The 57,671-nt window shown below is 36.0% G+C and carries 38 protein-coding genes (1 of these 38 only partly in view); 18 read left to right on the top strand and 20 right to left on the bottom strand.

What is annotated here, in order from left to right; all coding sequences use genetic code 11:
• Positions 1 to 7: 7 nt before the first annotated feature.
• The 5 genes from ACPUVN_RS01470 to fabB all read right to left on the bottom strand — a co-directional run bounded on the left by ACPUVN_RS01470 (position 8) and on the right by fabB (position 8,674).
• Positions 8 to 658 (bottom strand): LysE family translocator, encoded by a 651-nt coding sequence (locus ACPUVN_RS01470; protein ID WP_426358346.1) that lies wholly within the window; start codon positions 656 to 658, stop codon positions 8 to 10.
• Positions 659 to 765: 107 nt separating this feature from the next.
• Positions 766 to 4,626, bottom strand: a complete 3,861-nt coding sequence (locus ACPUVN_RS01465) for a FimV/HubP family polar landmark protein (protein ID WP_426369819.1) — start codon at positions 4,624 to 4,626, stop codon at positions 766 to 768.
• A gap of 504 nt (positions 4,627 to 5,130) precedes the next feature.
• A complete protein-coding gene (locus ACPUVN_RS01460) occupies positions 5,131 to 6,150 on the bottom strand; it encodes an aspartate-semialdehyde dehydrogenase (protein ID WP_426358349.1) in 1,020 nt (339 codons plus the stop codon).
• A gap of 29 nt (positions 6,151 to 6,179) precedes the next feature.
• A complete protein-coding gene (locus ACPUVN_RS01455; protein ID WP_426358350.1) occupies positions 6,180 to 7,298 on the bottom strand; it encodes a 4-phosphoerythronate dehydrogenase in 1,119 nt (372 codons plus the stop codon).
• A gap of 164 nt (positions 7,299 to 7,462) precedes the next feature.
• The gene (gene fabB / locus ACPUVN_RS01450; RefSeq protein ID WP_426369818.1) at positions 7,463 to 8,674 is read right to left on the bottom strand and encodes a beta-ketoacyl-ACP synthase I; all 1,212 of its coding nucleotides are present in this window, start codon (positions 8,672 to 8,674) and stop codon (positions 7,463 to 7,465) included.
• 186 nt (positions 8,675 to 8,860) lie between these two features.
• Here fabB and mnmC point away from each other — a divergent pair, with 186 nt between their 5' ends.
• Positions 8,861 to 10,924: a bifunctional tRNA (5-methylaminomethyl-2-thiouridine)(34)-methyltransferase MnmD/FAD-dependent 5-carboxymethylaminomethyl-2-thiouridine(34) oxidoreductase MnmC gene (gene mnmC, locus ACPUVN_RS01445; protein ID WP_426369817.1), complete on the top strand. Its 2,064-nt coding sequence runs from the start codon at positions 8,861 to 8,863 to the stop codon at positions 10,922 to 10,924.
• A gap of 324 nt (positions 10,925 to 11,248) precedes the next feature.
• On the opposite strand, the gene tnpA is transcribed toward mnmC, so the two are convergent.
• A complete protein-coding gene (gene tnpA / locus ACPUVN_RS01440) occupies positions 11,249 to 11,692 on the bottom strand; it encodes an IS200/IS605 family transposase (protein WP_426357702.1) in 444 nt (147 codons plus the stop codon).
• A gap of 102 nt (positions 11,693 to 11,794) precedes the next feature.
• On the opposite strand from tnpA, the gene ACPUVN_RS01435 reads away from it, so the two are divergent.
• From ACPUVN_RS01435 to ACPUVN_RS01415, 5 genes are all read left to right on the top strand, one after another.
• Positions 11,795 to 12,016: a hypothetical protein gene (locus ACPUVN_RS01435; RefSeq protein ID WP_426358353.1), complete on the top strand. Its 222-nt coding sequence runs from the start codon at positions 11,795 to 11,797 to the stop codon at positions 12,014 to 12,016.
• A 71-nt stretch (positions 12,017 to 12,087) separates the two neighbouring features.
• Entirely contained in the window at positions 12,088 to 12,222 is a 135-nt protein-coding gene (locus ACPUVN_RS01430; RefSeq protein WP_426369816.1) for a hypothetical protein, read from the top strand.
• Between the two features lie 326 nt (positions 12,223 to 12,548).
• A complete protein-coding gene (gene prfC / locus ACPUVN_RS01425) occupies positions 12,549 to 14,129 on the top strand; it encodes a peptide chain release factor 3 (RefSeq protein WP_426358355.1) in 1,581 nt (526 codons plus the stop codon).
• Between the two features lie 241 nt (positions 14,130 to 14,370).
• Positions 14,371 to 16,140 carry an arginine--tRNA ligase gene (gene argS, locus ACPUVN_RS01420; protein WP_426369815.1) on the top strand — a complete coding sequence of 590 codons (1,770 nt, stop codon included), beginning with the start codon at positions 14,371 to 14,373 and terminating at the stop codon, positions 16,138 to 16,140.
• Positions 16,141 to 16,200: 60 nt separating this feature from the next.
• Positions 16,201 to 17,109 carry a TatD family hydrolase gene (locus ACPUVN_RS01415; protein WP_426358357.1) on the top strand — a complete coding sequence of 303 codons (909 nt, stop codon included), beginning with the start codon at positions 16,201 to 16,203 and terminating at the stop codon, positions 17,107 to 17,109.
• On the opposite strand, the gene ACPUVN_RS01410 is transcribed toward ACPUVN_RS01415, so the two are convergent.
• Entirely contained in the window at positions 17,092 to 17,700 is a 609-nt protein-coding gene (locus tag ACPUVN_RS01410; protein ID WP_426358358.1) for an AhpA/YtjB family protein, read from the bottom strand. The two genes, ACPUVN_RS01415 and ACPUVN_RS01410, sit on opposite strands and share 18 nt — an antisense overlap.
• Positions 17,701 to 17,995: 295 nt before the next feature.
• Between ACPUVN_RS01410 and serB the strand changes: the two genes are divergently transcribed.
• On the top strand, positions 17,996 to 19,051 hold the full coding sequence (gene serB / locus ACPUVN_RS01405; RefSeq protein WP_426358359.1) for a phosphoserine phosphatase SerB: 1,056 nt from the start codon (positions 17,996 to 17,998) through the stop codon (positions 19,049 to 19,051).
• Positions 19,052 to 19,135: 84 nt separating this feature from the next.
• Here serB and ACPUVN_RS01400 read toward each other — a convergent pair whose 3' ends face one another.
• Positions 19,136 to 21,589, bottom strand: coding sequence for a PilZ domain-containing protein (locus tag ACPUVN_RS01400; RefSeq protein WP_426369814.1), 2,454 nt, complete (start codon positions 21,587 to 21,589; stop codon positions 19,136 to 19,138).
• A 599-nt stretch (positions 21,590 to 22,188) separates the two neighbouring features.
• On the opposite strand from ACPUVN_RS01400, the gene radA reads away from it, so the two are divergent.
• Positions 22,189 to 23,568, top strand: coding sequence for a DNA repair protein RadA (gene radA / locus ACPUVN_RS01395; protein ID WP_426358361.1), 1,380 nt, complete (start codon positions 22,189 to 22,191; stop codon positions 23,566 to 23,568).
• A 156-nt stretch (positions 23,569 to 23,724) separates the two neighbouring features.
• On the opposite strand, the gene ACPUVN_RS01390 is transcribed toward radA, so the two are convergent.
• The 4 genes from ACPUVN_RS01390 to ACPUVN_RS01375 all read right to left on the bottom strand — a co-directional run bounded on the left by ACPUVN_RS01390 (position 23,725) and on the right by ACPUVN_RS01375 (position 32,367).
• Complete coding sequence (locus tag ACPUVN_RS01390; RefSeq protein ID WP_426358362.1) at positions 23,725 to 24,951, bottom strand: dipeptidase; 1,227 nt, start codon at positions 24,949 to 24,951, stop codon at positions 23,725 to 23,727.
• 14 nt (positions 24,952 to 24,965) lie between these two features.
• Positions 24,966 to 27,311 (bottom strand): TonB-dependent receptor, encoded by a 2,346-nt coding sequence (locus ACPUVN_RS01385; RefSeq protein ID WP_426358363.1) that lies wholly within the window; start codon positions 27,309 to 27,311, stop codon positions 24,966 to 24,968.
• A gap of 310 nt (positions 27,312 to 27,621) precedes the next feature.
• Positions 27,622 to 31,314 (bottom strand): methionine synthase, encoded by a 3,693-nt coding sequence (gene metH, locus ACPUVN_RS01380; RefSeq protein WP_426369813.1) that lies wholly within the window; start codon positions 31,312 to 31,314, stop codon positions 27,622 to 27,624.
• 111 nt (positions 31,315 to 31,425) lie between these two features.
• Positions 31,426 to 32,367, bottom strand: a complete 942-nt coding sequence (locus ACPUVN_RS01375; protein ID WP_426358364.1) for a homoserine O-succinyltransferase — start codon at positions 32,365 to 32,367, stop codon at positions 31,426 to 31,428.
• A gap of 307 nt (positions 32,368 to 32,674) precedes the next feature.
• Here ACPUVN_RS01375 and ACPUVN_RS01370 point away from each other — a divergent pair, with 307 nt between their 5' ends.
• From ACPUVN_RS01370 to ACPUVN_RS01355, 4 genes are all read left to right on the top strand, one after another.
• Complete coding sequence (locus tag ACPUVN_RS01370) at positions 32,675 to 34,003, top strand: glycoside-pentoside-hexuronide (GPH):cation symporter (RefSeq protein ID WP_426369812.1); 1,329 nt, start codon at positions 32,675 to 32,677, stop codon at positions 34,001 to 34,003.
• Positions 34,004 to 34,718: 715 nt separating this feature from the next.
• On the top strand, positions 34,719 to 36,779 hold the full coding sequence (locus ACPUVN_RS01365) for a hydantoinase/oxoprolinase family protein (RefSeq protein WP_426369811.1): 2,061 nt from the start codon (positions 34,719 to 34,721) through the stop codon (positions 36,777 to 36,779).
• A 12-nt stretch (positions 36,780 to 36,791) separates the two neighbouring features.
• Complete coding sequence (locus tag ACPUVN_RS01360; RefSeq protein ID WP_426358367.1) at positions 36,792 to 38,657, top strand: hydantoinase B/oxoprolinase family protein; 1,866 nt, start codon at positions 36,792 to 36,794, stop codon at positions 38,655 to 38,657.
• A 16-nt stretch (positions 38,658 to 38,673) separates the two neighbouring features.
• The gene (locus tag ACPUVN_RS01355; protein WP_426358368.1) at positions 38,674 to 39,294 is read left to right on the top strand and encodes an isochorismatase family protein; all 621 of its coding nucleotides are present in this window, start codon (positions 38,674 to 38,676) and stop codon (positions 39,292 to 39,294) included.
• A gap of 716 nt (positions 39,295 to 40,010) precedes the next feature.
• Here ACPUVN_RS01355 and recA read toward each other — a convergent pair.
• Positions 40,011 to 41,066, bottom strand: a complete 1,056-nt coding sequence (recA, locus tag ACPUVN_RS01350) for a recombinase RecA (RefSeq protein ID WP_426358369.1) — start codon at positions 41,064 to 41,066, stop codon at positions 40,011 to 40,013.
• 564 nt (positions 41,067 to 41,630) lie between these two features.
• Between recA and ACPUVN_RS01345 the strand changes: the two genes are divergently transcribed.
• A complete protein-coding gene (locus ACPUVN_RS01345; protein WP_426358370.1) occupies positions 41,631 to 44,147 on the top strand; it encodes an EAL domain-containing protein in 2,517 nt (838 codons plus the stop codon).
• A 39-nt stretch (positions 44,148 to 44,186) separates the two neighbouring features.
• Here the strand turns inward: ACPUVN_RS01345 and ACPUVN_RS01340 are convergent, their stop codons facing one another.
• The 4 genes from ACPUVN_RS01340 to ACPUVN_RS01325 all read right to left on the bottom strand — a co-directional run bounded on the left by ACPUVN_RS01340 (position 44,187) and on the right by ACPUVN_RS01325 (position 47,948).
• Positions 44,187 to 45,749, bottom strand: a complete 1,563-nt coding sequence (locus tag ACPUVN_RS01340; RefSeq protein ID WP_426358371.1) for a sensor histidine kinase — start codon at positions 45,747 to 45,749, stop codon at positions 44,187 to 44,189.
• A gap of 11 nt (positions 45,750 to 45,760) precedes the next feature.
• On the bottom strand, positions 45,761 to 46,690 hold the full coding sequence (locus ACPUVN_RS01335) for an ABC transporter substrate-binding protein (RefSeq protein ID WP_426369810.1): 930 nt from the start codon (positions 46,688 to 46,690) through the stop codon (positions 45,761 to 45,763).
• A gap of 112 nt (positions 46,691 to 46,802) precedes the next feature.
• Entirely contained in the window at positions 46,803 to 47,222 is a 420-nt protein-coding gene (locus tag ACPUVN_RS01330; RefSeq protein WP_426358373.1) for a hypothetical protein, read from the bottom strand.
• A 6-nt stretch (positions 47,223 to 47,228) separates the two neighbouring features.
• The gene (locus ACPUVN_RS01325; RefSeq protein ID WP_426369809.1) at positions 47,229 to 47,948 is read right to left on the bottom strand and encodes a peroxiredoxin-like family protein; all 720 of its coding nucleotides are present in this window, start codon (positions 47,946 to 47,948) and stop codon (positions 47,229 to 47,231) included.
• A 174-nt stretch (positions 47,949 to 48,122) separates the two neighbouring features.
• On the opposite strand from ACPUVN_RS01325, the gene yegD reads away from it, so the two are divergent.
• Entirely contained in the window at positions 48,123 to 49,481 is a 1,359-nt protein-coding gene (gene yegD / locus ACPUVN_RS01320) for a molecular chaperone (protein ID WP_426358375.1), read from the top strand.
• Positions 49,482 to 49,554: 73 nt separating this feature from the next.
• On the opposite strand, the gene ACPUVN_RS01315 is transcribed toward yegD, so the two are convergent.
• Positions 49,555 to 50,466, bottom strand: a complete 912-nt coding sequence (locus tag ACPUVN_RS01315) for a helix-turn-helix domain-containing protein (protein WP_426358377.1) — start codon at positions 50,464 to 50,466, stop codon at positions 49,555 to 49,557.
• Between the two features lie 136 nt (positions 50,467 to 50,602).
• On the opposite strand from ACPUVN_RS01315, the gene exaC reads away from it, so the two are divergent.
• From exaC to ACPUVN_RS01295, 4 genes are all read left to right on the top strand, one after another.
• A complete protein-coding gene (gene exaC, locus ACPUVN_RS01310; RefSeq protein ID WP_426358378.1) occupies positions 50,603 to 52,123 on the top strand; it encodes an acetaldehyde dehydrogenase ExaC in 1,521 nt (506 codons plus the stop codon).
• 222 nt (positions 52,124 to 52,345) lie between these two features.
• Positions 52,346 to 53,644 (top strand): MFS transporter, encoded by a 1,299-nt coding sequence (locus tag ACPUVN_RS01305; protein WP_426358379.1) that lies wholly within the window; start codon positions 52,346 to 52,348, stop codon positions 53,642 to 53,644.
• 69 nt (positions 53,645 to 53,713) lie between these two features.
• On the top strand, positions 53,714 to 54,253 hold the full coding sequence (gene def / locus ACPUVN_RS01300) for a peptide deformylase (protein WP_426358380.1): 540 nt from the start codon (positions 53,714 to 53,716) through the stop codon (positions 54,251 to 54,253).
• A 244-nt stretch (positions 54,254 to 54,497) separates the two neighbouring features.
• Positions 54,498 to 55,724: a DEAD/DEAH box helicase gene (locus ACPUVN_RS01295; protein ID WP_426358381.1), complete on the top strand. Its 1,227-nt coding sequence runs from the start codon at positions 54,498 to 54,500 to the stop codon at positions 55,722 to 55,724.
• A gap of 170 nt (positions 55,725 to 55,894) precedes the next feature.
• On the opposite strand, the gene ACPUVN_RS01290 is transcribed toward ACPUVN_RS01295, so the two are convergent.
• Entirely contained in the window at positions 55,895 to 56,797 is a 903-nt protein-coding gene (locus tag ACPUVN_RS01290; protein WP_426358382.1) for a hydroxymethylglutaryl-CoA lyase, read from the bottom strand.
• Positions 56,797 to 57,671, bottom strand: partial view of a CaiB/BaiF CoA transferase family protein gene (locus ACPUVN_RS01285; RefSeq protein WP_426358383.1) — the 3' portion only. It continues 328 nt past the right edge of the window; 875 of the gene's 1,203 nt are visible here — the last part of the coding sequence; its start codon lies beyond the right edge, outside the window; it ends in the stop codon at positions 56,797 to 56,799. The genes ACPUVN_RS01290 and ACPUVN_RS01285 overlap by 1 nt, the downstream gene beginning before the upstream one ends.

The raw sequence follows: 57,671 nt of genomic DNA, 5'->3' as shown, positions 1-57,671 counted from the left end.
ACTAAACTTATTGCTTTGATAATGCTGACTTCACTATAGCAATACCAATAACGCCTAATATAACACCTGTGACTTTATCAATATAGAACGCAGCTTTTGTAAATTTACTTCTCACTTTAGGTCGAGAAAGAAGAAATATGATTGATAAGTCCCATAAAAACACCACTGATGTCATCCAAATACCTAGCCCTAATTTGAAAGCAAAGCCAACGTCAGGAGTAAGTACTACAGTAAATAAGCTTAGGTAAAAAAGTAAATTTTTAGGGTTTAAAGCACCTGATAGGAAACCTATAAAGAATTCTTTTATAAAAGTTGTTTCAGTGGGATTTGTGTCTTCTTGAATATCAAGATTACTATATGAGCTTTTACTCGCACGTAAAGCCTGTAAGGCGAGATAGATTAAAAATACTCCGCCAATCACCTTCAATATGATCATTGTGGTTACTGACGTTGCTAAAATAGAACCAACACCAACTAAACATAAAGCAATATATAGCGCATTAGCTGAAGCTATTCCTAGTGCAATGCCAATAACATTTTTACTATCATTCTTTATTGCACTTTTTACAACAAGTACGAAGTCAGGACCAGGGCTAAGTAAGGCAAGAAAATGCGCTACAGCAACCGTTAAAAACACACCCAACAAACTAATATCCATATTAATGATCCTTTATAATATTCTTATTGAGATCAGCTAACCTGAACTAAGGTTAACTAGAAAATCAAGATGACTTACCAACCAAAATATCTCTTTATTATTTCAGTTTACATTAAGTTATCAAGTAACTGCTGAGCGTCTAATTGTTGTTGGATATCTCCATTTGATACGATATCCATTAATATAATTTCAGCATTTTCTTTATCATCAATTTCGATATAAACTTTGGCTAAATCTAATTTAGCTTCCATTCCATTATCATCATCTTCATGATCTAAGTCACTACCAAATTCAGGAAACTCGTCCAAACCGACATTTATCGTGGTTTTATCATAAGGTTCGTCTTCACTGATACCTTCTGAAGAGTCTGATAATAATGAATCAACCGAGATAAAGTCTTTTGGTGGATTATCTTCTATATCATTAATCGACGCGTCAATAAGTTCATCGCCTATATCAAGTTCAGATTCATCGTTGAGATCATCTCCCATATCAAGATCATCACTTAACTCAAAGTCGTCTGCTGAGCTTTTAGAAGACTCTTCTTCAATGTTCATTAATAACTCATCGAAATCTAAATTATCAAGTTCTTGTATATCTTCTAATTCATTAGCTTCGGCAGTTGTGCTTTTTTCTGTATCGTCATCAGCCAATAAATCGGCAAGTACGTTGCTGTCACTAAAGTCAGGAGTTAGCTCTATAGGTTCTGCAGATTCATCTTCATCATTACTTTCATTTAATAAATGGTTTAACGCATCTTCATCAAAATCACTTTCCATGGCTTTTAATGTTTCTGCATCAATATCATTAAAGGTATCGATGATTTTTGTTTCTTCTTTTTCAGGTTCTGCATTTATTTCATTAACTAAACTCTCTATGTCTAGCTCGTCACCTAAGTCTAGATCATCGCCTAATTCATCATCTAACTCAGTGTCGTCCATTGCTTCATCAGTAGCTTCATTGGTCGAATCATTTGTTTTCTTTGTATCTTCAATTAATTGGTCGATATCTAGCTCATCGCCTAGGTCAAGTTCATCGGTGACGTCTTTATCTTGCTGCTTTGTATCTTCAATCCATTGGTCAATATCTAGTTCATCGCCTAACTCAAGTTCGTCAGTTAATTCATCAACAGCTTCACCTTGCGATGCTGTATCTGCAATTAACTGATCAATATCGAGTTCTTCAATTGAATCATCAGAATCATTAACGTCTTCTAAATCTTCACTATTATCTGTTGAATCGTCGCCTTCTTTGATATCACTAAAATCAAAATTTAAGTAAGGTGCAACATCTTCTTCAGTAAATTTATCGATTAAAGCCTTATTGTCTAATTCAATAGTGTCTGATTCAGTTTCAGATGCATTAGCTTCATCTTCTTGATCAATATTAGGAGTAAGCTCTTCTTCTGAAGAAGCAGGGTTTATCAAGTCATTAAGTTCTTGAGAAGATATGTCTTCATCTTCATCGACAGATAAACTTTCTAGAAATGCATCGATATCGTCTGGGTCAGTTAAATCTTCTGATAAGTCGTCAGCAATTTCTTCGGCTATCTCTTCAGCAGCTTCTTCAATTGGTTCAGGCTCTTTTAACTCAGGCTCTTCCACTGGTTCATTAATTGACGCCATCAGTGCATCAATATCATCAGGGTCTGTTAAGTCACCTGACATGTCTTCGGGTTCGTTAATTGATGCCATTAATGCATCGATATCGTCTGGGTCTGTTAAATCTTCTGATAAATCGTCAGCAATGTCTTCGGCTATCTCTTCAGCAGCTTCTTCAATTGGTTCAGGCTCTTTTAACTCAGGCTCTTCCACTGGTTCATTAATTGACGCCATCAGTGCATCAATATCATCAGGGTCTGTTAAGTCACCTGACATGTCTTCGGGTTCGTTAATTGATGCCATTAATGCATCGATGTCGTCTGGGTCTGTTAAATCTTCTGATAAGTCGTCAGCAATATCTTCGGCTATCTCTTCTGCAGCTTCTTCAATTGGTTTAGGCTCTTTTAACTCAGGCTCTTCCACTGGTTCATTAATTGACGCCATCAGTGCATCAATATCATCAGGGTCTGTTAAGTCTCCTGATAAATCACCCAGATCTGACTCGCTTTCAACTACAGACTTTTCTGTAGCTGTAGTTGCTGACGCCATAAGTGCATCGATATCATCAGGGTCTGTTAAGTCGCCTGATAAATCACCTAGATCTGACTCGTTTTCTACTACTGGCTCTTCTGCAGACTTTTCTGCTTTCTTTTCTGTAGCTGTAGTTGCTGACGCCATAAGTGCATCAATATCATTAGGGTCAGTTAAATCACCTGATAAATCACCTAGATCTGACTCGTTTTCTACTACAGACTCTTCTGCTTTCTTTTCTATAGCAGTAGTTGCTGATGCCATCAATGCATCGATATCATCAGGGTCTGTTAAGTCTCCAGATAAATCTTCTAGATCATCCGTTAGTTCTTCAACGGCTTCGCTACTCTCTTCAGTTTTTTCTTGTTCTTCTGGCTCAGTAATTGAAGCCATAAGTGCTTCAATATCACCAGGATCCATTAGGTCACCTGAAACATCATCATCTTCAGGTAGTTCATCTACTGATTCTAATTCATCTGAAACAGGTTCAGATCTCTCGTCTAACGTATCAAGTTCATCAGAGCTACCCAGTAAATCATCTAACATATCGTTATCAACTGATTCATCTTCTGACTCAGACGATGAATCATTAATACCTGATAATAAAGCGTCTAAATCATCTTGAGCGAGTTCGCCACCTTCCAATGAGATATCTTCTAAGTCATCAATTTCGTCATCTAAATGAATAACATCATCGTCGTTTACGTTGTCATCAAGTAAATCAAGATCATCACTTATTTCTGTTTCGTCATTCAATAAATCTAAATCATCAGAAAACAGGTCGTCATCTTCTGCAAGATCTATTGCTAATTCATCGTCTAAAGATAATTCATCATCTAGAGAAAGCTCTTCACTTAATGATAAATCTTCATCAAGTTTAGTTTCTAGCGGAGCTTCTTCTTTTGGTTGTTCTGGAGCTATAGTTTCTTTAGCTGTTTTGATTTCTTCTGTCGGTTCATCTTTCGCCTTTCTTTTTAAGAAAAACCAAAGTCCACCGCCCACTAACAGTAGTGTAGGAATAGTAAAGATAAGCATTTGAAACCAAGCACTTGATATAAAACTGTTACTTTCTTCTGCTAGCTTCTCTTTTTCAAGACGTAGCGCAGCTTCACGTTCTTCGGCTTTATCTAATAAGGCTTGTTGTAAGGCAAGCATGTCGTTCATTTGAAGTTTGATTTCTTTACTTTTCGCGACTTCATCTTGCATGACATTAAGTTGGTCATTAAATGAAGAAAGCTTGCTTCTTAGTCCTTCATTCTCTTTGAGTAAGGCTTGCAGGCCGTCAATTGAATCAAGTACATCTCGTTGAATAGTGCTTAAACGTTCAGTTTGATCGTTACCAAAAGTTTGTAGTTGTTCGTTTATTTCTACTTTTGCAGCGTCTAAATCTTTCTTTTTAACGGAAAGCTCTTCTGGTTTAGTTTCTTTTTTTGTTGCGATTTGAACAACTTTCTTTTCCCAGTTTTTGTCGTCTGCGTTAGATTTACTTTGGGCTAAGTTTTTATTTATTGCGCGCATCTCGTCAAGAGAAGGAACTTGTAAGTAGGCTCCTGTTACCAGATGGTTCTGATTATTATCAGCAAAGGCTTGTGGGTTACGGGCAAATAAAGACTGCATAACCTGATAGATAGATAAGGTATTGTCGGGCCTAACTTTTAGGGCGATATTCCATAATGTATCTCTCGCCGTAATAGGTCCATATTGCTCATATTGAACAATATCTGATGATTTTGGTCCTTTAATACTAATTCCAACCTCTTCAGCCATTACGCTAGAAGCACTAAAACCAGTAAAGATAATTACCTGCCAGAGGCACAGGCGTAAAAATTGTTGCATTACAACATTCCTATTTATTATTAATGAGCCAAAATTCTGTCACATTACAGACCAGAGAATACAAAGCAAAGTTTATTCCAACTCATTACATAATGCCAGACGTCGTTACAGAACGACACATTATGTATATCAAATGGTTGTAATTTTTATCGCTTGTATTGCTGGTTTGATAAGCGTCCTGCCTGTAAGTTGAAAGGGTTATATCTATTCTTTGTAAGCGTTATAACACCTGAAGTAACGCTTTGCGTTGTTTTCTCGATAGTGTTTATTATCACTATAAAGAATATCTTTTAGTTTATATTATTAAGGTATTTTATTTTATGTCTAATAATTAAAACAATCTGAAAGATAATAATTACTATATCGGTAATCTACTGTTTTTCTGTAGTTTTTCTGTAGTTTTTATTGTTCTTAATTATTGAGAGTTTATCTTCTCCCATAAAAAAAACTCATCATTACTAAGTAATGATGAGTTTTAAGTATAACTGCTAAAATGTTATTAAATTAAGATAAATGCTCTTTTATTAATAATTCAGCAATTTGAACACTGTTTGTTGCAGCGCCTTTACGTGTATTGTCGGCAACAATCCACATGTTTATGCCGCAGTTGTGGCTAATATCTTCACGTACACGACCAACAAATGTCTCATCTTTGCCGCTAGCTTCGCCAATTTGTGTTGGGAAGTCTTCGTCGTTACGACATAAAACTACACCTTCAGCTTTTTCTAGCAAGTCTTTAACTTCATCAGCTGAAATAGGTGAATTAGTTTCGATATGAAGTGCTTCGCCATGTCCGTAAAATACAGGTACACGAACAGCAGTAGGGTTAACTAAGATGTTATCGTCGCCGAAAATCTTTTTAGTTTCCCAAACCATTTTCATTTCTTCTTTGGTGTAGCCGTTTTCTAAAAACACGTCAATTTGTGGAATAACGTTAAACGCTATTTGACGAGAGAAGTTTTTAGATTCAACAGGCTTACCACTTAACAAATCAGCTGTTTGTTTAGCTAATTCGTCCATTGATTCTTTACCACCACCAGAAACTGATTGGTAAGTACACACGTTAATACGTGAAATACCAACAGCGTCTTGAATTGGTTTTAATGCAACTAACATTTGGATAGTCGAACAGTTAGGGTTAGCAATAATGTTACGGTTGCGGTATTCACCTAATGCTTGAGGGTTTACTTCAGGCACGATTAATGGAATATCGTCTTCGTAACGGAACTCAGATGTATTATCAATAACAATACAACCTGCGTCACCAGCAATTGGTGCAAATTTAGCTGAGGTAGCGCCACCTGCTGAGAAGAAACCAATTTGTGCTTGGCTAAAGTCAAAGTTGTCTGCATTCAGAACTTCAATACTTTCACCTTTAAAGTCAATAAATTCACCAGCAGATCGAGCACTTGCTAATGGATAAAGTTTATTGATTGGGAAGTCTCTTTGTTCAAGAATCTCAATAATTGTTTTGCCTACTAGGCCTGTTGCGCCAAGTACGCATACATCAAATTTCTGTGCCATGATCCTCTCTCTTTTAGATTAACTATTAACTATTTACTGAAGCCAAGGCGATGCGGTACACCTTCATTGGCTTGATTATTCATAGATACGGTTACTGCCGAAAACTCCCTACGAGCTGGGTATGTTTTGCGAATGTGATCGAATCCTTTGGTATTTATTTGTTGTCTAAATATACCATCATCACGTCTAACATCGTAAACCATTTTTACTAGCTGGTTTAGTAATATTTCATCAAACTCTTGCTTTAGTTCAACTGAGTTTATTGTCGCGCTGGGTAATAAGTCTTTTAGTACTTTATTTACAGGAATATTTAGCTGTTTACATAATGCCTGATAGAGCATTTCTGTGCCACGAGCTTTTCCTTCTAAGCTATAACCAGCAATATGTGCGCTAGCTATTTCGGCATATTCAATAAGCGGATGTAGTAGATTAGGTTCACCTTCCCAAACATCTAATATTAACTTAGTTTGCATGCCGTTTTGTTTAAGTAACAACAAAGCTTTATTGTCTATTACTTCACCACGACAAGCGTTTATTAATATTTGCTCGCTGGTTAATTTTTTAAGTCTAGCTTCGTTTAATAAATGATAGGTTGGATGTTCGCCATCTTGAGTTAATGGCACATGAAGAGAAATAACATCACAAGCTAATGCTTCATCTAACGAGACAAAGTCTCTTAAGTCATTTGGGTTTTCAGCTAAAACAGGATCACACATCACGTATTCAATACCTAATGCACTAAGCTTTTCGCTTAATCGTGTACCTGTATTACCTGCACCAACAATACCTACTTTTAACGAGAATAAATCAATTAAGTAACGTTCACTCATGACAACTAAAGCACTTAACACATATTCAGCAACTGAAATTGCATTACAGCCTGGGGCTGATGTGAAAGGAACATCTCGGCTCTTTAAATAAGCTTGATCAATATGATCAACTCCTATTGTTGCCGTACCTACAAATTGCAGTGATTTATTGTTTGCTAAAAGGCTTTCATTCACTTTGGTAATAGAACGCACTAATAATACATCGGCATTTTCTACCATTTCAGCACTTAGCTCTCGGCCAGCAAAAGGGTAAAGTGTACCTAAATCGCCAAAAAACTCTTTTGCGAATGGCATGTTTTCATCGTGATATATGTTCATAGCGTTAGTTCTGAGATTATTAGTGTAATTACTTTATTTTACCCTAGAAAACAAAAAACCACTAAAGCTATCTTTAGTGGTTTTGAATTTTTTTATCTAAGCACTCATTTAAAATTAAATGATACTCGATAGGTAAGCTTATTTATTAACGTATAAATAAAAGCTTATTTGTATTTTTGCATAACTAATGTTGCATTAGTTCCGCCAAAACCAAAACTATTAGACATAGCTAAGTTAATTTCAGTATCGCGTTTTTCAGTTACGATATCTAAGCCTTCAGCTTTTTCGTCTAATGTGCCTATATTAATTGAAGGAGCAACAAAGCTGTGTTCCATCATTAATAAAGTGTAAATAGCTTCATGAACACCAGCAGCACCTAATGCATGCCCTGTCATTGCTTTTGTTGCTGAAATAGCAGGTGAATCTGCACCAAATACTTCTTGAATAGCACCCAATTCTTTAACATCGCCAACTGGCGTTGATGTACCGTGTGTATTTAAGTAGTCAACTTTACCTTCAACACCTTGCATAGCTTGTTGCATACAACGGATAGCACCTTCACCACTTGGAGCAACCATATCGTAACCGTCTGAAGTTGCGCCGTAGCCAACAACTTCTGCGTAGATATGTGCGCCACGTGCTAAAGCGTGTTCTAGTTCTTCAACAACTAACATACCACCACCGCCCGAGATAACAAAACCATCGCGGTTAGCATCATAAGTACGTGAAGCAGTTTCAGGAGCATCGTTATATTTAGACGATAATGCACCCATGCCATCAAACATCATAGCTAATGACCAATGAACTTCTTCACCACCACCAGCAAAAACAATATCTTGTTTGCCTAATTGAATAAGCTCTGCAGCATGACCAATACAATGAGCACTTGTTGCACAAGCTGAACTCATTGAGTAGTTAACACCTAAAATTTTGAATGGTGTTGCTAAACAAGCAGAAACCGTACTCGACATTGTTTTAGGTACAGCGTAAGGACCTACACGCTTGATACCTTTTTCACGTAGAATATCAGTTGTTTTAACAGTAACTTCTGATGATGCGCCACCTGAGCCAGCAACGATACCTGTACGGAAATTTGAAACTTGTTCAGGCGTTAATTTAGCGTCATCAATAGCTTCTTGCATAGCTATATAAGAGTAACCTGCTGCATCAGCCATAAAACGCACTGCTTTACGATCAATATGATCGGCAATGTTAATGTCTGGTTTGCCCCAAACTTGACTGCGTAAACCTACTTCAGCAAAACTCTCTGAATGAGAGATACCTGAGCGGCCTTCTTTTAAAGATGCTAATACTTCTTCGCTATTGTTGCCAATGCTTGACACAATGCCTAATCCAGTGATTACTACACGTTTCATTTATATAACCATTTCAAAATTTAAAAATTCGAGCTTATCATACAGATAATTACTCGCCATCTGGTCTGCTCAGTGTACACCTGTACACTGATTTCTTCAATTGAATAACAGTTCGATACCAATTACATTCAAAAAAAGCTAAAATAATACAGTTTTCTACTCATTTAAATAAGACGCTACAATTCAGTGAACTCAAAAACTTCTCTTATATTTCAAGATAATGGTGCGCCCTACTCCAAAAAATTTGACGATATTTATTTCGACAGAAAAACGGGTTGTGAGCAGAGTACAACAATTTTTATTGAAGCGAATGAAATTGTAGACCGATTAAAAAATAATAACAGTTTATTTACCATTGCTGAAACAGGTTTTGGTACTGGATTGAACTTTTTATTAACCTTAGACGCATACAAGCAAGCAAACAGCGGTGTTCAGTCAGAAATTGACCTATCCAAAAACAAAGAAAAGACTACAGAACATCAAGCCAAAAACTCACCGGTAACAAAACTTCACTTTATTAGTGTTGAAAAATATCCTTTAAGTAAAAAAGATCTCGCTAAATCTTTACAACTTTTTCCGCATTTAGCTGAGTTTTATCAACCTTTACTTGAGCAATACCCAGAAAATATTGACGCCATTGAAAGTAACTTTTTATATTTTAGTTTTTTTGATAACAAAGTAAGTTTAACGCTTTATATTGGTGATGCGACAGAAGTTTATACTGCTTTAAAATCACCTAAAGAAGGTTTGATAGATACTTGGTATTTAGATGGTTTTTCTCCCAATAAGAACCCTGAGATGTGGAGCCTTGAGTTATTCACACAAATAGCGAGATTAGCAAAAGAGCAATCAACGCTATCTACCTTTACCATTGCTGGACATGTTAGACGCCAGCTTATTGAAGTAGGTTTTAGATTACAAAAGATTGAAACATCAGGCTTAAAAAAAGAAGTTTTAAAAGCTGTTTATCAACAAATAAAGTCAATAGGCAAAGGCTACCAAACTCGTCCAAGAATAAATAAACCTCAACATGTAGCTATTATAGGTGGCGGTATTGCATCAGCTTGTGCCGCTTATTATTTAACAACACAAGGCGTAAAGGTTACCTTGTATTGTAAAGATAATAGCGTAGCTCAAGGTGCATCAAGTAATGCTATAGGTGCTCTGTTTCCTTTATTACATCAACAAAGAGATGATATTAGTGAATTTTACGAAGCCGCTTATTGGCGCGCTTTACATTTATATCATTCATTACTAGAGCAAGGTTTTAACTTCTCACATCAATGGTGTGGTTTATTAGAGATATCTTACAAAGCGGCATTAGAGAAGCGTCAAACACTTTTTGATGAAATAAAAGCTTGGCCTGAAAACCTTATTCACTCTGTTAATGCGAAACAAGCTCAAGAAATTAGTAACTTACCTTTACAGTATGGCGGCTTATTTATGCCTGAAGCTGGCTGGATTGCCCCACAAGAATTAGTGCATGCTTTATTAGAAGCAGCAAAAGCTACGAATCGCTTAAGAATAGAAAGCTCAGTTAAGGTTGAGTCGTTAACACAAAACCTCGACCAATCTTGGCAATTAAACACAACTAAAAATGCAATAAAGAAACAACTAAAAGAACATATTATTATTGTATGTGGCGGTGCCGATTCTATACATATTAATACAATTAATGACTTACCTTTAACATCAGTTAGAGGGCAAATTACAAGCATGAAAAGTGATGCCGCTATTGGCAAACTTTCAACGGTTATTTGTCATAAAGGTTACTTAACGCCCGCTCATAAAAACATTCATTGTATTGGAGCAACCTTTGATAAAAATAGTTTTGATATAACGGCAAACTCAACTGGTGATGAATACAACTTGGGTATGTTGAATAAATGTTTGCCTGAATTAACCGATTGGACAATAACTGATGTTGCTTCTGCTAAAGCCCGATTAAGATGCATGACACCCGATCACTTACCCTTAGTGGGTGCAATGCCTAATATTAAAGAACATGTAAAAACTTATGCTCATCTAAGAAAAGATAAAAATTGGAAATTTTACCAAACAACTCCAACAATAAATAATTTATACGTATTAACAGGCCTAGGTGCTAGAGGTTTATGTAGCGCACCACTTGCAGCAGAAATATTAACTGCGGATATCTGCGGAACACCCTACCCTGTAAATAATAAAATGTTATTTAACCTATCACCGAACCGCTTTGTGATCAGAGATCTGATTAAACGAAAAATATAATCTAAAAAATAGGTATGCGAGATAGAGCCAACTCCCTAAGATTTTATTAACTTACTGAATAACTTTATCCCTCGCCTCTGTTACTCATTTTAATAAAATAATACGTTAAGTTTATTCCAATAAAAGCAGTTAAAGCTTCCCTTAACATTGGAACAAATATCTAAAAACTGTTATAAATATTTTGTTCCTTAATAAGGGTAAGCCTACCTGTAATAAAATAAAACTAAGGAACTAAATTATTAGATATACCTATAATTAACGGTATTTTTTTTATAATTTACTTGCTGTTATTTTATAAAATTCTCGGCCGCAAGCGACCGAGTTTCAAAACAAGTTCAGTGGATCGCTATTAATTTCTTTACCATCTAATTCGATTAACTGTTCTTGAACATATTTCCTGATAACTTCTTCTGTTGCGTTACCAATCGTTTCAACAAAAAAGCTTTGTGTCCATAATTTACCGCCCCAGAAATACTGCTTTTTAATTTCAGGATAAATTCTAAAAAACTCACGAGCAGTTATACTTTTAATTATTTGCATAACATCGCTTGGCGACTGTTTAGGGATCCCTCTAATAACCATATGAATATGGTCACTCGGAATTTCTAACTCTACGATATCAATATCGTAGTCATATCCTACTTTTTGAATAATTGCTTTCATTGTTGAACGATAAGGTTCAATGAAGACTTTGTGTCGATACTTTGGTATCCACACAAAGTGGTACATTAATCTAAAGACATGATGTGTATTTCTTTGAAGTTCCATATGAAGAATAGCATTTACTGGGGTCCCCCCAGTATACACTATCCAGCACGGGGGCAAGCCCCCGAGATTTACGCTTCGCTAGTTAAATAAGGTGTTTTATTTATGAAAGATAAGTTATTTGTTATCGGTTTAATAATGACTACAGGATGCTCAGAAGCTGAGAAAGACTACAGCACTGAAATACTACCGTCTGAGTCCGTTATTAAAAAAAATGAAGAAAGGTTTAATGGTTTTCCATTTAATGAGGTTCCTAAATGGAGAACTGATCCTGCCGAATATCAAGGTCCTTATTCAGAGTCTGGTGAATATTTTCAGATAAAATAAATTTTAAAAGAAACTGTGTTTATCATTATAATCAAACAGCTAAAGAGATGGACCCCGGTTGTATCGATATAATGCAAGATAAATTCTTCAATACTATTTGGTCAGATAATAGCGCCTACCCTGAATATTTTATGTTTGGTGAACCACATATTAATTATTATGAAGGTAGTGTTTTAGTAGACGATATTACCTTTGAGGTTTTGTAACTTCAGCATCAAATACAGCTCAAAACATCTTATTCACCCTTCCATAACGATTGTTGTGGAAGCCCTACTTTCTAAGTAAATAACGTTATTTAACCTATCACCGATTCGCTTTATCATTCGAGATCTGATTAAACGAAAAATATAAGATTTCAGCTATTTTACCCATTCAATACCTTATAAATTCTAATTAATAACTCAGAACTTAGGTTCTTTAAAAATAAAAAATGCTTTCCTAGATATTAATACTGCTCTTCATGCTACTTTTTCGGTATAATATCGCGCGCTTAATTTCATCCTTTAAACTAAATATTTCAGTAGGTAATTGCATGTCTGTACAACAGCAAGAAGTCGATTTACGTCGTACCTTCGCTATCATTTCTCACCCTGATGCGGGTAAAACAACTATTACTGAAAAAGTATTACTTTTCGGACAAGCTTTACAAAAAGCAGGTACGGTAAAAGGTAAGAAATCTGGACAACATGCAAAATCAGATTGGATGGAAATGGAGAAAGATCGTGGTATTTCAATTACCACCTCTGTAATGCAATTCCCTTACAACAAGTGTTTAGTAAACCTACTTGATACTCCTGGTCATGAAGATTTCTCAGAAGATACTTACCGCACGTTAACCGCTGTTGACTCATGTTTAATGGTTATTGATGTTGCTAAGGGTGTAGAAGCACGAACAATTAAGCTGATGGAAGTTACTCGCTTACGTGATACTCCGATTATTACTTTCATGAATAAAATGGACCGTGATGTACGTGATCCTATGGAAGTAATGGATGAAGTTGAAGATGTATTAAAAATTAAGTGTGCACCTATTACTTGGCCAATAGGCATGGGTAAAGAATTTAAAGGTGTATATAACTTATTAACCAATGAAACCTTCCTTTATCAAACAGGTCAAGGTCATACAATTCAAGAGAAACGTGTGATCCAAGGATTAAACAATCCAGAGCTAGATAAAGTATTAGGTAGCTATGCTCAAGATTTGCGTGAAGAGCTTGAACTTGTTCAAGGTGCATCGCACGAATTTGATTTAGAAGAGTTTTTAAAAGGCGAGCTTACTCCTGTATTTTTTGGTACAGCATTAGGTAACTTTGGCGTTGACCATATGTTAGATGGATTAACTAAATGGGCACCTAAACCACTACCACGTCAAGCATCAACACGTGAAGTGAGAGCTGAAGAAGAAAAATTCTCAGGCTTTGTATTTAAAATCCAAGCCAATATGGATCCAAAACATCGTGACCGTATTGCATTCATGCGTATTTGTTCAGGCAAATATGAAAAAGGCATGAAGATGAAACAAGTACGTATTGGTAAAGATGTAAAAATTGCCGATGCGGTTACCTTTATGGCTGGCGACAGATCAAATGTTGAACAAGCATATGCGGGTGACATTATTGGTTTACATAACCATGGCAGCATTCAAATAGGTGATACCTTTACTGCAGGTGAAGATATGAAGTTTAGTGGTATTCCTAACTTCGCACCTGAAATGTTCCGTCGTATTCGTTTACGTGATCCACTTAAAATGAAGCAACTTCAAAAAGGCTTAATTCAGCTTTCTGAAGAAGGTGCGGTGCAAGTATTCAGACCATTAAATTCAAACGATTTAATCGTTGGTGCTGTTGGTGTACTTCAGTTTGAAGTAGTAGTTCAACGTTTAAAAACAGAATACAAAGTTGAAGCGATTTATGAACCAATCAGTGTAGCAACAGCTCGCTGGTGTACGTGTGATAACGAAAGAACGTTAGAGCAGTTTAGAAAGAAAGCTTATGACAACTTAGCGTTAGATGGCGGTGATAACTTAACGTATATTGCGCCGACTATGGTTAATTTGAGTTTGGCGCAAGAGCGAGCGCCAGATATAGTATTCCATAAAACACGTGAACACTAAATTTGGTGTCGTTGTTAACTTTTTCTCGGCATTATTTTATTATTTTTATTTGTCACTTAGTAAACTAAGCTCCTCATAAAAATAATAAAATGCTTTGATAAAAAACTAACAACTTAACCAAATAAAATAGATTGAATCAAATAATTTTAACTAATTGCATATAAAATTCACTTGATTTTTATTGCACCTAGTTGGTTTTACTAAAAGATAAAACCAAACAACAATAACAGAGCTTATTAAAATGAATATTAAGAACTTACTTGCTGCAATCGTTTCTGACGCTATGACAGCTGCAGGATTACCAGAAGGTACTAACCCTGCACTTAGCCTTTCAACTAAACCACAGTTTGGTGACTACCAAGCTAACGGTGTGATGGGCGCGGCGAAGAAGCTGAAAACTAATCCTCGTGAATTAGCGACTAAGGTTGTTGAAGTGCTTGAACCTGCATTGGTTGGTAAAGGTATTGCTGAGAAGCTTGAACTCGCTGGTCCTGGTTTTATTAATATTCATTTAAACAAAAATTGGTTAAGCGAGCAGTTATCAAATAGCTCTACCGATAAAAACCTTGGTGTAACTCAACGCGGTACTTTACCTGGCGAGAAGCAACAAACTGTTGTTGTTGATTACTCAGCGCCGAATTTAGCTAAAGAAATGCACGTAGGTCACTTACGTTCAACTATTATTGGTGACGCTGTAGTTCGTGCATTAGAGTTTCGTGGTGACAAAGTTATACGCCAAAATCACATGGGTGATTGGGGTACGCAATTTGGTATGTTGTTAGCGCATCTAAGCGATAAACTAGCAAGCGAAGAGGTAGCAGAAACAGCATTAGCTGATTTAGAAAACTTCTACCGTGAAGCAAAAGTAAGATTCGATGATGAAGATGGCTTTGCTGACAGAGCACGTGATTACGTTGTTAAACTTCAAGGCGGTGATGCTGATTGTGCTGTACTTTGGCAACAGTTTATTGATATTTCTATTGCTCACAGTGAAGATATTTATAAAAAATTAAACGTAACATTAACACGTGACGATATTATGGGTGAAAGTGCTTACAACCCTGATCTTCCAAAAGTTATTGATGAACTTATGGCTCAAGGAGTCGCGGAAGAAAGCCAAGGCGCTAAAGTTGTTTTTATCAATGAAATGGCGAATAAAGATGGCGAGCCTTCTGTATTTATCGTTCAAAAATCTGGTGGTGGTTACTTATACGCAACTACAGATTTATCAGCTTGTAGATACCGTAGCAACGAGTTAAAAGCTGACCGTATTATTATCTTCACCGATGCTCGTCAATCACTGCATTTTAAACAGGTTGAAACCGTAGCACGTAAAGCTGGATTTTTACCAGAAAACGTAGGCTACGATCATTGCCCGTTTGGTATGATGATGGGTGACGACGGTAAGCCGTTTAAAACACGTACGGGTGGAACAATCAAACTAGCGGAATTGCTTGATGAAGCAGTCGTTCGTGCAAGTGCTTTAATTAAAGAAAAGAATCCTGATTTTTCTGATGAGTTTTTAGCAGAAATTTCAAGCAAGGTGGGTATTGGCGCAGTTAAATTTGCGGATTTATCTAAAAACAGAACCAGCGATTACATCTTCAACTGGAAAACTATGTTGAGCTTTGAAGGTGCTACAGCGCCTTATTTACAATATGCTTACTCGCGTATTCAAAGTATATTTACTAAAGCGGGTGTATCTGCTGATCAACTAGATTACTCGCAATTAAACCTTGTTGAAGTACAAGAAAAAGCTTTAGCCATGAAAATTTTACAACTTGAAGAAGTGATTGATTCTGTTATTTCAGAATGTACGCCTAACTTACTTTGTAATTACTTATACGAGCTAGCAAGCTTATACATGACTTTTTATGAAGCTTGTCCGATTTTAAAAGACGACATTAGCGAAGATGTTAAAAAATCTCGTTTAGCTTTATGTGCCCTAGTATCTAAAACCTTGAACAAAGGCCTAGACATATTAGGTATTGAAGTAATGGAAAGAATGTAAGCTGTTTGATTGTTTGAATAACGACATGAATAACACCCTGATGACGACAAGGTTAGCCTTATGTTATTAACTGATAGCCACTGCCATTTAGATTTTGATACTTTTTCTCATGAACTAGAGTCACTATTAAAGCAGTGCTATCAATCAGGTATACACAGAATTATTATCCCAGCTATTTCACCTGATAACTGGGATAAAGTTTTAAACTTATCAAATCTAAGTAAGTTAAACACAGCTCAATTCTCGGCTTTCCCCCTTCTCTCTTCTAATACTCAGCTAGATAGTTCATCAGAAAAGACCTCCAAGAAGACAACAAATAAAAATACCGAAGAAAGTGTTATCCCAAAAAGTGCACAAATATTTGCTTGTTTAGGTATTCATCCTTGGTTTATGAAAAACTTAGATGAAAGTGCTTTAGACAGTTTATCGCTAAAGGTTGCACAACATGCTGAAGATATTGTCGCTATTGGTGAAACAGGGCTCGATAAAGTTATTGCTGATGAGCAAAGTAATTTAAACCAGCAAATCGCTTTTTTTGAGCATCACCTATATTTAAGTGATCAGCACAACTTGCCTGTTATTGTTCATCATCGTCGATCTCACGAGTTAATAATTCCGTTATTGAAAAAGTATAAGGTAAAGAGTGGTGGCGTTATTCACGCTTTTTCAGGTAGTTATCAGCAAGCTAAAAGCTATGTAGATTTAGGATTCAAATTAGGAGTGGGCGGAACAATTACTTATGATAGAGCTCAGAAAACCATTAAGGCGATTAAAAAGCTACCGTTAGAAAGTCTATTATTAGAAACCGATGCGCCAAGTATGCCTTTACAGGGCTTTCAGGGAGAAGATAACTCGCCACTTCAGTTAGTTAATATTGCAAACTGTTTAAATGACATTCGACCTGAGAGTTTAGCCGATATCACTCAAACAATTGAAAATAATATAGATAGGTTATTTTTCAACAGGTAGTCTAAAACCTTGACGACTGAAACGATTTAAACCTCTTGTTAGTAAAAATCCGATAAAAACAGACATCACTATCATTAATCTTAACATCGCATGATTATCGTAATTAGTACTATAAAGATCATCAATAAAATAACTCTTTTTCACTGTTATTCTCATAAAGCCAATCAATTCGTCTGTACGAATCTCTTGAATAAAAGGGATATATTCGTCACTTTTATTACTCTTATTTAGCGTAATACCATAAACATCTTTTATACTCGCATCACTACCTGACACGGCTAAGGTTTTACCTGTAGCATCATAAACATGTGCATCGTAAACCCAATCAGCACGAGCTACACTATCGATATATTTCTCAAGTTCATCTTTATTATCAATAAGTTCTAATGACAATACGCCAGATATAGCTTGCTCCAAATGTTGCTCAGCTAAAGTATAAAAATGGTTATGAATGGTCTTTTCAGAATGCGCATTACTTGTTACCCACAAGTTCAGTAAAACAATAATCAACACAATCGCTATAGCTAATTGTATTAATTTATTATAAATAGGTGATAATTTAGGGTATAAAGGCAGATTAGATGTTTCCATAATCCTCTATGATATTGGCTTCTCTATGGATACACTATAGAGGGTTCTTGATGTATTTAAAATAACTAGAGAACATCTTTTTATCGATGGATACCATTTTTCGCAATATTTACCTTATTTATAAGTAAATGAATAAATAATTAAGTGCTAATGACGAGATAATAGTATTAAACAAAACGCTAAATAAACTAGATAATATCTAACCTCTTATTTACTCAGTCTAATTAATCAATTGGCAAGTGATGAATATAAGGTAGATATCAATACAAAGTAGGCTTTAAAAGTGACTAATAACGTGCAGAAATTTACCTTAGAAACCATTAATTCATTTTCTCTTTCACAAGTAATATTACCCGCTCAAACAGTAAGTTCTTTTCCATTTAGCGTGGCGTTAACAGCAAATAATTTCACCATCGATGATAACTGTTTATGTGATACTTCTATCGCTAGTACTGTGGAGCAATCATCACCTAGCGCTAACGTAGGTAACTCAACTGAATTAGTGGTTTTTAGTGATATATCTATTGCCCTATTTTCAGAGTTAACTTTAGCGTGTGACCTTTCATTAAATGCATTAATAGCAATTAACCATAGAAATAACTTAATAAGTTATCGCTTTGCTATTTCTGTAGACGAAATCAGCGTAGCTCGACAAAAACTCATTTCATTTGCTGAAGCGAATAATATCGAAGCGGCTATTTTATTAAATGCTCCTAAACTAGAAACTCCAGGGCTATTAGTGATGGATATGGATTCAACCACAATAGAAATTGAGTGTATTGATGAAATAGCCATATTAGCTGGTGTAGGTGAGCAAGTTTCAGCGGTTACAGAGCTCGCAATGCAAGGTCAGTTAGATTTCTCTGAAAGTTTATACCAACGTGTTGCTACTTTAGAAAATGCCTCAGAACAGATTCTGGCTGACGTAGCTAAAGATATTCCTTTGATGATGGGTTTAGAGACCTTAATTACTGAATTGAAAAAGCATCAATGGCGTGTAGCTATTGCATCAGGTGGTTTTACTTACTTTGCCGATCATTTAAAAGACATGCTTTCGTTAGATGCCGCTTTTGCAAATACATTAGAAATTATTGACGGTAAGTTAACAGGTAAAGTTTTGGGCAGAGTTGTTGATGCCAATGTTAAAGCTGAATGTTTAACGTTATTAAGTAATGAGTACAATATTCCTCATCAGCAAACGGTTGCTATGGGCGATGGTGCTAACGATTTAGTTATGATGGAAGCCGCTAACTTAGGTATTGCCTTTCATGCAAAATCTATCGTAAAAGCAAAAGCGGATACAGCGATTAATACCTCTGGTTTAGATTGTATGATCCATTGGTTAGCTTAAATGATTTAAATTACTTAAGTGATTTAAGTCACTTACCTGAACGCGAGAAGTTAACCTTCTCGCGTTCATATTTTATAGCTCGTTTTATTTTATACCTAGTTTAATTCTCATCATGGCTTCTTGTGTAATATCAAGAACCTGAACAACACCAGCAACATTCCACACCTCTTGCTCTACTTGTTTACCTCTATGTATCGCATATGAACTTATATAGCTTAGTTCTGGGTTCAGGTAATCCATGTCAGGCACGTTTGTTCTAGAAAGCTTTAATTGTAAACATAAGAAATGCCCTCTTCTTAAAGCCCCTTTCATAAACAAATTCTGTAGTTTTAACGTATTTAATTCTGAAGTGATCTTGGTAATAACACGATCTTCTATATTTTCAGCATCAGGATTAACAGCAACATACAAAACTTTACTAATAGGTTCATCAGTAGCGTGCATTTTCTTTAAATTCAGCATTAAATCATTGGTCATGCTTAAATTACTTAGCACAGGATATAAATTATAGTGCCCTACTTTGTCGCTCAACTCGCGCATGGTAGGCATCAACTTGCCATATTCTTGAGCACAACCAAGAGCTTCAAATTTATATCTACTGCCGCTAGTTTGTATAATTAAGTTAGGGATACTTAAACTACTGCTATAAATATTGCGCAGTGGCTTAACAAGTCCCTGCACCATAGAGGCATATTCATCGGGTGTTAATTTATCTTTGTTCTTTTCAATAAGCGCTTTAAAAAAGGCTTTGCCGATATGCTTATGCTTATCGATTTGAACTCTAAGATTAATAATTGTTTTCTTTTCATTTATTCTAACAATCACATACGGTAAAGATTTTAGATCAAATAACGAAGTGATTTTCTGTAGGTTTGTAAAGGATAAATGAACGACATCGCCTTTATTTAAAACCGTTGCTTCATCAAACTCTAATTTTAGTCCTGACGCTGAAAAATCAAGAGATTGGGCAGGCAAAGTTAATTCGTTATTGGTTACATCAACATCCGTTTGAAACTTGAAGCGAGACTCTTGTCTATGATTTTGATAATTAATACCTATTTCTTCAACCGTACGAGGAGTATTAATACGCTTATGACCAAAAGCTTTTATTTTAGATGCATTGATGTTGTCTGCAGGAAAAGCTTGGTAAATAGTGGTTGAGTTCGCATTAGTAATATCATTTACCACAACCAAATAGGTAAGTTCATCAATTTTTTGTAGATTCTCTTCACTAACAGGCAGGTTTAAATATTGATTCTTCTTCGTTAATGAATCCGATAAGGTATAAAACGAATCAACTTTATCTTTTTTAACATCTGAAAGCGTTAACGTTGTAATAGCAAAGTCGGCTTTATTGGCAGCAAAGCCAAGAAACTCAGCCATAAAATCTTGGTCGTCTTTTAGCTGTTCTTCATCTGCACTATAAAAATAAGATTTACCTTGGCTATGATGAATAAAGCTATACACAAGTAATGATTTACCCAAAACAAATGCTTTTTTCAAACGTTTGATTCTGTCTGGGGTAATTAAGAAATGCAGCGTAGAGTTTTTACATTCATCTTGCCAATATTCAAATATTTTATGATTATTTAAACACGTTAAAGCATATTTTGGACGAAGAGATTCATCTTCACCTGAAAGGAAAACAGGTAGTTCATTCGATTTAGGTAATACATATTGTTCAAAGTTTCGAGTAAGCAAAGCCGAAATAGTATTATCTAAATTTATTTTATAGCGTCTTTTATTTCCTTGAATAAAACCTGATAAAAACTGTTTAAAGCCGTCACGTTTGTAATCTTCATCATAAACTCTTTTCACACCCACTAGTTGAAGAGTATCAACAAGTTGAATATTTTTAACTTCGTAGTTAAAAATATCTGACGAGCCAAATTCGAACTCTTCTTCTAAGCCTAAAAACCGGATAGAGATGATTTGCCCAATTTGCATTTTTGTTGTGCTAGGCAATCTAAATCTACAGCCATTAACGCTGATATCAGAGCTATGACACTCAACTTTACCTTCTTGGCTCGTCACTAATAACGTAATGGAAAAATTCATACGTTCTTCTGAACGATTATGATATTCACCAAATTTATATAACTTCGCTGGATATTGTGATTTTTCGAAAACCTTTTGTACTTTAGGTTTTTTATCTAAGATAGGTTTTATACCCGCTTTTTCTTTTTGATATATCACCCTAAAATTATTATCAGTATTCGTTATCGCTTCGTAAACACCTACAGTGTAGATACCATATAACGTAATATTTTCATTAAACACTTTAATGGCAACATCATCTAAAAAATGCGTGCGTTCTTCATGTTGAAATGGCTTACATTCACCATCAACTAGACCACGTAAATCAACTAAACGTGAACAAGGAGCAGCTAAACGTTTAAGCTCCATTTTTAGGAGGAAACGTTCACTTTTAGGGATTTGAGTAGATTTGGCAGCAAACTTAGTTTCAAAGTCTTTACTCGCCACTTCTCCACGAAAATAATCTATTATTTTTTTATACTTAGTAAAATTATTAGTCATTGAGTTTGTATATCAGTTAAAAAGCAGTAACAATTCGGTATATAAGTTATATAACCTGAACTCGGGATAAGCGATTATGCCTAACATTGTTATTTAACCACCTACCGTCGTTGTTTTTATGGCTAATAGCCAGCTATTAGTACATAAAAACTCCTTGGTATACGGACTAAATACCAACATTAGGGTGGTAAAAAATCATCTAGATAAGTTAAACCCTATTAATTAAGGGGTAAGGCATTATAAATCAAAAGCTTACAAACCCAATATTCCGAGTTCATGTTATATAAAAATACTCGAATAAATTTATAGCACGAAACAATATACAAAATACAGCAATTTCCGTGCCTTAGAAAACATAGCAAATAAAAAAGCACCTGTTTATCTGCTGTAGCTCTTCGAAAGTAGCCATTCAACTTTAGCTATATAGTAAATATCTATAGTCAAAGAAGTCAGAAGTTTGACGATGCTACGAGTATCTTGTGTTGAATAACATTAAGTATAGATCAGATGATAACTAACATTATGATGAAACATATTGATATAACTCAATCTGAACAAAACTCTCACCATTTAACATTGTAATAAATAGGTAAAGTAATATGGCAAAGCCATCAAAAATAGAATTTGTTTGTACCGATTGTGGAATGAACCATTCTCGCTGGCAAGGTCAATGTAAATGTGGCGCTTGGAATACAATAACCGAAATGAAGGTTTCAGCTGCTAGCACTAAAAAATCAACGGGTAATAGCGGAGGCTATGCTGGTGGAGTTGGCGGTGGTTCTAAAAAGATAAATGAAATAGAGTCTACTGAAGCAGAAAAGCATCTAACAGGTATAGGTGAACTTGATCGCGTATTATGTGGTGGCGTAACAACAGGTTCAGTTAATATTATTTCAGGCGATCCTGGTGCAGGTAAAACCACATTACTTTCAGATCTTGTTGCTCGTATGTCGAAAACAACCGCCTCTCTTTATTGTACTGCGGAAGAGTCACTCTCTCAGTTTAAAAACCGTGTACAGCGCTTAAAACTCAGCTATAACGAAGATTCTCTATATTTGCTTTCTGAAACAAGCGTTGAAGCTATTATTCAAGAGTTAGATGCCAACAAAATAAAATTTGCCGTAATCGATTCTATTCAAGCCGTGGTTACTGAAAATGCTAATGGTAGCCCTGGTTCACCTTCACAAGTAAAAAGTGCTGCTCAGTTACTCACTCAGTATTGTAAGCAAAATAATGTCACCATGTTTCTTATTGCTCACGTGAATAAAAACAACGAAATAGCGGGTCCACAAACCTTAGTTCATATCGTTGATGCATTATTACATATTGATACTAATGACGGACAAATACGTACATTAAGAGCCAATAAAAACCGCTTTGGTGATATAGATACCGTGGGTATTTTTAAGATGTGCGAAAAAGGCATGTTGAGTGTCGATAACCCAAGTGAGATCTTTTTATCGGGTTCAACGACTGACTCGCCAGGTTCTGCAATTACTTGTATTCGAAAAGGTAATCGAAACCTATTATTAGAAATACAATGTTTAACCACAGAAACAGAAGCTGAGTTTCCTCAGCGTGTTTGTGTAGGTTTAAATATGAATCGTATAAAAATGTTAACGGGAATATTACGTAAACATACAAAAACGAAAATATTTCACGACACATTTTTCAATATTGTTGGTGGCTTAAAAATTGACGAACTTGAGACTTGTATTGATCTAGCTTTGGTTACAGCATTACTTAGCAGTTTGAATGACTTTGTTATACCGAGAAGCACTTGTATTATGGGTGAATTAAGTTTGAATGGCGATGTACGCCCTATTGATAGTGGTGTGCCGCGCGTGAAAGAAGCTGCTCAACATGGCTTTACACAAATAATTATTCCCTTTAGAAATTATCATAAGTCGATGGAAGGTTTAGGTGCAACGATAACGCCAGTTAAAACCATTCATGAATTGTTGACAGTAATAAAATAAATATTATTTGGCTCTATAAGCTCAAATTAACACTATAGACAATAAAGGCTCCCCTGCGGCAGCCTTTATTGTTTTAGTGCTATGATTGTTAACTTTAATTAGATAATAAAGTCATCATCAATAACGTTTAATTTTATAACCAATATTACTTAATCATTAACCTGCATTATTTTTATTAAGGTTTTCAGCATACTCTTGAGCATTTTTTATTAGCCTTAATGCATTCTCCCCCCAAATATCTGCCAAATCCTGCTTACTATAACCTTCATCTATCAATCGTTGGGTAATTAAAGGCAAAGTAACAATATCCATCATTTTCACGACACCACCACCACCATCCCAATCAGCCCCTACGCCAACATGTTTTGGCCCAGCAATTTTTAGAATATGAAGAAAGTGTTCCATATAGTCGTCAAAAGTTGCTTTAACTTCAGGATGTTCTTGATCAATAGCGTAACGCTTCTGATTCACTTCTTGCCATTCCTTTGCACTAAACGTTGATGACTTATTAGCAACCAACTTAAACAATTTACCATAAGCTATTTTTCGGCTGGGATCTTGTGGAAGCTTTTTTAAGTAAGAGCTATAAGCATTTACATGAATAACACCACCACTTTTGGCTAACTTCCTTAATAACTTATCGTCAATATTACGAGGATGGTCATATATGGCCTTTGTTCCAGTATGAGACAAAATAATAGGTGTCTTCGACTGTTCTATTAAATCAACCACTAGAGCATCGTGCCCATGAGAACCGTCTAATACGATCCCCAAACGGTTAGCTTCTTTCACTAACTCTTTCCCTAACGGAGATAAACCTCCCCATTTAGGTCCATCAGGATCGGTTGAACTATCTCCAAACTGATTGTTTTTAAAATGAACCGGCCCCATCATCCGTAAACCCATTTTATAAAATGTCGTTAATAAACTAATGTCCTCACCCAATGGGTATGCGTTTTCCATACTGATATAAACCACTTTTTTACCTGATTTATGTATCCTCGGTCCATCTTCAGCAAGAGTAGCCAACTCGAAGGTATCAGAGTGTTTTTCTACCATGTTATGAATAGCCATAGATCTAAGTAATGCTGTATCACGATTACTTTGATAACCCTCTTTAGTCAACGGACCTTGCGGTGTATAAATAACCCAAAACCCACCATCTAACCCACCTTTTTCCATTCGTGGTATATCAACTTGAGAAAAGTCTTTATCGTGGCTGTGTGATTCCATAATATCAAAACCAGGGCGGACGAGTAGCGCAGGTGTATCAAGGTGAGTATCTAAAACCATTAGGCTATTATGGAAAACATTATCACTTTCAGCTTGGCTACTCACACATAGGAAAGAACTAATTAGCGCCAAAGATATTTTTTTCAACATTTATTGTTCCTTAATTAAAAATCAATCGTAAGAGAGGCTTGAACTGTTCTAGGGTTTAATGGGCGATAAAAGTTAGTCCCTGTAAATGCAAAAGAAAGTACCTCTTTATTAAATAAATTATCTACATTTAACCTTATACTCATGTTATCTGGCATACCAAAGTCATTTTCACCGCCTATATCAAGATAAGCACTGACAACGGTATAACTATCTAATTCAATAGCTTCACCATAGTCAGTAAAGCGCGAACTTGTATATTTAGCTGAGACGTTAGCAACAAACCAACTTGTTGGTTCATAAGTAACCCCTCCTGTAAATAACCATTCTGGACTGTCTGCTAATTGGCTACCTGCAGGGTTACTGCCAAAACCATCTTTAAGTGTGGCTTTTTTGTATGAAAGATTGGTATTGAAATAGAGTTCTTTGTTAAAGACTTCAGGCTGAAACACTCCTGTTAATTCGACACCATAAGCTTCTGATGAACCACCATTTAAATAAAAGCCTTCGGGCTGCCCTGTTGATGGGTTAATAACATTGCTTTCAAATAGTCTATTATCAAAGTTCGTATAAAATAATGCGACTGCAGCGTTAAATTCTTCTTGGTTAGTACGGTAGCCAACCTCATAATTATCAGACTCTTCACCATCGGGTTGCTTAGCATCAAAACTAATAGCATTATCAAAAATATCATCTGTTCCTGCAGGTAAAGCGTAGTTTTGAGCATATGATGCAAAAACTTGATCATCGCTATTTAAAGCATAAACAACACCAATCATTGGTAAAAAATGATCTTTATATTCAGCTTCTCTATACTGTGGTCCGTATCCTGGTCCGCCAGCTATTTCATAATCATTAAAGTCTCTGTACCCATCTATACTATAATCAATTTGAAGTGACTTAACGCCAATCTCTAGAGTTAACATATCGTCCATCAAGTTGATGCTATCTTTGATGTAAAGTTGAGTCGTATTACGTATTGATGTGTAATGTCTTCTATAATAAGCAACCTCATCAGATAAAATAGCACCATCAGCGCTACCTGATTCCTTATTTAACCTTTGCTGTGTTCGAGTATATTTATCATCTTCACTCCATATACCAGCACTTATTACATGTTGACCTAAGTGATAAATAAAATCTGCCACATATCCTTTACGAATACCTCCAACGCCTGATAATCCATATTGAACACCTCGAGGGTGAACAACATCTAATCCAGCTGATAGTTGTCGATTATATATGCCTAATGTATTTGAATAAGTATCAGGTGAAACACCATAACCATCTTTATCTTCGTAATAATATGTTCCTTTGAAAGATAAGTTTTCACTAATATCTCCACCTACTTGCAAAGAATATAATTTATCATTTCGAATATTTATTCTGTCTTCAAAATACTGCGTACAATTACTTCCAGTAAAAACAGGAGTAAAGTCATTTCCATCGATACTACCATCTTGATTAAAATCGTAGACATCTGGCTCTGAACCTATACAACCATCAGGAATAGAAGGTAAATACCCATAATCATAGTTATCTTCAAAAACAGATGCTGGTGCTGAAGGAGAATCATAATCAAAGAAATCATTTGCGACTAATGTAGCTTTAACATGCCAAGTATCACCGAACTCATAAAGTGCTTTTGCTTCAATATGCTCTCTATCTATTGTTCCAGGGCCTCGCCATAAGTCACTATCAGTTTTTGAACGACTAAAGTAAGCACTAAAACCTCCTACTTTCCCAGTTTCTAATTTGACAAAGGTTCGTTGTAAATTGTCATCACCGATGGTTACTGACATCAAACCTCCCATCTCATCAGAAGGATTCACAGTTGAGTATGCTGCGATAGGCCCTAAAGAAGAATAGCTTGGTGCTGATACATCTCCAGCGCCAGGTGAAGCAACTACTGAACCTAAGTTTTCATTGTCTACATATCGAAAAATAGGACTACCACCAAAGGCATCTGAACGCCCCATGGGAATGCCATCTAATACAAAGCCCATTTGTGATAAGTTAAATGCTCTTACTTGCACTGAATTACCAAATTCATAAAGTCCAAGAGCGCCATCTGTTGTTACATTAAAACCAGGTAAACTCTCTAACATTTTCAAACCTGAGATACCCGCAGGAGAAGATAATAATTCTTCACGTGTAACGGCTACTGTATTGGTAGTTTTATCTACACCGATAGCGAGATCGTTTTGAGAAATTCTTCGGCCAACGACTTCTATTTTTTCAATGGTTAACTCAGCCTCACTGTTTATCTCGTTTTCCTGAGCTTTAACTATCTGACTCTGACTCGATAGTGCCGCACATAGAACAAGTGAAAGTTTAGTTACCTTAAAGCTGAATAAATTCATTCGAATACCTTTTATGTTTTATCATTGAAGAGTTGAAGTCCATTTATATGACTTAAAATAAAGCATTGAGATAGCAAACATAATTGATAAATTTTGATGTGTGAGGTGAAAAAAACTATATCGATTATAGTTAAAGGGCTAGTATGAAATTTATCAAAAAAAATAAAAATAATTAATTTACTTCATAATAAGTTTATAAAATTCATTAGCGCTAGCAGTGAGTTACATTTTAATCTGTAAAAAAAAAGGCTACCTAATTAGGTAGCCTTATCCGTTTGTGAACATGTCACTTAATCTTAATTAACTTAACTTACTCTGGTTCGTAATCTAAGTTTGCTGATAACCAACGTTCTGCCTGTGGCATAGTCATGCCTTTTCTAATGGCATAATCTTCAATTTGATCTTTTGCCAATTTAGCTACAGCAAAATATTTTGATTCTGGGTGAGCAAAATAGAAACCACTTACCGCAGCACCTGGCCACATTGCATAGCTAGACGTTAGCTCCATACCAATGTTATTTTCAACATCAAGTATCTTCCAGATCAAACCTTTCTCTGTATGCTCTGGACATGCAGGGTAACCTGGAGCAGGACGAATACCTTGATATTTTTCACGGATCAAATCATCATTTTCTAAGTTTTCGTCTTTAGCGTAACCCCAGTATTCTTTACGAATTTTCTCATGTAAATACTCGGCTGTAGCTTCTGCTAACCTGTCTGCAACGGCTTTAGCCATTATGCTATTGTAATCATCATGATTGTCATCAAACGCTTTTACTATTTCTTCAACACCAAAACCTGCAGATACCGCAAATGCCCCAACATAATCTTTAATGCCAGATGCTTCATCAGCGACATAATCAGATAAACAGCGGTTGTATTGCCCTGCTGGTTTTTTACTTTGTTGGCGTAATTGATGAAAACGCTCAAGCTTTGTTGTTCTGGTATCGTCTGTAAATAAAACTAAGTCATCATTTTCACGATGCGCTGGGAATAATCCAAATACCGCTTTACCTTTTAGTTTTCCATTATTAATAACATCATCAAGTATTGCATTCGCATCATTAAATAAGTTAGTGGCTTCTTCGCCTACAACTTCGTGACGTAATATAAGCGGATACTTACCTGATAGCTGCCATGTCATGAAAAATGGCGTCCAATCAATGTATTTTCTAACTTCGGACAAATCAATATCATCAAGAACAGTTACACCTAATTTTTCAGGTGTTGTTGGCGTGTAGTCTTCAAAACTAATAGGCACTGCATTCTTACGCGCCGCTTCTAAAGAAACTAACGTAGAACGAGGTCCTTTTTTATAATGTCGTTCTCTTACTCTTGCATATTCTTCTTTTTGACGTTCCATAAAAGCAGGACGAAGTTCATCAGATAATAATGCACTTACTACGGACACAGAGCGTGATGCGTTAGAAACATAAACAACAGGGTTTTCATACTGAGGTTCAATTTTAACGGCGGTATGGGCTTTAGAGGTTGTTGCTCCACCAATCAATAAAGGTAAATGATAATCAAGTCGCTTCATTTCTTTGGCAACATGTACCATTTCATCAAGTGACGGTGTAATTAAGCCTGATAAGCCAATAATGTCGCACTTTTCTTCTTTCGCAACTTGTAGTATTTTTTCGCTAGACACCATAACGCCTAAGTCGATAATGTCGTAGTTGTTACACTGTAAAACAACACCTACAATGTTTTTACCAATATCGTGCACATCGCCTTTTACGGTAGCTAATAATATTTTACCATTTGATTTTATTTCAGTTTTTTCATCTTCAATAAATGGGTTTAAATGAGCAACCGCTTGTTTCATTACTCGAGCAGATTTAACCACTTGAGGTAAGAACATTTCGCCAGCGCCAAATAAGTCACCTACGACATTCATACCGTCCATTAACGGACCTTCAATAACATCAAGCGGACGTACAGCAATCAAACGAGCAGCTTCCGTATCTTCAATAATAAATTCGTTAATACCTTTAACTAATGAATGCTCTAAACGTTTATTAACAGGGAGTGTACGCCATGTTAAATCAGCTTTATTGTTTGCTTTGCTACCTTCGCCTCGATATTCTTCAGCAACATCAAGTAAACGCTCCGTAGCACCGTCATCAGAGTTTTGAATAACATCTTCAACAGCTTTTAATAAATCTTTTGGGATGTCTGAATAAATAGCGAGTTGACCCGCATTTACAATACCCATGTCCATGCCATTCTTAATCGCGTGATATAAAAACACAGCATGAATCGCTTCACGTACGGCGTTATTACCACGGAATGAGAAAGAAACATTAGATACACCACCTGAAATCATAGCGTATGGTAAGTTGTCTTTAATATCTTTTACGGCTTCGATAAAATCAACAGCATAGTTATTATGCTCATCAATGCCTGTAGCAACGGCGAATATATTTGGATCAAAAATAATGTCTTCTGGTGGGAAGCCAATTTCATCAACTAAGATATGGTATGCACGATGACAAATTTCATATTTGCGTTCGCGTGTATCAGCTTGCCCTACTTCATCGAATGCCATAACAATAACAGCAGCACCGTAACGGCGTAACAATTCAGCTTGATGACGGAAAATATCTTCGCCCTCTTTCATGCTGATAGAGTTAACAATACCTTTACCCTGAATACACTTTAAGCCTTCTTCGATAATGTCCCATTTAGACGAATCGATCATGATTGGCACTTTAGCGATATCAGGTTCACCAGCAATCAAATTCAAAAAGCGCACCATGGCACTTTTCGAATCCAACATACCTTCATCCATGTTGATATCGATGATTTGCGCGCCGTTTTCTACTTGTTGTAAAGCAACCGCGATGGCTTCATCAAATTTTTCTTCTGTGATCAGTCGTTTAAATACAGCAGAACCTGTAACGTTTGTACGCTCACCTACGTTTACAAATAAGCTATCGCCATTAATCGTTAGCGCTTCTAAGCCTGATAAACGACAAGCAACTTCACGCGGTTTTATTTCACGTGGTGCTTTACCAGCAACCGAATCAGCCATACCTTTAATATGATCAGGCGTTGTTCCACAACAACCACCAATAATATTTAAAAAGCCCGCTTCTGCCCATTCAGTTACATGGGTATTCATGTCTTCTACGGTAAAGTCATACTCACCAAAGGCATTAGGTAAACCAGCATTTGGATGTGCTGAAATAGCGGTATCTGATATACGACTCAGTTCTTGCACATATTCACGCAGTTCAACTGGACCTAAAGCACAGTTCAAACCAAAAGAGATAGGTTTAGCATGACGTAATGAATTATAAAAAGCTTCGGTTGTTTGTCCTGATAATGTACGACCTGATGCATCAGTAATAGTACCTGAGATCATCACAGGTAAACGTACACCTAATTCGTCAAATACACATTCAACTGCAAATATAGCGGCTTTAGCATTCAAGGTATCAAAAATAGTTTCAATCAATATTAGATCTGAACCGCCTTCGATTAACGCTTTAGTTGATTCGATATAAGCATCTTTTAATTCATCAAAGGTTACATTACGAAAAGCAGGATCGTTTACATCTGGAGATATTGAACAAGTTCTGTTTGTTGGACCTAAAACACCAGCAACAAAACGAGGTTTATCAGGATTTTTTGCGGTAAATTCATCGGCAGCTTGGCGAGCAATTTGTGCAGCAACTAAATTAATTTCAGCGCTGTAGTCTTCCATATCGTAATCAGCCATTGCGATAGTGGTAGCGTTGAAAGTATTGGTTTCAAGTATATCTGCGCCAGCTTCTAAATATTCATTGTGTATCGCTTTAATAATATCGGGCTGTGTAAGCACCAACATATCATTATTGCCTTTTACATCTGAATGCCAATCGGCAAAACGCTCACCTCGGTAATCTTGCTCTTCAAACTTGTAAGCCTGGATCATGGTGCCCATTGCGCCATCAAGTATTAAGATGTTTTTACGAAGTTGTTGTTCAAATATTTCAAAACTAGCTGACTTTTGCATCATATTTTCCGATAAAAGGTCTTTAAAATTATTAGAGATTGCTCAACTTTCAACTCACCGTAGTTGTTGAAAGTGCCGCAATCTATAGTATTAAATAAATTATTTTTCTATTTAATCATTAGGGTTTATAGCTTTAATATTATTGGCATCTAATTTATACGGAGTAATCTGATATACGTAATAATTAAGCCAATTGGTAAACAGTAAACTACCATGGCTACGCCAATTACTACTTACTTGTTGTTCAGGATCATCATCTGGATAATAATTTTTAGGTACTACAGGTGTGCCACCTGTTTTTATATCACGTAAAAATTCTTCATGTAATGTTTCAGCATCGTATTCTGGATGCCCAGTTAAATATACCTGTTTTTTATTTTTACTGGCAGCAACATAAACACCCGCCTCTTCAGACTCAGCGATAATTTTAAGTGAAGGTATAGATAAGTAATCTTCTCTATCTATATAACCATAACGAGAATGAGGCACATTGAATAAATCTTCAAAACCGCGTGTTAGCGATTCTTTAATATCTGTTGGTTTATGACTAAAGACACCTGATAGTTTTTCTTTTCTTAAATGTCTTTGTAAACCATAGTGATAAAACAAAGCCGCATGAGCGCCCCAACACGAAAACATGGTTGAAGTTACGTTATCTTCTGCCCAATCAAATACTTCGCAAATTTTATCCCAGAAAGTTACTTGGTCGTAATCCATTAATGCTAACGGAGCCCCTGTAACAATTAAGCCATCGTATTGTTTATGTTTAATATCATCAAACAAACAATAAAAATTTTCTAAATGCTCTTTAGGTGTATTTTTAGATTCGTTTGCATGAATACGCACAAATTCAAGGTTAATTTGTAGCGGTGTATTCGACAGCATTCTTAAAATCTGTATTTCTGTCTCGATTTTATTCGGCATTAAATTAAGTATCGCCACTTGCATCGGACGAATTTCTTGACTGGCTGCACGATGTTCAGACATCACAAAAATGTTTTCATTATTTAAAACAGATAAGGCAGGTAATTTATCAGGAATTTTAATGGGCATAATACTTAACCTATAGAATAAATAAATCTTCAAATGCGTAATTTAGCTCAATTGATTATAGCATTTTTAGTATTGAGCATGTCAACATCTAAACGTATAGACGTCTAAATGATTTAAACTATTACCTAACTTAAAAGTATATCCCCACTTAACCTTTTGTTCGTGCTTTCCTATGTGAACCTCATAGATATAAACAAAGCTATACAAATAGGAATAAGTATTGATAAGCATTGTGTTTTCCCATACTCTTTTTACATGACTGAAAGCGCTTACATAAAATTAAATCAATAATAAAGATGAGACTTCTATGCTTACGATAAAAGAAAAAATAGCTTACGGTTTAGGTGATACCGCAAGTAACATTATTTTCCAAACAGTGATGATGTTTTTATTAATTTTTTATACTGATGTTGTCGGCTTATCACCTGCTGTAGTTGGTACCTTATTTTTAGGTGTTCGACTAATCGATGCGGTTACCGATCCTTTAATGGGCGCCTTTGCCGATAAAACGAGAACCTCTTTAGGTCAATTTAGGCCGTTCTTATTATGGTTAGCTATTCCTTTTGGCATTATCAGCGTACTCGCCTTTATTTCACCTGACTTTTCATCAACAGGAAAAATAGTCTATGCGAGTATTACCTATATATTGTTGATGCTTGCTTATACCGCCATCAATATTCCCTACTCTGCCTTAGGCGGCGTATTATCTAAAGATCCTCAAGAACGTGTTTCTATACAATCTTATCGATTTGTTTGCGGTATGTGCGGTGGGCTTATTGTGGCAGCTTTAACTATGCCGCTAGTACAATGGTTTGGTGAAGGTGACTCGGCTAAAGGTTACCAACTCACGATGACAGCTATGAGTGTATTGGGTGTTGTTCTATTTTTATTATGTTTTGCGGGGACTAAAGAACGCGTGTTCCAACCGCCAGTTAAAGACAACTCGTTTAAAAACAATTTAAAAGTGCTGTGGAAAAATGACCAATGGCGAATTTTATGCATCGCTGGATTATTCTTATTAACAGGCCAAGTGCTTAGAGCAACCCTAGCCGTTTATTACGTGAAATACTTTTTATCACAAGAAGATCTGATCACGGCATTTATGACAATAGGTATGATTGGCAGCATATTAGGTTGTGCGTTATCACAACAGCTCGCCAAACGCGTATGTAAAATTAAAGCTTATATAAGCTTACAGTTGATAGCCGCAGCTTTGTGTATTGCTAGTTATTGGGTTGATAGCTCACAAATAACCTTAGCTTTTATTATGTTTTTCTTATGGAATTTCTTCTTACAAATGGCAACGCCATTATTGTGGGCAAAAATAGTTGATACGATTGATTACGGATACTGGAAAACAGGCGTTAGAAATAACGGTATGGTGTTTTCGTCAGTTGTATTTTTCATCAAGTTGGGCGTTGCTTTTGGTGGAGCGATTGCTGGTTGGCTTCTTGCTTATTATGGTTATCAGGCAGAAGTAGAACAAACAGAAGCGACTAAACAGGGTTTGCTTTTATCCTTCACTATATTCCCAGCTATTGGTTCAATTATCGTTGCTTGGGTTATGACTAAATATACCCTCAACAATAAAAAGATTGAGGAAATTAGTAAAGAAATAGATATAGCCACCAGCTAAATATGATTATTTATCATAAGGTAATTAGCATTATTTAATACCAGATGTTGTGAGTTTTAAAATTATGTTAACAACATCTAAAACTCCTTTTATAAAGTTCTAAAACCTTATGAAACAAAGCCTTTGTCATATGAGTATTTATCTAGCAAAGGTGGCTTAACATCACCATTTTCTTAAAGCTCAATACTCATTATTATCTATCCCTAATCTAACTCTTCGCTACTCCTCATAGAGATATAAACATTTCACATCATGTAAAATTCAGTAAATTATATTCCAATATGAAAAATCAAATAATTACTTCAGTACACTAAATCCTAGCTCTTTATATTTAACGATATTAAATCAATAATTTATAAAACCTACTCTGGTGAGCTGACACAAATCAATAATTTCAATTTGGTTTATATTGAAAAATATATTTCATTATGAAATGGGATTTCTCTTGTTATAGGGTTAAAACATTAACGAACAAAACGAAAATATCGACATACACATTAAAAAACAATAAGTTAAAACCAAATAGACTAACTTGGCATATCAAATGCAATTTAAACTTCAGCATCCATCAAATGCAGTTAAATCAATATAAATAAACAGCTATAAATAAAACAATAATCTTAGCGTTACATAAATAACAATTACAACGAGCAGAGAACAAACAATATATTTAAAAATATAACCCCATTAAGTAACAGATAAACTGGAGTGCAGTATGAGTTATCGATTAGGCGTAGATGTAGGTGGAACTTTTACCGACCTGCTTCTCATTAATGAAGTCAATGGTGAAACCTTCACAGCAAAAGTTCCCTCAACACCAGAAGACTCATCCGTTGGAGTGTTAAATGGTATAGCAAGAATATGTGAACAATCAGGTATTGATGTTAGTAACATAGACCGTGTTATGCATGGCACAACAGTCGCCACTAATGCTGTATTAACTGGCAAAGGGGCAAAAGTAGGTTTAATAACAACTAAAGGTTATAAACAAGTTTTGCAAGTTGCCCGCTCTTTCTGTCCTGGTGGTTTGGGTGCCTGGGTAAGTTTCTTGAAAAAGCCATTACTCGCTCCACTTGAATTAACTATTGAAGCAGATGAAAGAATTGATGCGAATGGACAAATAGTTGATGTTTTAAATGAAGACAGTTTACGCATACAACTCGAAAAATTAAAAAGCACAGGTGAAGTTGAAGCACTAACCATTTGTTTTATTAACTCCTACTTAAATGCCAGTCATGAGCAACGTGCAAAAGAAGTTGCCGCAGAAATATTTACCGACATTCCTATCTCTATATCTACCGACCTAGTTCCTGAAATGCAAGAATATGAACGTACTGAAACAACCATAGTTAACAGCTATGTACGTCCAGAAGTTGCACGTTACGTTGACAACTTAAGCCGTTCATTAATGGACAAAATGGGAGATGATTTACATCTTTCGATTTTACGTTCTGATGGTGGTTTAGCTTCAGCTAGATCTTCAGCTGAAAGCCCTGTGAACCTTCTAATGTCTGGTCCAGCCGGTGGTGTTTCAGGTGCTATACATTTCTGCCAAAAAGCGGGTTTCAAAGACATTCTCACCTTCGACATGGGTGGTACCTCAACAGATGTAGCACTTATTCAAAATGCAAAAGCTCGCGTTAGAAGAGAAACTCGTGTTGCTGATGTAACTGTACGCGCACCTTCTGTTGACGTTCGTACAGTAGGAGCTGGCGGTGGTTCTATCGCTTTTGTTCCAGAACTTACTAAAGCTTTAAGAGTTGGGCCTGAATCTGCTGGAGCTAAACCTGGCCCTGCTGCTTATATGAAAGGCGGAACAGCACCAACGGTTTGTGATGCGAATGTTGTATTAGGTTATTTACCTTCAGACGTTCAACTGGGTGGTGCAATGGCCATCAATAAAGCTGCTGCTGTAGCGGCTGTTAAAACAGTTGCAGAACCTATGGGATTATCTGTGGAAGAAGCTGCTGAAGGTATTCTTAAAATAGCCAATGAAGCAATGTTTGGCGCCTTAAGATTAGTATCGGTAGAACAAGGCTTCGATCCTAGAGATTTCGCACTTGTTGGTTTTGGTGGTGCAGGTCCATTGCATGCCAACGCACTCGGAATTTTAACTCAAGCTTGGCCAACCATCATTCCTCCTGGCCCTGGCGTATTATGTGCTTATGGCGATGCGACAACTCAGGTACGAGATGAAGCATCAAAAACATTCGTTAAATTACTAGAAGACACATCTAAAGACGAATTAGCAAATGCTTTAAATGAATTACAAGAAAGAGCCAGCGCTACACTTATTGCAGATGGCATTCCTCAATCAAATCAAGAAATATCTTTTCAAGCAGACTTAAGATATACGGGACAAGCATTTCAGTTATCTGTTGAATTTACATTATCAGATTTACAAGAAAAAGGCATAGAAGGCCTTAAGTCACAGTTTGATAATGAACATACTCAATTATTTACTTTTGCGTTGGAATCAGGTCATGAAATTATCATGCTCCGTGCTATTGCTACAGCAAGTGGCGGCGAATTACCTATGATGCCTCAAAGTCAAAGAGCAAACTCCTTAGACGACTGTAAAATGGCTGACAGCCAAATATACTTTGAAGGAAAGTACTATCCAACACCGATTTATGATCGAAATAAGATGAGTACAAATTTAGAGCTATCAGGCCCTGCCATTATTTGTGAAATGGACTCTACTACTGTTCTTTTACCAGGGTATAAAGCTCAGGTAGATACTGTTGGTAATATCCTTATTAACCCAGAAAATTAAGAAGAGATAACAATGACTCAAAAAATAATACAAACAAATAACTCTCCTTTACAAATTGTTGATGTTCCAACTGTGAATGTGGATATTATTGAAAATGCTCTGAGCAATGTTCGTGAAGAAATGGATGCCGTACTTTTTAGAACAGCGATGAGTCCAGGTATACGTGAGCAAGGCGATTGCTTTCCGATGATTGCTAACAAAGACGGTAAAATGGTTGTTGGTCAATTTGGTTCATTCATTCATGGTTTCTTGGAAGCTTACGAAGGTGAGCTAGAAGAAGGCGATGTGATATTAACCAATGATCCGTATATGACTAATGCTGCGGTTTCTCACTTACCCGATTGGATCGTCTTAGTACCAATTTTCAGAAATGGGCGTCATATTGCTTGGTCTGCCATGTTTGGTCATATGTCTGATAATGGCGGTATGGTTCCTGGTTCTATTCCTATTAAAGCGGAAAGCATTTTTCAAGAAGGTATTCGCATACCTCCAACTAAGCTTTATAAAAAAGGCGTATTACAATCAAGTATTTTGGATTTGATTTTACATAACGTACGTACTCCACAGTGGAACAGGTTTGATCTTAATGCACTTGTTGCAGCATGTAATACCGCAGCTAAACGATGTGTTGAAATAGCAGACAGATTTGGTGATGACGTTTTCTATTCAACTATGGAAATTATGCTAGAGCGTAACCATGTTGCGATGGAAGCCATTATTAAAATGCTTATTCCTGAAGAGCCACGTACCTTTGTTGATTATGTATGTGATGATGGCGTGGGAATGGGACCATATAAAATTCAATGTAAAATGTGGCGTGAAGGTAGTCGTGCAATATTTGATTTTGAAGGCACAGATCCTCAAGCACAAAGCTCTATAAACTTTTATATGAGCGAAGATATGTTCAAAATGTTCTTCGGCTCATTCACTATTAACTTGGTTGATCCACAAATAATTTTCAACGATGGTTTTTATGATTTAGTTGATGTGCATATTCCAGAAGGTAGCTTACTTAAACCTCGTTTCCCTGCTGCACTTTCTGGTCGTACACATGCATTAGGTCGTATTTTTGATGTTATGGGTGGATTGTTAGGTCAAGGCGCTCCTGAAGCTATGAATGCTGCAGGCTTCTCAGACTCTCCTCACTTGTTCTACTCTGGTTATGATGATAAAGACGAATGGTTCCAACTATTCCAAATAGGTTTTGGTGGGATCCCTGGACGTCCAATCGGTGATGGTCCTGATGGGCATTCTTTATGGCCAGGCTTTACCAATGTACCTAATGAATTTATAGAAGCATATTTTCCATTACGTATTGAAAACTATAGCACTATTATTGATTCAGGTGGTGCGGGCTTACACCGAGGTGGGAATGGTTTATCTGTTGGCTATAGATTTTTAAATGATGGCAGCATTGCGATTCATGACGAGCGTTGGTTAACTTATCCATGGGGTGTAAATGGCGGAACACCAGGACAGCGCTCAACTAAAATACTAGAACGTGCTGATGGAACACGAGAAATCTTACCTGCAAAATGTGATGGTATTAAGGTTAAAAAAGGTGATTTACTATACTTTAACACATGGGGCGGCGGCGGCTGGGGTGACCCATACTTGCGTGATGCCAATGATGTATTAAATGATGTTAAACGTGAATTAGTGTCTGTTGAAGGAGCTAAACGATACGGCGTTGTTATCATTGATAATAAGGTAGATGAAGTAAAAACAGCTGAACTGCGTGCATCATTAACGGAGCAAAGAGGTGAAACACAACTGTTTGATTTCGGCGGAACTATCGAAGAAATTAAAGCAAGATGTTTGGAAGAAACAGGACTTCCTGCACCAGAAACACCACGATTTGTAAAATCTCGTACTTAGCATCAAATAGGACATTATGAACATACATAGCAAACATAGGGATCATGATTTGGCTGTTGGTACTGTAGGGTTGGGCATACGCCCCGCCCTTATTATTATTGACATGTCACTTGGCTTTACTCATCCCAACAGCCCTCTTGGTGGGAACTTTAGCTCACAAGTAGACCAAACAAGAAAATTACTTGATCTATTTAGACTTAAAGATCTTCCTGTTTATTTTACAAGTGTTGTTTATCATGATGAGGAGATTGCAAGTGTATTTCGTACTCGATTACCAGATCTTAATATACTTAAAGCATCTAGCCATTGGGTTGAGATAGACCCTAGATTAAGTAAAAAAAATGATGAGCCAGTAATAGAGAAACAATGGCCAAGTGCTTTTTTTAAAACTGAACTTTATCAGAAGTTGTGTAATGACTCTGTAGATTCAATCATAGTAGTAGGTTTAACTACCAGCGGCTGTGTAAGAGCCACAGCTGTAGATGGATTACAATATAACTTCCCAGTATTTGTAGCTCCTGAAGCTTGCGGTGACCGTAATCTCAAAGCTCAAAGTGCAGCTTTACATGACATAAATGCGAAGTATGGTGTGGTAATGCCAACCGACCAACTGGTTGAAAAAATACAAAAACTTTAGCAGTACATTTAATTAAACCAATAAGGTTAAATTATCTTATAAACAGGAACTAAGTATCGATTATAACGATACTTAGTTCCTCGTTTTAAGTTTTAATAACGGCCTCAAAACAAACTATTATATCCAAAATAAGTTCGATTATTTTCTTGTCATCCTGATATAAATGATTAAAAACCTAAAATAGCATTATACCAAACGGATTAATTTATTGCTCACTTAGCGAAAATTTAAAGGCTTAGAGGCACAGGTTCATAGTTCCAGACTGAACCTAAGCACCTACATCCATGTAGGCGAGGCATTGATTGAAGAGAATGGTTATTCTCGGTAACTGCTCCTGCGTTACCCTAATGTCCTACATCCATGTAGGAACCTTGTCAAAATCAATAATGCGGCATATGAGCCTTTAAATTCTCGCCCTTCGGGAGCTCATTAGCAAACTGATAACATCAAAAAATTAAAAAAATATAGAATAACTATGTTTAATCAATTTTGCTTGTTCTAAGCTTGCTAATGTAGCTCTAAGTTGCTCAATAAATTAATCCGTTTGGTATTACTACTTTTATTATCATAAACCTGCTGAGTAAGTACCAAGTACGCTTCCTTAAATCCATCGTACTCAATCAAATTTTACACAAAAAAAATCTCGGACATGCCGAGATTTTTATTTGAAAGAGTTATTAAATTCATTAACCCGAGTTGAGGTTAGTTATTTAAATTTACTCTGCTACTTCTTCAGCTTTAGCTGCTTTTTCTGCTTTAGCTGCTTTTTCACTTTCAGCTTGTGGCTTAGTTAATAACTCTGCACGTAAACGTGTATCTAACTCTTTAGCAATAGCCGTATTTTCTTCTAAGAATTTAACTGAGTTAGCTTTACCTTGGCCAATCTTATCACCTTTGTAGCTATACCATGCACCAGCTTTTTCAACCATATTATGTTTAACACCAAGGTCAATTAACTCACCTAAACTGTTAATACCTTTACCGTATAATATTTGAAATTCAACTTGCTTAAATGGAGGTGCAATTTTGTTTTTAACAACTTTAACGCGAGTTTCGTTACCTACGATTTCATCGCCATTTTTAACAGCACCAATACGACGGATATCTAAACGTACAGAAGCATAAAACTTTAATGCATTACCGCCTGTAGTTGTTTCAGGAGAGCCAAACATTACACCAATTTTCATACGAATTTGGTTGATAAAGATGATCATAGTATTTGATTGTTTTAGGTTACCCGTTAACTTACGCATTGCTTGCGATAACATTCTCGCTTGAAGACCCATATGTGAATCACCCATGTCTCCTTCAATTTCAGCTTTAGGAGTAAGTGCAGCAACTGAATCGACAACAATGATATCAATAGCACCAGAGCGCGTTAACATGTCACAAATTTCTAAAGCTTGCTCACCTGTATCAGGTTGAGAAACTAATAATTCATTAATGTTTACACCTAATTTTTCAGCGTAAATTGGGTCAAGTGCATGCTCAGCATCAACGAAAGCACAAATTTTACCGTTACGTTGCGCTTCTGCGATAACTTCAAGTGTTAATGTTGTTTTACCACTCGACTCAGGACCGTATATCTCAACAACACGTCCTAAAGGTAAGCCACCAGCACCTAGTGCAATATCTAACCCTAAAGAGCCTGTAGAAATTGTTTCTACATCCATACTACGGTTATCACCCAATTTCATAATTGAGCCTTTACCAAATTGACGTTCTATTTGACTTAACGCAGCAGAAAGTGCTTTTTCTTTATTGTCATTCATAATTTGCTCCAGGGGTTTAAGTGCTTTTTCACTTTGATGGGAGAAGTATACTGTATGATCGTACAGTATCAAGTTTTTTATCACTTTATTTTATTTTATTTGTAACTTTAGAAAAAGTAGACTTTTAAGTTACTGATATAAAAAACAAAAATAACAACTAGTAACTTTTTATATTTTTAAGTAAAAAAGTTACTCACTATGAATTATTGTTAACTCAAAAATTAAAAAAAGAATTATTTCGTATTTTTTAAAATATGCCTAAATAAAAGCACTCTATTTTATATTATTCTCCTAATATAAAGCTGTCTAACTGGATAGTTTATAAAACTGAACTATAATTATAATTAAGAACTTAACTTTTAATATATTAAGCTAAGTTAAAACAATTTTAATAGGTAAAACTGCCGTTATTATATAGATCTATATTGCAATAAAACTTACTCTATATAAGTATAAAAAATAAACTTTATTTAACTTAATTTTATTTGTAATGAACTTTTCATTATTTTACGTTAATAAAAAGTATCAATATAAATGAACTCTAATCAAATGGTTTGACAGAATTTGGAATTAATAAAAGCAGTATCTTCTAGTAGCAAACCGTTAATCTTATTAATCATTACCTCTAATGAGTTAGTTATTAATAAAATTAATTTTATTTTATCAGACAGTGGCTTAACTGCTATTTATGCTAAAAATAGTATTGAAGCTATTAATATTCTGCGCTCAAAAAAAATTGATGTGGTTATCACTGAAGTAAAAATAGGTAATGTAGATGGCTGGAGGCTAGCGAGGTTAATTCGCTCTGGTATGCTGTCAGATAATCCTAATACCCCTATCATTTTGATCACCGAAAGCCACAGTGAACGTATTGCTGAAACTACGGCTAAAACATTTGATATTAATAAAGTTGTCGCTTTCCAAGAAATCTACTCCCTATTAAGTGTTATTGATGACACACAAAGTGGGAAAAACAATCTTAACCAAAGAACGAAAATACTGGTTATTGAAGATACTCATGATACTGCTCAGTTAATAGATCGTATGTTAAAGCACAGTTATGATATTGATTTAGCTGAAAATGGCTTAATCGCTTTAGAAAAATTTAAAGAGAATTCATACGACATTGTTCTGTTAGATATTATGATGCCAGGCATGTCGGGCGATGAAGTGTTAGATAATTTAATTGCTATCGCTCCCAATCAAACTGTTATTGCAATGACAGCACATGGTAATGCTGATTTAGCTGAATTAATGCTAGAAAAAGGCGCTTCTGATTATATTCAAAAACCTTTTAAAGCGGATCAGTTAAGAAAGGTTTGTAGCATTGCTGAAAAGCGTGAAGATTACCTTATAGCTAATGAACAATTTTTAGCTAAAACACGTGCATTGGCAGAAGAACAAGTAAAGTTTGAGTCTCTCGCTAAAGTCCATTACCGTATTTTAAATAGCTTAAATAATATAGTTATAGAGCTAAGCTCTGAAGGTGATATCACTTTTTTAAACAATGCATGGGTGCAAACGACAGGATTTTTAATACCCGAAAGCATGGGTAAACCCTTCATAGAATATGTTAATGATTCAAGCAACCACATAAAAAGAGTACTTAACGAAACATATCACTCTTTATTAGATGGTAGAAAAGAAAAGCAGGTTTTAGAATTTAAATTAAAAACCTCAAACCACTCAAGCTTCTGGTGTGAACTTACCCTTTCTTCTTTTTATGATAGACACACCCAAATAATGGGATTATCAGGAACTATTGATGATATTTCTATGCGAAAAAAGGCAGAAGAAAAACTTCAACATGTTGCTTTTCATGACACATTAACAGGTATTCATAACCGATATTATTTTGATGATGTACTCGTTAATATTTCTCAAACAGCTGCCAGAACTAAAACCGCAAACTCACTGCTTTATGTAGATTTAGATAACTTCAAAGTGATCAACGACTCACAAGGTCATCAACAAGGTGATCTGGTATTAAAAGAAATATCACAATTACTGCTAGATAGAATACGTGAAAGCGACTATTTATGCCGTATAGGTGGTGATGAATTTGCCATTATTTTGCAAAATACAGACATCGAAGATGCACAAAAGTTTGCACTTAAAATATGTAAAACCATTGCCGATGCAAGCTTTAGATTTGGCGAACAAGTATACAAAGTAAGTTGTAGTATAGGGATTTCATCTATCGACGGTACCGCTTTATCAAGTGACATTTATTTGCAGCAAGCTGATATTGCGATGTTTGTCGCAAAAGATAGAGGTCGAAATCGTGTTCATACCTTTACAATTGAAGATGAATTAAGTGACGAAGTTAAGCAAAGTTTTGAATGGGCTCAAAAACTAAGAAAGGCATTGAGTGATGATAATATTGTATTACATTACCAGCCTATAATTAATGTAAAAACTCGTGAGACAGAATCCTACGAAGCCCTAGTAAGGCTCACAGTAGATGATAAACTTATTTATCCTGATAGTTTTATTCCGTACTTAGAAAAGGCAGGCGACATGAATATTCTCGATCGCCATGTAATTGATGCGGCGTTTAAACAAATGTCTCAATACACTTTACTAGAAAAAGTAGCGATTAACCTATCAGCTCAAGCATTCTCAGATGATCGTTTAGTCGTTTATGTCGAAGAAAAGTTAACTGAATATAATATAGAACCTTCTCGTATCATGTTTGAATTAACAGAAAGCGCAAGTTTAACTAATATTACAGGTACACAACGTTTAGTTAACCGATTAAATGACTTAGGTTGTAGCTTCGCTATTGACGATTTTGGCACTGGCTTTAGTACTTTTACTTATTTGAAACAAATACCTGCTCAGCATGTAAAAATTGACGGTTCATTCGTAAAAGATATGCTTAAAGATGCAACAGATGCTGCTTTAGTTAAAGCCATAAATGAAACAGCTAAAGCATTAAACAAACATACTATTGCAGAGTTTGTGGAAGATGAAGCAACGTTGAAAATGTTAGATGAATTAGGCGTAGATTTTGCTCAGGGGTACCATATTGCTAAGCCTATGAACATAATAGACATAGATAAAAATAAACAAACTTAGTAAGCAGTGACGGCACACACCACATAGAGCTGAGGTTACCTATTTAACCTCAGCTCTATAAATAGGTAAAGTCACCACAAATACAGAACCTGAACCTAATTCACTCTCAACCGAAATAGTCCCATCAATTAATTCAATAAAGACTTTAGATATCGCTAGCCCTAACCCTGTACCACTGAATTTTCTTGATTGGCTTGAATCAACTTGACGAAACTCTTCAAAAATATAACTTTGCTGCTCTGTACTTAACCCTATACCGGTATCGCTAATAATAAACTGTATATCAGTATCTGTGTTCTCTATGGTAAACGTAATCTCACCTTCTTGAGTAAACTTACAAGCGTTACCCAACAAGTTAATAAGTACCTGTTCTAACTTTTCTTTATCTGTAGAAAATAGCTCATGCGACTGTTTTTGAATAACCGAAAACTGATTGTTATTTTTGGAGGCTAACGGTGAGATAGTGTCTCTTACCGTTAAAATAAGCTTTTCAATATTAACTTCTGTGAGGTAGATGTCTATCTTCCCAGATTCAACTTTAGCTAAATCGAGTAGGCTATTAATAATACCGAGTAAACGCTGAGAGTTGTTAGCTATGCGGTCCATATCATTAATTAAACCAATGTGCCCTTCTTGTTCTAATTCTTCAGTAACAAGTTCTCCATAACCAATAATAGATTGAATAGGTGTTCGAAGCTCATGACTTATATTAGCGATAAATTCAGACTTATGGCGACTCGCCTTTATAGCCGCATCTCTGGCACCAACAAGCTCTATTGTTCTTTCTTTAACTTCACTTTCAAGTCTGTCTCGATGCAGTTTTATGTCGTTACCTTGCTTCTGCAAAACTTTCATCATGTTATTAAAGGCGTTTGCCATGCTTTTAATTTCTTGAGCGCCTGTATCCTCAGCAAATACATACTCTCGAGTTGTTTCAGCTAATTGCATAGTTACCGACAAATTACGTAAAGGAATAAATAACTTAACTAAGCCTAAATGAAGAATAACGCTGAATAAAACAATAGACACCAAACCAATAGCGGCGATAAGTAAAGTTACCTGATTCTGTGCTTCAATCAGCGGTGCTTTACTATAAAGCACTTCTGCGTAACCAATCACTTCATGAGAAATATGATTATTATCAAATTCAGAACTATTTTCTGCATCTTCTAAGGCAAGCTTCACCATAACAGGAGAAATGATAAACCAATGTTCATCTGTTTCAATAGAGACTTGTGTGCTTAGCCAATGTGTATGCTCAACTCGAACACTTTCAGGGAATACCCCTCGGCTAATAAAAGGTTCGTAACCGTCCAACAGAATTCGTGCTGCCGAAACCGATTCAAAACCTTGAACTTGCTCCATCGCTTCTTGAGCGTTTTGTTCTGAGCCCGACAAAACCGAGAACACCGCCTGCTTAGCTAAACCTTCAGTTAATTGCATAGCATTGGTTAGCATTAAGTGTCGGTACTGTTGATTAATCCATGAGGAGGTAACAAAACTAATAACAAAAATCATAACGGTGATCGCAATAACGATAAAAGTAACCACTTGTGCTTTTATACTTCGCTCTGAGAACTTAGAGGCTTTAAATTTCATCATATTAAATACGTTTATTCAGGAAAGGTGAAAGCAAACTCTTCTATTTTACTTTGTGAGTATTGATAGCCTAAATGTTTTGCTGTGCGTAAATTTATGGCTAACTTAATGGTTTTTAATGCTTTAACAATAGATGATATATTTTTATTTTCAATCTTTTGCATAAAAATAGCTAATTGCTGTCCCATACTTATATGATCTGGCACCGTTGCATATAAAACACCTCGTTTAACATGTGAAGGTGTACTCGAGATAATTGTCACTTTATTGTTCCAAGCTTTTTCAAGTAACGTAGGCACTATAATAGTGTCGTTAACAGAAATTGGATCTAAAGGTAGCCATAAAACAGTATTTTCGGAGGCTGTTGTTTGAAAAAAATCATCATAGGTTTTCACCACCATCTGCAAGTCATCAACTAAAATAGCATTCAAGTGGAGATTGATTCTTTTAGCTTCTTTTTTAGCGTCTTCCATCAACCAAGCTGACGACTTACTGTAAACAACGGTTATGTTTTGTACTTTAGGCGCTAAAGTTTTTAAAGGCTCAAACAAGCTTTGAGGCGATGCCATTGAACTAATACCTGACATGTTATGCGCTATTACAGGTAAAGCGCCCAATACAACAAGTTTGTTATGGTTAACTTCCTTACCAATAACCAATCCTGGTTTCCCAAGAGCAATAACTTGTTGTGTGGTAATGCTACTTATAATGTCTTTACTGTTAAAGTTTTGCGGGAGCTTAAGTGTAATAACCTCACCTTTAAACGCTGACTTAATACCTTTTACTATTTCTGGGAATACATTATTAGACGAAGATTTTACATCAGGATATATAACGGTAACTTTACTTTGCTCTTTACCCTCACTAAAGGAATAACTGCTATATGACAAAAGAGGAATTAAAATGAAGTGGATAAGTGTTTTTGATATTTTTATAAAAGCCATGTATCCCTCTTAAGTTATTTAAGTTATTTAAGTTATTAGATTACATTCTTATAAATTTTTATTTTAATAAGTGCCCTATGACTCAATATCGAATGATGAGTTAACAGCCTAATTATTTTTCAGATTGAATAGCCTTTGATAACTCTTCTACTTGCTTCAATTCTTGCAGAGTTAATTCGCCATAACCTTTAGGGTAAGACCAGCCATATCCCCATCTAAAACTTGTAGGTAAATAAGGTGTACCGCCAACTCTTACGCCAGCTAACATTAATAAAGCAACTTCAGGTTCGCCAACCTCAGATACACATTGTTTTAAGTTGTTGTCTGATACAACGCGATCTTCATAGGTTCCGCCTTTCCAATAATCAAAGTCGTGTTTTTCACAGCAATTAAGCCAAAGTTCTTTTTGCTTAAAAGTACCATCAGGAAAAGAGCTACAACCATCACTGGTAAAAGGCTGTAAACGATCAGGGCTGTGACTACAGGAGCTAAGAGAAATAAATACAGCTAAAATCCATGTTATTTTTTTCATCTTTGATTACAACAATTCTAATTCATGAACAATGTCAGATGTTTTCATACGCACTTTATAATCTGTTTGAGCCATCATAGCCCTTACCACTCCTTTATTGTCGATAATAAAGGTTCCTGGCACAGGTAAAGCGGTTCGTCCTTCGCCGTTAAATCTAACAATGTCGATATTATGTTTTTTATATAATTGAATAAGGTTTTCTGGTAACTCGTAATAAAGTTTATAACCTTTAAGTACTTCGTAATCTAAATCACTGAGTACTTCAAAAGGATAACCTTCTTTTTTGAATTGAGCTTGAGATCTATCTGGCGTTTGTGGCGTAACCGTTAGAAGTTGTGCATTGTATTGCTTGAATAGGGGTAAATTTTTTCTCAGAGAGCGTAATTGCATATTACAGTAAGGACACCATGCTCCTCGATAAAAAACTAAAACAACAGGACCTTTTTTTAACTCGTCATATAGAGTTACAGACTTACCTTGAGCATTTGTTAATGAAAAATCAGGTGCTTGTTCCCCTACTTGAATACCAGGACTTGGCATTGCTTTAGAGAGATCATCAATCGCACCTTTCATTAATTTTAATTCAGATGACGTCCAACTAATTCTTTTTATAGTTGGCATCTCTTCAACTTCAATAGGTGAAGTTCCACTACTTAAATACGCAGCTCCATAGGCTTGCACACCAACAAAAGGTAGTAATAATGATAAAAAAATTAATAGCCGCATCGTCACTTCCTCTTCCCATAATTAAAAATGTAAATAATCCAGAATAATTATACCAGCCAATTGCTAACTATGTACTATTAATACCACAGAACATTAGGGAGGAACATTTAAATTATCACTTGCACATAAGGGCTATGATCAGTATTCTACGCCACTTTTTTACAGGAGCGACATATGATCGGTTTTGACTACGGTACATCAAATTGCGCAGTAGGTGTAATGCAAAACGGAACCCCATCTATTCTATCTTTGGGTGAACACGGAAAATATGTTGCTTCAACATTATATGCACCAAGCAGAGAAGTTATTGTTAATTGGCTTTCACAGCAATTAAACGAACTAGAGCAAAAAGAATTTCAGTTACAACGCAAATTACAAATGACAAAAGGTAATAACGTTTTACGAGAATTAAAACTAGATGGTATTTCATCAGACTTATTTTTTGGAAAAAAAGCATTACAAGCTTATTTAGCTGATCCTGAAGAAGGCTATTACATTAAGTCACCTAAATCATTTTTAGGCGCTAGCGGTTTATTTCCTCAACAAGTTCAATTATTTGAAGATATTGTTGCATCGATGATGGCTAATATTAAAAACTTGGCTGAACAAAACTTAGGTCGTGAAATAACGCAAACAGTTATTGGTCGCCCTATTAACTTTCAAGGCTCTAGAGGCGAAGAAAGCAATAAGCAAGCAATCACTGTATTAACTAATGCGGCAAAGCGTGTAGGTTTTAAAGACATAGAATTTCAGTTTGAACCTGTAGCTGCAGGTTTTGAATTTGAAGCAAGTCTAACCAAAGAAACTAAAGTACTTGTAGTAGATATTGGCGGTGGAACAACCGATTGCTCAATGCTACTTATGGGACCTGAGTTACGAGATTTAAGTGATAGAGCTCAGCATTTACTTAGCCACAGTGGTGAACGTATTGGCGGTAACGATTTTGATATTGGTTTAGCCCTTGCTGGAATAATGCCTGAACTAGGTATTAATAGCTTTTTAAAATCAGGCAAACCTATGCCTGTAAATGCATTTTATCAAGCTGTTGCGATTAATAAAATAAACGAACAGAACGAATTCTACAGTGCTGAAAACCAACGTTTCCTTAATCAACTTGTGCGTGATTCAAAACAACCAGAACAAGTAAAACGTTTATTAAAAGTGCAATCAGAAAGACTTAGCTACCTATTAGTTAACGGTGCAGAACAAGCTAAAATAGCATTAACAGATCAAGATGAGTTTTTGATATCACTTGAGAACTTAGATGAAAATTTAGCAACTTCGGTGTCAAGAGATACCTTATTAACGGGCATAAAGCGTGAATTAACAGGTATTGCTAACTTAATGCGTCAAGCGGTAGAAGAATCTTCAGAACAACCCGATGTAATTTTTATTACGGGTGGTACAGCAAAGTCACCTGTTCTTAATGCTTTCTTCCAGCAACACTTTCCAAATACACCTATTGTGTTAGGTGACCACTTTGGTAGTGTTACTGCAGGTTTAACGCGTTGGGCAAATAAGGTTTTTGTTTAACCTGTATTATATAAATTAAAAATCAAGGTGCTTAACTTACCACTAAAGTTAGCTGCATTTATTTGAGCGAATTTTAACTGCTTAAGTGCCTTGTTTTATAATCTCTAGCACTCATCCCATAAAACTGTTTAAAGCTACGACAGAAGTGACTTGCGTTATTAAAACCTAATTCAAAACAGACTTGAGTGATTTGTTTACCGTGCTTTATTAATAGCCCCGCTTTTTTCAAACGCATTTGATGTTGAAAAGCCATAGGTGTACAACCTAAGTGACGTTTGAATTGAATAAAAAACTTAGTTCTACTCATACAAGCCACTTTACATAAATAGTTAATGTCTAAGCTATCGCTTAAGTGATGAGTAATATAATTTAGCACTGCATTTAAGCCATTATTATCAGGTTCTTCATTACAAAAATTCAGCATAAAGTCACGCGTCTGTTGGCGTAAAAGTCTAACCGTAAGTTCAGATACAGCTAAATCAATCATGAAGTTTCTATCAGGATGGTTTTCAGTATAAATATGTACAATGCGGTTTAGTAAGGCTTCAGTTTCATTATTATGATGTGTATGAATTAACTGATCAGAATAATCCCAAAAACCAAACTCTTCTTCTAAAGGGGCAAGTTGATTCAATCGTTGTGCAGTATCTTTAACGCGATCTAACGAAACCTCAATAGCTAAACATGTGGTTGGCGCTTCCCATTGTGCAATAGGAAAATCAATTTCAACCGTTTGATTAGGCGCCATAATAAAAGATTCATGTGGAATGAATTCAGTGACAAAATCATTTTTATCGGCATGCATCACCTTTTTACCTGACACCATAGCGCAGAATAAAAGTTGATCAGATTTTAATTTCACACGCTCAGCTTGCTCATACGTATCATAAATACTGAGCTCAGATTCAGGTCCCGCAAAGCTTATTTTATTTTCAACCAAAACTTTGGGCATTTGTTTTTTATTACATAAAATTTCAGTGATCACCGCAGCCTCCTCTTTTTCAAAATAAATCAATCTATTGGTACTGAAAGTCAACTTTTATGAATTTCTAGCATAGCTGAATATTTTTCAATCATTAAAGTATAACGTTCTTACAAAAAAAACAATGAGAGATAAACAAATGATTTATTCAATCCCGGGGACAGATGGAGCTGTAGTTAACTTCAAAGAGCGTTACGGAAATTTCATTAATGGCGAATGGGTTGCTCCAGTAAATGGGCGTTATTTTGATAATAAAAGTCCTGTAAATGGAAAAGTCTTTTGTCAAATACCTCGTTCAGATGCCGCAGATATTGAGCTAGCACTAGACGCCGCACATAAAGCAAAAGATGCTTGGGGCACAACATCAGTAACCGAACGTTCTAACCTTTTATTAAAGATTGCTGATATTCTCGAACAAAATACTGAAATGCTTGCTGTTGCCGATACGTGGGATAATGGTAAAGCGGTGCGCGAAACTTTAGCTGCTGATATTCCATTAGCTGTTGATCATTTTAGATATTTTGCGGGTTGCTTACGTTCACAAGAAGGAACCTTAAGTGAGATAGACGAAAACACAGTTGCTTACCATTTTCATGAACCATTAGGTGTGGTTGGACAAATTATTCCTTGGAACTTCCCTTTACTGATGGCGGCTTGGAAACTTCCGCCAGCATTAGCTGCGGGTAACTGTGTAATTTTAAAGCCTGCAGAACAAACGCCTGCATCTATTCTTGTAATGATGGAACTAATTCAAGACATTTTACCTCCAGGTGTATTAAACATTGTTAATGGCTTTGGTAAAGAAGCAGGACAAGCGTTAGCAACGAGTGATCGTATTGCGAAAATAGCTTTTACAGGTTCAACACCTACAGGCTCACATATTTTAAAGTGTGCTGCTGAAACCATCATTCCATCTACAGTAGAGTTAGGTGGTAAATCACCCAATATATTCTTTAGTGACGTGTTAGATCATGAAGACGACTATTTAAGTAAATGTATTGAAGGCGCTATATTAGCTTTCTTCAACCAAGGTGAAGTGTGTACTTGTCCTTCGCGATTATTTGTTCAAGAAGATATTTACGACAAGTTTATTGAAAAAGTTATAGAAAGAAGCAAACTGATAACACGTGGTGATCCTTTAGACACTAACACTATGGTTGGCGCACAAGTCTCTGAGGCGCAGTTTGATAAAATATTAGACTACATTGAAATTGGTAAAAAAGAAGGTGCTGAAGTTCTAATTGGTGGTGAAATCGCTAAAATGACAGGTGAATATGACGAAGGTTATTATATTCAACCTACCCTGCTTAAAGGCAGTAATGATATGCGAGTTTTCCAAGAAGAAATTTTTGGACCTGTTATATCAGTATCAACTTTTAAAGATGAAGCCGAAGCTTTGGCATTAGCGAACGGTTCAGAGTTTGGTTTAGGTGCAGGTGTTTGGACGCGAGATATGAACAAAGCCTATCGTATGGGTCGTAAAATACAAGCGGGTCGTGTGTGGACTAACTGTTATCATTTATACCCTGCTCATGCAGCATTTGGCGGTTATAAAAAATCAGGTATCGGACGTGAAAATCACAAGTTGGCGTTAGGTCATTATCAACAAACGAAGAACTTATTAGTGAGTTATGATACTAAACCACTCGGTTTTTTCTAAACGCATTTAATTTAATGCTCTGAGTTAACGATATTATTATGCCTTCAGTTAGACTATAAATCAGGGTATAAGTTAGACCTTAAATCAGGCATAAGTTTCATACCTAAGAGTTGTGTTCATCTTTATGATCTTAACTCTTTTTTTTATTATAAATACCCTCAACCCCACCATTATTCTGTATTATCAATACTCAGCTATTTAACCCAAAAATAAAGGACTCACGTGTTCACTAATATCATCATTACCTTAGTCGTTTTATTTGGTTCTGCGTGGGGAATGTCACGTTTTTTTACCTTACCTAAAAACATCTGGTTATTGTTTATTTCTCAACCTTTAGTGATGGCGGCTTCACCTGTAATCGTATTTATTGGTGGCATCTTATCAACAAAGATGGGTAACGATCCTTCCATGGCAACACTGCCTATTACTGTAATGATTTTAGGTGTTGCTTGTACTTCAATTCCTGCGGCGCTACTCGCTAAAGTTAAAGGCAGAAAGTTCGCTGTTATTACAGGCTTTCTTATTTCATTTGTTGCTTCTCTTCTTGCTGCATTAGCAACTTATCAACTGAATTTTGAGTTGTTCGTTTTCGCTAGCTTAATGTTTGGTTCAAGTAGTGCTTTCATACAGCAATTACGTTTTGCAGCCATAGAGAATGCTCCTACTCAAGCAGATATTCCTACCGTGTTATCAATCGTTATGCTCAGTGGTATTTTTGCTGCATTTTTAGGGCCTGACATTGCGTTAGCAGCTAAAGACTTAATAGACTCGCCGCAAGGTTATACAGGCTCATTCTTGGTGCTTGCCCTACTTGTGGTTTTAGCTTTAGTCATTATTTCTCAATTTAAAAATGTTGAATCTGAAAACGTGGTGTTTAACGAAAACACACGTCCATTATTGGTTATAATTAAACAGCCTATCTTTATCATTTCAGTGCTTTGTGCGGCTATTGGTTTTGCTCTGATGAGCTACTTAATGACGGCGACACCATTAAGTATGCATCAAGATAACGGTCATTCTCTTTTAGAAACAAAATGGGTCATACAAAGTCATATCGCTGCTATGTTTTTACCTTCATTATTTACGGCTTGGTTGGTTAAAAAACTAGGATTAAAAGCGCTAATGCTTGCAGGAACTTTACTGTATGGCTCAGTGATAATTATCGCGTTTGCAGGTGAGCAGGTTATTCACTATTGGTGGGCACTTGTATTACTAGGCATTGGTTGGAACTTCTTATTTTTAAGTGGCACTAGCTTATTACCATTAAGTTATTTACCCAGTGAAAAACATAAGGTACAAGCGTTAAACGACTTTATATTATTTGGCTTTCAGGCTGCCGCAAGCTTACTTGCTGGATGGGTTTTATATAAAGCGGGATGGTATGGCGTTTTACTTTCAAGCCTACCTTTTTTGATTATTCTTTTTACTGTAACACTATACTTTTATATTCATCATAAGAAACTTCAGAGCACTTTACTTAAAAATACGGTACTTAAAAAAACTGAACTTGAAAGCACTTAAATTAAATCTGAGTAGTTTCAAAAAACACAACACGATCAATTATAAAATCAATAAGATGGAGCATCATTAATGTCTACAACAAGTCTCATTATTCAATTGGGTCACCCTACTTTAAGAAAAATAGCTGAACCTGTTCAAGATATTTTATCTGAAGCGACACAACAGCTGATTAATAATTTATTAGATACCGTTAAAAGCGCTGGTGGAGTAGGTATTGCCGCGCCTCAAATTGATATCAGCCAGCGTATTTTTATAATGTGTTCTAAGCCAAATCAGCGCTATCCAAATGCTCCTTTGATGAAGCCAACAGCTATTATAAATCCCAAAATAATTGCTCACGGTAATGAAACCGAAAAAGACTGGGAAGGCTGTTTAAGTGTGCCATCGATTAGAGGCTTAGTACCTCGCTATAATAGTATTCATGTGAGTTATTATGATCAACAAGATAATAAACATAACAAAGATCTGTCAGGGTTTTTAGCGCGTATTTTTCAACACGAAATAGATCATTTAGACGGTTTAACTTTTATTGATAGAGTTGAGTCTGGCAAAGACTTATTTAGTGAAGAAGAATGGCGTAAGCAATTTGTTATGAATGATAAGAATTAATTATTTACCTACTATATTAAAGTAGGCTTTACGAAAATCGGTATTAATTTCTTAATTATCTACTCTATTAAAAAAGCTATTACTGAAAGAAAAATTAAAGGATCAGAACACGTGATGACTAAACTTTTTTGTTTTAATATATTTTGTGAGGATGCATCAAAAACAGTTACCTTGAATACATGTTAAATATGTTAAAGCACTCTGTTAGAATAGCCGCATATTGATTAAAGAATACCGAGGCAGCATGTCAGAATTTAAAGCATTTTCACTTTTAGAGTCAATTATTGACCGCGTTTCTCTGAAAGGTTATGAGCAACCCACACCGATCCAAAAAGAATGTATCCCTGTTCTTATTAAAGGCAAGGATCTTCTTGGTATTGCGCAAACAGGAACAGGAAAAACAGCCGCCTTTTCATTGCCTATTATCAATAAATTTGGGCAAAATAAAATTGAGATAAAAGCTAAAAGCACGCGTTCTCTTATATTAACGCCTACACGAGAGCTTGCCTCGCAAATAATGCAAAACATTGATGATTATTCTGATGGTTTGGCGCTTAAAACTAAGGTTGTTTATGGAGGTGTAGGAAGACAAGCTCAAGTTGACGCTATTGCACTTGGACTCGATATTTTAGTGGCAACCCCAGGCAGATTGTTAGACTTAATTGAAACGGGCGATATAAACTTTGAAGCATTAGAAGTATTTGTATTAGATGAAGCCGATACAATGCTAGATATGGGGTTCTTTAACGATGTTCAAAGCATCATATCTAAACTTCCAAAGAAGCGACAAACACTATTATTTTCAGCAACTATGCCAGCTGAAATAGAAATACTTGCTGAAGCTATATTAACTGAGCCAACAAAAGTTCAAATTACTGCGGAAACGGTTACTATCGACTTGGTTAATCAAAGTGTATACCACCTTGATAAATCGAATAAAGTACCTCTGCTGTTTAATATCTTAGGAAATTCTGATTATGATAAAGTTCTAATATTTTGTAAAACAAAGTATGGCGCTGACATCATTGTTAAGGAACTAGAAAAAGCATCAATAACGGCCGCCAGCCTGCACAGTGGTAAAACACAAACTGTAAGAGAAGAAGCGTTACAAAATTTTAAAGAATCCACTTTAAGAGTATTGGTTGCAACAGATGTTGCTGCGCGTGGCATTGATGTTGATAATATTACCTTAGTTATTAATTATAACCTCCCTGAAGATCCAAGAAACTACATACATCGTATAGGACGAACGGCTCGTGCTGGGAAAAGTGGTATGGCTATTTCATTTGCTGTAGAAAATGATGTAAGGCAACTAACGAATATTGAAAATAGCATAGGCCAAGTCATTCCTGTTGTTACAGAGCAACCTTTTCATAAAGAGTTTTCGAAAAAACCTATACCAACAAAGAAACAAGCCAATAAAAAAAAACCTGTTAAAAAGACAACTAGAAGCAAACCAAAGAGAAAATAAGAACAGGTTTGAATTAACCGACTAAAAGATTTTTGCTGATAATACTTACGCTACAAGTTACAAATATAAGTAATTTCGGCTAAGATTAAATACATTCATAAAATAAAAAACGGCCAACACTGTTGACCGTTTTAATACATTAAGCTTCGCTTTTTTTAAGCTAAAGTCGATTACTTATTGTAATGTTTTTCCATCCAAGTCTTCGCATTACCACCTGTTGCCGTGCCTGTTAGCTCAATGGCTAAATCGGACGCTTTTAACAAGAGTGGAATATCAATACCTGTGTCATATCCCATTTGTTCAAGCATCATAACAACGTCTTCAGTTGCTACGTTACCACTCGCTCCTGGAGCAAACGGACAACCACCTAAACCAGCAATTGATGCATCAAACTTGCGAATACCCGCTTCAAGAGCTGCGTAAACATTAGCAAGCCCCATAGCGCGTGTATCGTGAAAATGACATGATAATATACTGCTATCGAATCGGCTTGTTAAACCTTCCATCAAGCTTGCTACTTGCGCAGGATCAGCCGCACCAATAGTATCAGCTATAACAATCCCACTTGCGCCAGCTTCAATTAGTTGCTCAGTTACACGATAAACTTCATCAGCCTTTATTGCACCTTCGAACGGACATTCCCATGCTGTAGCTACGTAAGCCTGAACATTAGCACCTTTTGATTTAGCTAGAGTGAGTACATCGCGACAAACATCAACGCTCTGCTCTGTTGTCATTTTAATGTTTTTTTCATTCATGGTGTTAGACGCAGCTACAACCAACGACATTAAAGGAACATTGGCATTAGATGCCAGTTCAAAGCCTTTCATATTCGGGATTAACCCTGAATACACCGCGCTACCCTTTGGTAACAACGGAAACAAATCCGCTGTACCTGCCATTGCTGGCACCGCTTTAGGCGAAACAAAAGCACCGACTTCAATCTCAGGAACTTTAGCCGATTCAAGCGCTAAAATAAGAGCTAAACGTTGCTGTAAATCCAGTATTTTAGGCTGGTTTTGCAAACCGTCACGTGGACCAACATCATTGATGATTACTTTATTAGAAGCCATTAGCCGATCACTCCTGACGCTTTCAATCGTTTAACCTCTTCTTCATCCATACCCAATAATTCATGTAACACTTGGTCTGTATGTTCGCCTAATGCAGGAGCCGCTGAAAAAGTTTCTTCATTGGTTCTTGAGAATTTAATTGGGCTACCAGGTCCTTTAGTTTTATGACCTTCAGGATCAGACAACTCAACCACCATATTACGGTGTAATACTTGTTCATCATTAAGTGCTTGTGAAAAGTTATTCACTGGCGCACATGGAATTCTCGCGCCTTCAAGTAAACCTAGCCAATGTGCAGAAGTGTTCTGTGATAATACTTTATTTAAAGTTTCATTAATAAAATCACGATCTTTCCAACGACCAGGCTGAGTGTCGTATTCTGGCTTATCGAATTCTGCAACACCTAATAACTCTTTCAAGTTCTGCCAAAAGTTATCAGTAATAACCGCGATAACAATATATCCATCTGAACTTGTAAAGGTGTTGTATGGCACATGAACAAAGTGAGAGTTACCAATTGGGTAAGGGTTTTCACCTGAAATAAAGTGCATAGTTGCCATGTAATTCAATAAAGAAATTTGACAATCAAGCATAGATATATCGATATCTTGCCCTTCTCCACTACGTTCTCGCTCTAACAAGGCTGCTTGAATTCCCATTACGGCGAACATTCCGCCACCTAAATCACCAATAGGAATACCTGCTCTAACTTGTTGTTCAGGCCCTTCACCCGTAATCGACATGCCGCCACCCATTGCTTGCGCAACTTGGTCAAATGCTGGGCGTTTAAATGCAGGTCCATTATTACCAAAACCTGTTACTGAACAAGAAATAATACGTGGGTTAATGGCTTTTAAATGCTCATGGTCTATTT

Origin of the sequence: Pseudocolwellia antarctica (assembly GCF_049933045.1) — a bacterium.
Classification (GTDB): Bacteria; Pseudomonadota; Gammaproteobacteria; order Enterobacterales; family Alteromonadaceae; genus Pseudocolwellia.
Note: the sequence above shows the minus strand (reverse complement) of the source record. Positions and strands in the feature narration are given on the sequence as shown.

Bases quoted from the DNA above. Each gene is read 5' to 3' on its own strand.
- ACPUVN_RS01470 (WP_426358346.1), bottom strand. From the start codon at position 658: ATGGATATTAGTTTGTTGGGTGTGTTTTTAACGGTTGCTGTAGCGCAT.
- ACPUVN_RS01465 (WP_426369819.1), bottom strand. From the start codon at position 4,626: ATGCAACAATTTTTACGCCTGTGCCTCTGGCAGGTAATTATCTTTACT.
- ACPUVN_RS01460 (WP_426358349.1), bottom strand. From the start codon at position 6,150: ATGGCACAGAAATTTGATGTATGCGTACTTGGCGCAACAGGCCTAGTA.
- ACPUVN_RS01455 (WP_426358350.1), bottom strand. From the start codon at position 7,298: ATGAACATATATCACGATGAAAACATGCCATTCGCAAAAGAGTTTTTT.
- fabB (WP_426369818.1), bottom strand. From the start codon at position 8,674: ATGAAACGTGTAGTAATCACTGGATTAGGCATTGTGTCAAGCATTGGC.
- tnpA (WP_426357702.1), bottom strand. From the start codon at position 11,692: ATGGAACTTCAAAGAAATACACATCATGTCTTTAGATTAATGTACCAC.
- ACPUVN_RS01435 (WP_426358353.1), top strand. From the start codon at position 11,795: ATGAAAGATAAGTTATTTGTTATCGGTTTAATAATGACTACAGGATGC.
- ACPUVN_RS01430 (WP_426369816.1), top strand. From the start codon at position 12,088: ATGCAAGATAAATTCTTCAATACTATTTGGTCAGATAATAGCGCCTAC.
- prfC (WP_426358355.1), top strand. From the start codon at position 12,549: ATGTCTGTACAACAGCAAGAAGTCGATTTACGTCGTACCTTCGCTATC.
- argS (WP_426369815.1), top strand. From the start codon at position 14,371: ATGAATATTAAGAACTTACTTGCTGCAATCGTTTCTGACGCTATGACA.
- ACPUVN_RS01415 (WP_426358357.1), top strand. From the start codon at position 16,201: ATGTTATTAACTGATAGCCACTGCCATTTAGATTTTGATACTTTTTCT.
- ACPUVN_RS01410 (WP_426358358.1), bottom strand. From the start codon at position 17,700: ATGGAAACATCTAATCTGCCTTTATACCCTAAATTATCACCTATTTAT.
- ACPUVN_RS01400 (WP_426369814.1), bottom strand. From the start codon at position 21,589: ATGACTAATAATTTTACTAAGTATAAAAAAATAATAGATTATTTTCGT.
- radA (WP_426358361.1), top strand. From the start codon at position 22,189: ATGGCAAAGCCATCAAAAATAGAATTTGTTTGTACCGATTGTGGAATG.
- ACPUVN_RS01390 (WP_426358362.1), bottom strand. From the start codon at position 24,951: ATGTTGAAAAAAATATCTTTGGCGCTAATTAGTTCTTTCCTATGTGTG.
- ACPUVN_RS01385 (WP_426358363.1), bottom strand. From the start codon at position 27,311: ATGAATTTATTCAGCTTTAAGGTAACTAAACTTTCACTTGTTCTATGT.
- metH (WP_426369813.1), bottom strand. From the start codon at position 31,314: ATGCAAAAGTCAGCTAGTTTTGAAATATTTGAACAACAACTTCGTAAA.
- ACPUVN_RS01375 (WP_426358364.1), bottom strand. From the start codon at position 32,367: ATGCCCATTAAAATTCCTGATAAATTACCTGCCTTATCTGTTTTAAAT.
- ACPUVN_RS01370 (WP_426369812.1), top strand. From the start codon at position 32,675: ATGCTTACGATAAAAGAAAAAATAGCTTACGGTTTAGGTGATACCGCA.
- ACPUVN_RS01365 (WP_426369811.1), top strand. From the start codon at position 34,719: ATGAGTTATCGATTAGGCGTAGATGTAGGTGGAACTTTTACCGACCTG.
- ACPUVN_RS01360 (WP_426358367.1), top strand. From the start codon at position 36,792: ATGACTCAAAAAATAATACAAACAAATAACTCTCCTTTACAAATTGTT.
- ACPUVN_RS01355 (WP_426358368.1), top strand. From the start codon at position 38,674: ATGAACATACATAGCAAACATAGGGATCATGATTTGGCTGTTGGTACT.
- recA (WP_426358369.1), bottom strand. From the start codon at position 41,066: ATGAATGACAATAAAGAAAAAGCACTTTCTGCTGCGTTAAGTCAAATA.
- ACPUVN_RS01340 (WP_426358371.1), bottom strand. From the start codon at position 45,749: ATGATGAAATTTAAAGCCTCTAAGTTCTCAGAGCGAAGTATAAAAGCA.
- ACPUVN_RS01335 (WP_426369810.1), bottom strand. From the start codon at position 46,690: ATGGCTTTTATAAAAATATCAAAAACACTTATCCACTTCATTTTAATT.
- ACPUVN_RS01330 (WP_426358373.1), bottom strand. From the start codon at position 47,222: ATGAAAAAAATAACATGGATTTTAGCTGTATTTATTTCTCTTAGCTCC.
- ACPUVN_RS01325 (WP_426369809.1), bottom strand. From the start codon at position 47,948: ATGCGGCTATTAATTTTTTTATCATTATTACTACCTTTTGTTGGTGTG.
- yegD (WP_426358375.1), top strand. From the start codon at position 48,123: ATGATCGGTTTTGACTACGGTACATCAAATTGCGCAGTAGGTGTAATG.
- exaC (WP_426358378.1), top strand. From the start codon at position 50,603: ATGATTTATTCAATCCCGGGGACAGATGGAGCTGTAGTTAACTTCAAA.
- def (WP_426358380.1), top strand. From the start codon at position 53,714: ATGTCTACAACAAGTCTCATTATTCAATTGGGTCACCCTACTTTAAGA.
- ACPUVN_RS01295 (WP_426358381.1), top strand. From the start codon at position 54,498: ATGTCAGAATTTAAAGCATTTTCACTTTTAGAGTCAATTATTGACCGC.
- ACPUVN_RS01290 (WP_426358382.1), bottom strand. From the start codon at position 56,797: ATGGCTTCTAATAAAGTAATCATCAATGATGTTGGTCCACGTGACGGT.